The 55,660-nt window shown below is 72.4% G+C and carries 57 protein-coding genes and 1 tRNA gene (2 of these 58 running past the window's edge); 47 read left to right on the forward strand and 11 right to left on the reverse strand.

The window, feature by feature from the left end; all coding sequences use genetic code 11:
• From ABZ858_RS32015 to ABZ858_RS32060, 10 genes are all read left to right on the forward strand, one after another.
• On the forward strand, positions 1-2,736 hold the 3' portion of the coding sequence (locus ABZ858_RS32015) for a DUF6531 domain-containing protein (protein ID WP_361386579.1). The gene continues 1,722 nt to the left of window position 1, outside the view; only the last 2,736 of its 4,458 coding nucleotides appear in the window; the start codon falls outside the window, past its left edge; it ends in the stop codon at positions 2,734-2,736.
• Positions 2,729-3,031, forward strand: a complete 303-nt coding sequence (locus ABZ858_RS32020) for a hypothetical protein (RefSeq protein WP_361386582.1) — start codon at positions 2,729-2,731, stop codon at positions 3,029-3,031. Before ABZ858_RS32015 ends, ABZ858_RS32020 begins: the two co-directional genes overlap by 8 nt.
• A gap of 185 nt (positions 3,032-3,216) precedes the next feature.
• Complete coding sequence (locus ABZ858_RS32025; RefSeq protein ID WP_361386585.1) at positions 3,217-3,474, forward strand: hypothetical protein; 258 nt, start codon at positions 3,217-3,219, stop codon at positions 3,472-3,474.
• Positions 3,475-3,596: 122 nt separating this feature from the next.
• Positions 3,597-4,772, forward strand: a complete 1,176-nt coding sequence (locus ABZ858_RS32030) for a uroporphyrinogen-III synthase (protein WP_361386588.1) — start codon at positions 3,597-3,599, stop codon at positions 4,770-4,772.
• Between the two features lie 220 nt (positions 4,773-4,992).
• The gene (locus tag ABZ858_RS32035) at positions 4,993-5,601 is read left to right on the forward strand and encodes a CGNR zinc finger domain-containing protein (RefSeq protein WP_361386591.1); all 609 of its coding nucleotides are present in this window, start codon (positions 4,993-4,995) and stop codon (positions 5,599-5,601) included.
• A gap of 228 nt (positions 5,602-5,829) precedes the next feature.
• The gene (locus ABZ858_RS32040) at positions 5,830-6,414 is read left to right on the forward strand and encodes a sigma-70 family RNA polymerase sigma factor (protein ID WP_361386594.1); all 585 of its coding nucleotides are present in this window, start codon (positions 5,830-5,832) and stop codon (positions 6,412-6,414) included.
• Positions 6,415-6,476: 62 nt separating this feature from the next.
• Positions 6,477-7,235, forward strand: coding sequence for a zf-HC2 domain-containing protein (locus ABZ858_RS32045; protein WP_361386597.1), 759 nt, complete (start codon positions 6,477-6,479; stop codon positions 7,233-7,235).
• A 274-nt stretch (positions 7,236-7,509) separates the two neighbouring features.
• A complete protein-coding gene (locus tag ABZ858_RS32050; protein ID WP_361386799.1) occupies positions 7,510-9,933 on the forward strand; it encodes a UvrD-helicase domain-containing protein in 2,424 nt (807 codons plus the stop codon).
• A 551-nt stretch (positions 9,934-10,484) separates the two neighbouring features.
• Positions 10,485-11,924, forward strand: a complete 1,440-nt coding sequence (locus tag ABZ858_RS32055) for an NAD-dependent malic enzyme (RefSeq protein ID WP_361386600.1) — start codon at positions 10,485-10,487, stop codon at positions 11,922-11,924.
• A 373-nt stretch (positions 11,925-12,297) separates the two neighbouring features.
• Entirely contained in the window at positions 12,298-12,579 is a 282-nt protein-coding gene (locus ABZ858_RS32060; protein ID WP_003990598.1) for an HU family DNA-binding protein, read from the forward strand.
• 194 nt (positions 12,580-12,773) lie between these two features.
• Here the strand turns inward: ABZ858_RS32060 and murA are convergent, their stop codons facing one another.
• The gene (murA, locus tag ABZ858_RS32065; protein WP_361386603.1) at positions 12,774-14,120 is read right to left on the reverse strand and encodes a UDP-N-acetylglucosamine 1-carboxyvinyltransferase; all 1,347 of its coding nucleotides are present in this window, start codon (positions 14,118-14,120) and stop codon (positions 12,774-12,776) included.
• Between the two features lie 269 nt (positions 14,121-14,389).
• On the opposite strand from murA, the gene ABZ858_RS32070 reads away from it, so the two are divergent.
• The 9 genes from ABZ858_RS32070 to ABZ858_RS32110 all read left to right on the forward strand — a co-directional run bounded on the left by ABZ858_RS32070 (position 14,390) and on the right by ABZ858_RS32110 (position 25,312).
• Complete coding sequence (locus tag ABZ858_RS32070) at positions 14,390-14,962, forward strand: YqgE/AlgH family protein (RefSeq protein WP_361386606.1); 573 nt, start codon at positions 14,390-14,392, stop codon at positions 14,960-14,962.
• 28 nt (positions 14,963-14,990) lie between these two features.
• A complete protein-coding gene (locus tag ABZ858_RS32075; protein ID WP_361386609.1) occupies positions 14,991-15,269 on the forward strand; it encodes a DUF3039 domain-containing protein in 279 nt (92 codons plus the stop codon).
• 345 nt (positions 15,270-15,614) lie between these two features.
• Positions 15,615-17,264 (forward strand): beta-N-acetylhexosaminidase, encoded by a 1,650-nt coding sequence (locus ABZ858_RS32080; protein WP_361386612.1) that lies wholly within the window; start codon positions 15,615-15,617, stop codon positions 17,262-17,264.
• A 329-nt stretch (positions 17,265-17,593) separates the two neighbouring features.
• Positions 17,594-18,487 (forward strand): FAD binding domain-containing protein, encoded by an 894-nt coding sequence (locus ABZ858_RS32085; RefSeq protein WP_361386615.1) that lies wholly within the window; start codon positions 17,594-17,596, stop codon positions 18,485-18,487.
• Positions 18,484-20,535: a 2Fe-2S iron-sulfur cluster-binding protein gene (locus ABZ858_RS32090; protein WP_361386618.1), complete on the forward strand. Its 2,052-nt coding sequence runs from the start codon at positions 18,484-18,486 to the stop codon at positions 20,533-20,535. Before ABZ858_RS32085 ends, ABZ858_RS32090 begins: the two co-directional genes overlap by 4 nt.
• Complete coding sequence (locus ABZ858_RS32095) at positions 20,532-22,844, forward strand: molybdopterin cofactor-binding domain-containing protein (RefSeq protein ID WP_361386620.1); 2,313 nt, start codon at positions 20,532-20,534, stop codon at positions 22,842-22,844. Before ABZ858_RS32090 ends, ABZ858_RS32095 begins: the two co-directional genes overlap by 4 nt.
• Before the next feature lie 203 nt (positions 22,845-23,047).
• Positions 23,048-23,986, forward strand: a complete 939-nt coding sequence (locus tag ABZ858_RS32100; RefSeq protein WP_361386623.1) for an SUKH-4 family immunity protein — start codon at positions 23,048-23,050, stop codon at positions 23,984-23,986.
• A gap of 310 nt (positions 23,987-24,296) precedes the next feature.
• Positions 24,297-24,734: a GntR family transcriptional regulator gene (locus ABZ858_RS32105; protein ID WP_361386626.1), complete on the forward strand. Its 438-nt coding sequence runs from the start codon at positions 24,297-24,299 to the stop codon at positions 24,732-24,734.
• An 11-nt stretch (positions 24,735-24,745) separates the two neighbouring features.
• Positions 24,746-25,312 carry an HD domain-containing protein gene (locus ABZ858_RS32110; RefSeq protein WP_361386629.1) on the forward strand — a complete coding sequence of 189 codons (567 nt, stop codon included), beginning with the start codon at positions 24,746-24,748 and terminating at the stop codon, positions 25,310-25,312.
• Here ABZ858_RS32110 and ABZ858_RS32115 read toward each other — a convergent pair.
• Together ABZ858_RS32115 and ABZ858_RS32120 are read right to left on the reverse strand one after the other, a co-directional pair.
• On the reverse strand, positions 25,300-25,773 hold the full coding sequence (locus ABZ858_RS32115; protein WP_361386632.1) for an NUDIX domain-containing protein: 474 nt from the start codon (positions 25,771-25,773) through the stop codon (positions 25,300-25,302). The genes ABZ858_RS32110 and ABZ858_RS32115 overlap by 13 nt on opposite strands.
• Complete coding sequence (locus ABZ858_RS32120; RefSeq protein ID WP_361386635.1) at positions 25,770-26,540, reverse strand: helix-turn-helix transcriptional regulator; 771 nt, start codon at positions 26,538-26,540, stop codon at positions 25,770-25,772. The genes ABZ858_RS32115 and ABZ858_RS32120 overlap by 4 nt, the downstream gene beginning before the upstream one ends.
• A gap of 627 nt (positions 26,541-27,167) precedes the next feature.
• On the opposite strand from ABZ858_RS32120, the gene ABZ858_RS32125 reads away from it, so the two are divergent.
• The 13 genes from ABZ858_RS32125 (at position 27,168) to ABZ858_RS32185 (ending at position 34,366) form a co-directional block, all read left to right on the forward strand.
• Positions 27,168-27,596: a protein kilB gene (locus tag ABZ858_RS32125; RefSeq protein ID WP_361386638.1), complete on the forward strand. Its 429-nt coding sequence runs from the start codon at positions 27,168-27,170 to the stop codon at positions 27,594-27,596.
• Between the two features lie 210 nt (positions 27,597-27,806).
• On the forward strand, positions 27,807-28,073 hold the full coding sequence (locus ABZ858_RS32130; RefSeq protein WP_361386641.1) for a DUF6284 family protein: 267 nt from the start codon (positions 27,807-27,809) through the stop codon (positions 28,071-28,073).
• Positions 28,070-28,516 (forward strand): Pycsar system effector family protein, encoded by a 447-nt coding sequence (locus ABZ858_RS32135; RefSeq protein WP_361386644.1) that lies wholly within the window; start codon positions 28,070-28,072, stop codon positions 28,514-28,516. Before ABZ858_RS32130 ends, ABZ858_RS32135 begins: the two co-directional genes overlap by 4 nt.
• On the forward strand, positions 28,513-28,785 hold the full coding sequence (locus ABZ858_RS32140) for a DUF6303 family protein (protein WP_361386647.1): 273 nt from the start codon (positions 28,513-28,515) through the stop codon (positions 28,783-28,785). Before ABZ858_RS32135 ends, ABZ858_RS32140 begins: the two co-directional genes overlap by 4 nt.
• Positions 28,782-29,642, forward strand: coding sequence for a protein spdB (locus tag ABZ858_RS32145; protein ID WP_361386650.1), 861 nt, complete (start codon positions 28,782-28,784; stop codon positions 29,640-29,642). The genes ABZ858_RS32140 and ABZ858_RS32145 overlap by 4 nt, the downstream gene beginning before the upstream one ends.
• Positions 29,639-29,998 carry an RRQRL motif-containing zinc-binding protein gene (locus ABZ858_RS32150; RefSeq protein WP_361386653.1) on the forward strand — a complete coding sequence of 120 codons (360 nt, stop codon included), beginning with the start codon at positions 29,639-29,641 and terminating at the stop codon, positions 29,996-29,998. Before ABZ858_RS32145 ends, ABZ858_RS32150 begins: the two co-directional genes overlap by 4 nt.
• Position 29,999: 1 nt before the next feature.
• Entirely contained in the window at positions 30,000-30,317 is a 318-nt protein-coding gene (locus ABZ858_RS32155) for a hypothetical protein (RefSeq protein ID WP_361386656.1), read from the forward strand.
• A 2-nt stretch (positions 30,318-30,319) separates the two neighbouring features.
• Positions 30,320-30,490 (forward strand): pRL2-8, encoded by a 171-nt coding sequence (locus ABZ858_RS32160; protein WP_361386659.1) that lies wholly within the window; start codon positions 30,320-30,322, stop codon positions 30,488-30,490.
• A gap of 68 nt (positions 30,491-30,558) precedes the next feature.
• Positions 30,559-30,768, forward strand: a complete 210-nt coding sequence (locus ABZ858_RS32165) for a hypothetical protein (protein WP_361386661.1) — start codon at positions 30,559-30,561, stop codon at positions 30,766-30,768.
• A gap of 126 nt (positions 30,769-30,894) precedes the next feature.
• Complete coding sequence (locus ABZ858_RS32170) at positions 30,895-33,024, forward strand: FtsK/SpoIIIE domain-containing protein (protein WP_361386664.1); 2,130 nt, start codon at positions 30,895-30,897, stop codon at positions 33,022-33,024.
• A gap of 204 nt (positions 33,025-33,228) precedes the next feature.
• Positions 33,229-33,696, forward strand: coding sequence for a hypothetical protein (locus tag ABZ858_RS32175; RefSeq protein WP_361386667.1), 468 nt, complete (start codon positions 33,229-33,231; stop codon positions 33,694-33,696).
• A gap of 14 nt (positions 33,697-33,710) precedes the next feature.
• On the forward strand, positions 33,711-33,866 hold the full coding sequence (locus ABZ858_RS32180; RefSeq protein WP_361386670.1) for a hypothetical protein: 156 nt from the start codon (positions 33,711-33,713) through the stop codon (positions 33,864-33,866).
• A gap of 17 nt (positions 33,867-33,883) precedes the next feature.
• Positions 33,884-34,366, forward strand: coding sequence for a hypothetical protein (locus tag ABZ858_RS32185; RefSeq protein ID WP_361386673.1), 483 nt, complete (start codon positions 33,884-33,886; stop codon positions 34,364-34,366).
• Positions 34,367-34,427: 61 nt separating this feature from the next.
• On the opposite strand, the gene ABZ858_RS32190 is transcribed toward ABZ858_RS32185, so the two are convergent.
• A complete protein-coding gene (locus tag ABZ858_RS32190; RefSeq protein ID WP_361386676.1) occupies positions 34,428-35,441 on the reverse strand; it encodes a hypothetical protein in 1,014 nt (337 codons plus the stop codon).
• A 141-nt stretch (positions 35,442-35,582) separates the two neighbouring features.
• Between ABZ858_RS32190 and ABZ858_RS32195 the strand changes: the two genes are divergently transcribed.
• The 5 genes from ABZ858_RS32195 (at position 35,583) to ABZ858_RS32215 (ending at position 39,746) form a co-directional block, all read left to right on the forward strand.
• Complete coding sequence (locus ABZ858_RS32195; protein WP_361386679.1) at positions 35,583-36,488, forward strand: bifunctional DNA primase/polymerase; 906 nt, start codon at positions 35,583-35,585, stop codon at positions 36,486-36,488.
• Complete coding sequence (locus ABZ858_RS32200) at positions 36,485-36,841, forward strand: hypothetical protein (protein WP_361386682.1); 357 nt, start codon at positions 36,485-36,487, stop codon at positions 36,839-36,841. The genes ABZ858_RS32195 and ABZ858_RS32200 overlap by 4 nt, the downstream gene beginning before the upstream one ends.
• The gene (locus ABZ858_RS32205; protein WP_361386685.1) at positions 36,838-37,983 is read left to right on the forward strand and encodes a DUF3631 domain-containing protein; all 1,146 of its coding nucleotides are present in this window, start codon (positions 36,838-36,840) and stop codon (positions 37,981-37,983) included. The genes ABZ858_RS32200 and ABZ858_RS32205 overlap by 4 nt, the downstream gene beginning before the upstream one ends.
• 180 nt (positions 37,984-38,163) lie before the next feature.
• A complete protein-coding gene (locus ABZ858_RS32210) occupies positions 38,164-38,397 on the forward strand; it encodes a helix-turn-helix domain-containing protein (RefSeq protein WP_361386688.1) in 234 nt (77 codons plus the stop codon).
• 77 nt (positions 38,398-38,474) lie between these two features.
• Complete coding sequence (locus ABZ858_RS32215) at positions 38,475-39,746, forward strand: site-specific integrase (RefSeq protein WP_361386691.1); 1,272 nt, start codon at positions 38,475-38,477, stop codon at positions 39,744-39,746.
• Between the two features lie 82 nt (positions 39,747-39,828).
• Here ABZ858_RS32215 and ABZ858_RS32220 read toward each other — a convergent pair.
• Positions 39,829-39,900, reverse strand: a tRNA-Cys gene (locus tag ABZ858_RS32220).
• A gap of 215 nt (positions 39,901-40,115) precedes the next feature.
• On the opposite strand from ABZ858_RS32220, the gene ABZ858_RS32225 reads away from it, so the two are divergent.
• From ABZ858_RS32225 to ABZ858_RS32250, 6 genes are all read left to right on the forward strand, one after another.
• Positions 40,116-41,765, forward strand: a complete 1,650-nt coding sequence (locus ABZ858_RS32225; protein ID WP_361386694.1) for an MFS transporter — start codon at positions 40,116-40,118, stop codon at positions 41,763-41,765.
• Between the two features lie 32 nt (positions 41,766-41,797).
• Entirely contained in the window at positions 41,798-41,995 is a 198-nt protein-coding gene (locus tag ABZ858_RS32230) for a hypothetical protein (protein WP_361386697.1), read from the forward strand.
• Positions 41,995-42,363 carry a Fic family protein gene (locus ABZ858_RS32235; RefSeq protein ID WP_361386700.1) on the forward strand — a complete coding sequence of 123 codons (369 nt, stop codon included), beginning with the start codon at positions 41,995-41,997 and terminating at the stop codon, positions 42,361-42,363. Before ABZ858_RS32230 ends, ABZ858_RS32235 begins: the two co-directional genes overlap by 1 nt.
• 124 nt (positions 42,364-42,487) lie before the next feature.
• The gene (locus ABZ858_RS32240; RefSeq protein ID WP_361386703.1) at positions 42,488-44,278 is read left to right on the forward strand and encodes a DEAD/DEAH box helicase; all 1,791 of its coding nucleotides are present in this window, start codon (positions 42,488-42,490) and stop codon (positions 44,276-44,278) included.
• Between the two features lie 464 nt (positions 44,279-44,742).
• The gene (locus ABZ858_RS32245) at positions 44,743-45,384 is read left to right on the forward strand and encodes a helix-turn-helix domain-containing protein (RefSeq protein WP_361386706.1); all 642 of its coding nucleotides are present in this window, start codon (positions 44,743-44,745) and stop codon (positions 45,382-45,384) included.
• 71 nt (positions 45,385-45,455) lie between these two features.
• Positions 45,456-46,247 carry a S16 family serine protease gene (locus tag ABZ858_RS32250; RefSeq protein WP_361386709.1) on the forward strand — a complete coding sequence of 264 codons (792 nt, stop codon included), beginning with the start codon at positions 45,456-45,458 and terminating at the stop codon, positions 46,245-46,247.
• Between the two features lie 85 nt (positions 46,248-46,332).
• On the opposite strand, the gene ABZ858_RS32255 is transcribed toward ABZ858_RS32250, so the two are convergent.
• The 3 genes from ABZ858_RS32255 to ABZ858_RS32265 form a co-directional block, all read right to left on the reverse strand.
• A complete protein-coding gene (locus tag ABZ858_RS32255) occupies positions 46,333-46,536 on the reverse strand; it encodes a hypothetical protein (RefSeq protein ID WP_361386712.1) in 204 nt (67 codons plus the stop codon).
• Between the two features lie 32 nt (positions 46,537-46,568).
• Positions 46,569-47,243, reverse strand: coding sequence for a helix-turn-helix domain-containing protein (locus tag ABZ858_RS32260; RefSeq protein WP_361386715.1), 675 nt, complete (start codon positions 47,241-47,243; stop codon positions 46,569-46,571).
• Positions 47,244-47,314: 71 nt separating this feature from the next.
• Entirely contained in the window at positions 47,315-47,782 is a 468-nt protein-coding gene (locus ABZ858_RS32265; RefSeq protein ID WP_361386718.1) for an Lrp/AsnC family transcriptional regulator, read from the reverse strand.
• Between the two features lie 125 nt (positions 47,783-47,907).
• Here ABZ858_RS32265 and hppD point away from each other — a divergent pair, with 125 nt between their 5' ends.
• Complete coding sequence (gene hppD / locus ABZ858_RS32270; protein ID WP_361386721.1) at positions 47,908-49,056, forward strand: 4-hydroxyphenylpyruvate dioxygenase; 1,149 nt, start codon at positions 47,908-47,910, stop codon at positions 49,054-49,056.
• A gap of 3 nt (positions 49,057-49,059) precedes the next feature.
• On the opposite strand, the gene ABZ858_RS32275 is transcribed toward hppD, so the two are convergent.
• Positions 49,060-50,601, reverse strand: a complete 1,542-nt coding sequence (locus ABZ858_RS32275; RefSeq protein ID WP_361386724.1) for a tetratricopeptide repeat protein — start codon at positions 50,599-50,601, stop codon at positions 49,060-49,062.
• A gap of 126 nt (positions 50,602-50,727) precedes the next feature.
• Between ABZ858_RS32275 and ABZ858_RS32280 the strand changes: the two genes are divergently transcribed.
• On the forward strand, positions 50,728-52,134 hold the full coding sequence (locus ABZ858_RS32280) for an FAD-linked oxidase C-terminal domain-containing protein (RefSeq protein WP_361386727.1): 1,407 nt from the start codon (positions 50,728-50,730) through the stop codon (positions 52,132-52,134).
• Positions 52,135-52,153: 19 nt separating this feature from the next.
• Here ABZ858_RS32280 and ABZ858_RS32285 read toward each other — a convergent pair whose 3' ends face one another.
• The gene (locus ABZ858_RS32285) at positions 52,154-52,567 is read right to left on the reverse strand and encodes an SsgA family sporulation/cell division regulator (RefSeq protein ID WP_361386730.1); all 414 of its coding nucleotides are present in this window, start codon (positions 52,565-52,567) and stop codon (positions 52,154-52,156) included.
• Positions 52,568-52,849: 282 nt separating this feature from the next.
• On the opposite strand from ABZ858_RS32285, the gene ABZ858_RS32290 reads away from it, so the two are divergent.
• Positions 52,850-54,493: an RDD family protein gene (locus tag ABZ858_RS32290; protein ID WP_361386733.1), complete on the forward strand. Its 1,644-nt coding sequence runs from the start codon at positions 52,850-52,852 to the stop codon at positions 54,491-54,493.
• A 107-nt stretch (positions 54,494-54,600) separates the two neighbouring features.
• Positions 54,601-55,479 carry an RDD family protein gene (locus tag ABZ858_RS32295; protein WP_361386736.1) on the forward strand — a complete coding sequence of 293 codons (879 nt, stop codon included), beginning with the start codon at positions 54,601-54,603 and terminating at the stop codon, positions 55,477-55,479.
• 47 nt (positions 55,480-55,526) lie between these two features.
• Here ABZ858_RS32295 and ABZ858_RS32300 read toward each other — a convergent pair whose 3' ends face one another.
• A protein-coding gene (locus ABZ858_RS32300) for a hypothetical protein (RefSeq protein WP_361386739.1) crosses the window boundary here: on the reverse strand, positions 55,527-55,660 show its final stretch. 187 nt of this gene lie beyond the right edge of the window; the window shows 134 of its 321 coding nt (coding positions 188-321); its start codon lies off the right edge, out of view; it ends in the stop codon at positions 55,527-55,529.

A 55,660-nucleotide genomic window follows, 5' to 3' on the forward strand; every position in this document is an offset into this window, starting at 1 on the left:
ACCGACTCCCTCGGCCACACCCGCACCTACGAACACAACGAGAGCCTGCGCCTCATCCGCGAGAGTGATCCGCTCGGGAACGTGAACCTCCAGGAATGGGACGAGGAGCTCCGCCTCATCGCCGTCACGGACCGCATGGGGTGGAGGCGGCAATTCAGGTATGACCCCCTGGGGCGATTGGTGTCCGTCGTTCGTCCGGATGGACGGGTGCGGCAGACGTTCTACAACGAATTGGATCTGCCTACAGCGATCAGTGAGCCGAACGGCAACACATGGCTCCGGGAGTACGACGAACGGGGCAACCTCACCAGCGTCACCGCTCCGTCCGGGGCCACGACCCGATCCACTTATGACGCTGCCGGACGTCTCACGGGAATCACGGACGCGCTTGGTCACACCACCCGGATCCGCTGCGGTGCCGCAGGACTGCCTGAGCGCATAACCGATCCACTCGGCGCCTCAGTACGCTATGAGCGGGACGTATTCGGGCGGCCCATCACCTTCACGGACCCTCTGGGCAACGTCACTCGCCTGGAGTGGACCGACGAGGGGAAACGGGCCCGCCACATCGCACCGGACGGGGCCACCCAGTCCTGGTCCTACGACGGCGAGGGCAATTGCGTCAGTCACAAAGACGCGATGGGGCGCATTTCCACATTCGCATACACATGGTTCGACCTGCTCTCAGCTCGCACGGGACCGGACGGCGTCCGCCACGAGTTCACCTATGATTCCGAACTGCGTCTGATAAAGGTCGCCAATCCACAGGGTCTCGTATGGACGTACACGTACGACTCCGTCGGCAACCTTAGCTCTGAAACAGACTTCGACGGCCGCACACGTACGTACGAGTACGACGCGGCCGGAGCTCTGAGGCGGCGCAGCGATGCCCTCGGTCAGACGATCGCCTTCGAGCGGAACGCGCTGGGCCAGGTAACACGGAAGGACGCGGCGGGACACGTCACGACCTACGAATACGACCTGCTGGACCAAGTAGCGCGGGCCAACGGCCCGGGCACGAACCTGATCCTTGCCCGAGACGCTCTTGGCCGCCTCCAATCGGAGAGTGTCGACGGTCGGACGATCACCTACGCCTATGACGAGTTGGGCCGCCGAACAGGCCGCACCACTCCCAGCGGCGCAACAAGCACTTGGACGTACGATGCGGCCGGCAACCGCACGCACATGGCGCTTTCGGGCCACAGCATCGATTTTGTCTACGATGACGCGGGTCACGAGCTTGGCCATCGCATCGGCGGGATGCTCGCCCTCAACCGTTCCTACGACCTCCTCGGGCGTCTGGCCACTCAGTCGGCAGAACTTCCGAGCGGTCGAGTCGTGCAGCACCGGGCATACACCTATGGCGTCGACGGCAGCCTGCTCAGCATCGACGACCAGGCGTCGGGAACACGCCACTTCGAACTGGACACGGCGGGCCGGGTACAAGTGGTCCGTGCGGCGGAATGGACCGAGACGTACACCTACGATGAGCTGGGCAACCAGACATCGGCATCGTGGCCGACCTCGCACCCGGGCCAGGATGCGACAGGGGAGCGCGGGTACGACGGCAATCGTATGACGCGGGCCGGTAACACCCGCTATGAGCACGACGTCCTCGGTCGCGTAACCCTGCGACAGAAGCAACGTATTTCCCGGAAGCCGGATACCTGGCGATATGAATGGGACGCGGAGGACCGCCTCGTCCAAGCCATCACTCCCGACGGCGCTCGATGGCGTTACACCTACGATCCGCTGGGCCGTCGCACAGCCAAGTTCCGCCTCTCCGCGGACGGTGAAACGGCTGTCGAACGAGTCGAATTCACCTGGGACGGCACAACGCTGTGCGAGCAGACCACGATCTCCCAGGGCGACGTTGATCAGGTGACACTGACCTGGGACCACCAGGGTCTTCGGCCTGTAGCCCAGACAGAGCGAATCACAGCGGCGGATGCGCCACAAGAGGAGATCGCCTCCCGTTTCTTCGCCATTGTCAGCGATCTGGTCGGTACTCCCAGCGAACTGATTGACGAAGACGGAACCGTAGCTTGGCGTACTCGGAGTACTCTGTGGGGAAAGACAGCCTGGGCGGCGGACAGCACGGCATACACGCCATTGCGCTTCCCGGGCCAGTACTACGATCCTGAGACCGAGCTCCACTACAATTGCTATCGCCAATACGATCCGGAAACCGCCCGCTACCTCACCGCGGATCCCCTTGGACTGGCGCCCTCCCCGAATCCCTACGGATACGTCAAGAATCCCCATATCTGGTCCGATCCCTTCGGGCTGGCGCCAGAAGAATGCGCCGAGGCAGAGCACCTCTTCCGGGGGACCACTCGGGGATTCGATGCGAGCAGTGGAAACCAAGATGTTGGATTCACCCCTACATCGACAGATCCCGGAGTAGCAACGACGTTCGCCAGGCACTCGGAGCAGTACGGTGAAGCTGTGGTGCAGGTCATCCCTCGAAGTGCACTCGAAGGAGTGCCGCTGGCGCGCGGCTACATAGCCGCGGAAGCCGAGGTCGGCGTCGGCCTACCGGCGTCGGAACTGGCCCGGAGAGCCAGCGTCGAGCTGCCGGTGGACACCGCCCGGGGGATTCTCTCCGAGATGGGAGTCCAGGTACCCAAGGTGAATTCATACGGTGGAATCAGTGATGCTCTGGAGTGGGACGTGCCAAAGCTCTCACCCGAGCAAATAAAGAATTTCGTCGCGGAGGCATACAAACATGGATGACAGTGAAGTGGGTAAGCTTCAGATTCACTCGGTGGAAGAAGCAGATGCCCGATCCGCAATCTGTGTCGTCCGTTGCGTGGGTGGGGTCGTTCGGCCAGGCCAGCGATTCGGTGAAGATCCTTCCACCAGCTTGACAGGGGAGGCGCCGGGGCAACTGGTGGAGGTCGACTGGATCGAGCGGTATCAGCGCAGGGTAGAATTCGTCGATCCGCCCAACAGTGCCAAGGTTCGTCTGTGTGGGAATGCGGTCTCCCTTCTGGAGAAGGGAATGACCATCGTCAGCCAAGAAAAGTAGCGGAGCTGCCTCGCCCCCCGGCTCTTCGCCGCCGACGTCCCGGTGACCACCACGCTGTCGTCGTAGACGTGCCGGGGTGGCGTAGCGGGCGGCCTGTCGGCGATGCCCGCGGTGCGTTCCCGGCCGGAGGCAGACAGGCTCCCGTCGACAACGAAGACGGCCAGGGAGAGTGAAGGGTTTCCGGCGTGTTCCATGAGATCGCGGATGTCGAGCAGGAGCGGCTGTACCAGTTCGACCCCGAATCCGAGTTCCGCGGCTGGGCCTGGTGGGATCTGACGCGAGCGGGGGACCGCGAGGCCCGTGTGCGGGTCGATTCCTGGGGTGAGTCCTTCTTCGCCTGCGACGAGTCGCGCTGGCCGGCATACACCTGTGGCGCCGACGAGGTGCGGGGACCGAACCTCGCGCGCGCCGGTGACCGGGTGTCGGCCGTCCCCGCGCAGTGATCTGTTCGCCACCCTGTCAGTGCCGACCCTGACGGGGGGCCCGGCGGGCGGTAGCGGAACGTACGGGTGCGACCGGTGCAACAGTGGGACTAGTGGGACTAGTGGGATGCGGGGCGAGAGCCATGGGTGAGGTCGAGGAAGAGCAGGGGGCCGGGCACGGGCCGCTGGCCGGGTTCACCGTGGGCGTGACGGCCGCGCGCCGCGCCGACGAGTTGGGTGCGCTGCTCCGGCGGCGCGGCGCGCAGGTCGTGCACGCGCCCGCGCTGCGGACCGTCCCGCTCGCCGATGACAGTGAACTCCGCGCCGCCACCGGGGAGATCGTCGACCGGGCGCCCGATGTCGTGGTCGCCACCACCGCGATCGGCTTCCGCGGATGGGTGGAGGCGGCCGAGGGCTGGGGGCTGGGCGAGGCGCTGCTGGAGCGGCTGCGCGGGGCCGAGCTGCTGGCGCGCGGGCCCAAGGTCAAGGGGGCGGTCCGGGCCGCCGGGCTGACCGAGGAATGGTCGCCGTCCTCGGAGTCGATGGCCGAGGTGCTCGACCGGCTGCTGGAGCAGGGCGTGGCGGGGCGCCGGGTCGCCGTCCAGCTGCACGGGGAGCCGCTGGCCGGCTTCGTGGAGGCGCTGCGCGCCGGGGGAGCGGAGGTCGTGCCCGTACCGGTGTACCGGTGGCTGCCGCCGGCCGATCTCGGCCCGCTGGACCGGCTGCTGGAGGCCACCGTCGCGCGCGGCGTCGACGCGCTCACCTTCACCAGCGCGCCGGCCGCCGCGTCCCTGCTGTCCCGGGCCGGGGAGCGGGGGCTGCTGGACGGCCTGCTCGCCGCGCTCGGCCATGACGTGCTGGTCGCCTGCGTCGGGCCCGTCACCGCCGCGCCGTTGCGGGCGCACGGGGTGGAGACGGTGCAGCCGGAGCGGTTCCGGCTGGGCCCGCTGGTGCAGACGCTGTGCCAGGAACTGCCCGGTCGGGCCCACGTGTTGCCGGTCGCCGGGCACCGGATGGAGATCCGCGGGCACGCGGCCCTGGTGGACGGCGAGCTGCGACCGGTGCCACCGGCCCAGATGGCACTGCTGCGCGCGCTGGCCCGGCGGCCCGGGTGGGTGGTCACCCGCGCCGACCTGCTGCGCGCACTGCCGGGCGCGGGCCAGGACGAGCACGCGGTGGAGACCGCCATGACCCGCCTGCGCACCGCCCTCGGCACCCCGCAGCTGATCCAGACGGTGGTCAAACGGGGCTACCGGCTCACCCTGGACCCGGACCCGGCCACCGAGGACGAGCACGAGCACGCCCCGCCGTCCTCCTGATCCCACCCCACCCCGGCACGGCCCCCCGGGGCGCTCACCGCCGCCGCCCGCGACACAGGCGCCCGCGCCCCTCGTCCGGACGCGCGGCCGCATACGCACGCGTCCACGCGCCGAAGTCCACCCGTGGCCGGTCGCAGGGGTTCCGGCCGCGGAAGCGGGCGGGCACTGTGGGAGGGAGTGGTTTCCCGGCCCCACGTGGTGACGAGGCGGTGACAGGCGCATGGCAAACAGTGCGGGCGACGCGCACCCCCACGGACCGCGGTTCGACGCCGGGCGGCTCTGCCTGGATCTCCTCGCCACCACCCATCCCGCGGAACGGCTGGACTCCCTCGCGCCGCTGCGCGCCTGGATCACCGGGTCCGGGCTGGTCCCGCCGGGTACCGCCCTCGGCCACGCCGACCCCTCCTGGCCCGCCGCCTTCCGCGAACTGCGCGGCCACGTCGAGGTGTTGGTGCGCGCGTGCCTGGACGGACAGCCCCGGCAGGACACCGGGCGCCACGACCTCGCGCTCGCCCGCCTCAACGCCGCCGCCCGCGCCGCCCCGCCCGCGCCCCGCGCCGTACCGGGTCCGGACGGCACCCTCGTCCGGGCGCCGGCCGGGCCGCCCGCGTGCACGGCCCTGCTCGCGGCCGTCGCCCGGGACGCCGTGGACCTGCTCACCGACCCCGCCGCCCGGGCCGCCCTGCGCCGGTGCGCGGGCGACCACTGCCCGCTCGTGTACCTGGACACCTCCCGGGGCCGCCGAAGGCGCTGGTGCTCCAGCGAGGTCTGCGGCAACCGTGAACGGGTGGCCAGGCACCGCCGCCGCGCCGCACTCGCCCGCCCCTGACGCAACGTCAACTCCCGGCCGTACCGGAGGAAAGGCCGTATCGAGGAAAGGCCGTACCGGAGGAAAGGCCGTATCGAGGAAAGGTCGTACCGGAGGGCAGGAATGTGCCCTCATGCCCCCCTCGTCCCACCCGCCCCCGGAAAACCGCCCCCACCCCTTGAACGCCCCGCGCCCCCCGCCCGTACCCGTCGGCGAGCGACCGACTGGGGGAAGCCCCGGACACCGGAGGTGGGCGTGCGCAAGGATGCGGCCGTGGCCAATGACCGTGGATCGAGGGCCCGACATCGCATGTCCTCCCAGCCCTCGGGCCCCGACGAGGAGCTGATGCGCGCGCTGTACCGGGAGCACGCCGGACCCCTGCTCGCCTACGTCCTGCGGCTGGTCGCCGGAGACCGGCAGCGTGCCGAGGACGTGGTGCAGGAGACGCTCATCCGGGCCTGGAAGAACGCCGGCCGGCTCAATCGGGCCACCGGTTCGGTACGCCCCTGGCTGGTGACGGTCGCCCGGCGCATCGTCATCGACGCCCACCGCAGCCGGCAGGCCCGGCCGCAGGAGGTCGATCCGTCGCCGCTGGAGGTCATCCCCGCGGAGGACGAGATCGACAAGGCGCTGTGGCTGATGACGCTGTCGGACGCGCTCGACGACCTGACCCCGGCCCACCGGGAGGTTCTCGTCGAGACGTACTTCAAAGGGCGTACCGTCAATGAGGCGGCCGAGACGCTGGGCATACCCAGCGGCACCGTCCGTTCCCGGGTGTTCTACGCCCTGCGGTCGATGAAGCTGGCGCTGGAGGAGCGGGGGGTGACGGCGTGATGGGCGGCGGGTACGGGGGACGTCAGGGATACGGCACGGGCGGCTCGGGTAGGTCAGGGCCCATGCAGGGATCACCGGCCCCGAACGAGCACGAGACCGTCGGCGCCTACGCCCTCGGCATCCTCGACGACGCGGAGGCCACCGCGTTCGAGGCGCACCTCGCCGCCTGCGAGTGGTGCGCGCAGCAGCTCGACGAACTGGCCGGGATGGAACCGATGCTGGCCGCGCTCGCCGACCTGCCGGGCGCCGGCACCCCCGCGATCGGCGAGTCCCTGTCGGCCCGCCCCGCCCCGCGGCTCGCGGAGAAGCTGGTCGACGAGGTCGGTGAGCGGCGCGCCCGCAAGCGCCGGCGGACCCTGTGGCTGGTGGCGGCCGCCGCGGCGCTGATCATCGGCGGCCCGCTGACGGTGTACGCGGCCGGCGGCACGGACGGCGGCGGCAGCGCAGCGGTGGCCGCGGCCCCGGCCAAGGCCGCGTTCCAGTCGATGTCCGACAAGGTCTCGGCGACCGACCCGGGCTCCCGCATCACCGCGATCGTCGCCCTGGCGAAGAAGGACTGGGGCACCGACGCCGTGCTCCAGCTGAAGAACGTGACCGGCCCCGAGCGGTGCTCGCTGATCGCCGTCGGCAAGAACGGCGAGCGCGAGACGGTCACCTCCTGGTCCGTCCCGAACTGGGGCTACGGCCGCCCGGACGCCACCACCGAGGAGGCGAAGGAGCCCCTGTACGTGCGCGGCGGTGCCGCCTTCGCACCCGACCAGATCGACCACTTCGAGGTCATGACCTTCGACGGGAAGAAGCTCGTCCAGGTCGAGGCCTGAGCGCCGCCCGGAACCGTGGCCGGACCCGCCGGGGTCCGGCTTCCGCCACCGGCCCCCTTTCGCGTACGGTTGACGGCTGCCCAGCACGTCAGAAGGGGGCCCGGTGGCCGCTCAGGCTCAGCAGGATTCCGCGGTCGGATCGGTTCACGACGCGGCGGACGGTGTGTCGCACGGAGTGCCGCGGGACGCGGCGCACGACCCGGCGCACGGCGTGTCGCACGGCGCGGCGCCGGACCCGGCGCCCGACCCGGCGCCCGACACCGCGCCCGACTCGGTGCGGGACGGAGAGATCAGCAGGGAACAGGACCACCTGGACCGGGTGTACCGGCGCCTCGAAGTGAAGATCCACGAGGCCGAGTTCCTGATGCGGGACGCCGCCCAGCGCGGCCAGGTCGGCACGCCCGGCGCGCTGGCCGAGCGCGACGCGCAGGTCTTCCGCGCGGGCATCCACCTCAACCGGCTGAACAACGAGTTCGAGGACTTCCTCTTCGGCCGCATCGACCTGCTGCGGGGCAAGGACGGCAAGAAGGGGCCCGACGGGGCGTACACCGCCGTCGAGCCGGCCGAGGGCGCGGTGCGCCCGGACCACACCGCCGACATCGCCGAGACCCTGCACATCGGCCGTATCGGCGTCCTCGACGAGGAGTACGCCCCGCTGGTCATCGACTGGCGGGCGCCGGCCGCGGCCCCGTTCTACCGCTCCACCCCGGTCGACCCCGGCCGGGTGGTGCGCCGCCGGGTCATCCGGTCCAAGGGGCGGCGCGTGCTCGGCGTCGAGGACGACCTGATGCGCCCCGAGCTGACGGCCTTCCTGGACGGCCGCGAGCTGCCCGCCGTCGGCGACGGCGCGCTGATGGCCGCGCTCGGCCGGGCCCGCAGCCACAGCATGCGGGACATCGTCGCCTCCATCCAGGCCGAGCAGGACCTCGTCATCCGCGCTCCCGCCGCCTCGGTGACGTACGTCGAGGGCGGCCCGGGCACGGGCAAGACGGCGGTGGCCCTGCACCGGGCCGCCTACCTGCTCTACCAGGACCGCCGCCGCTACTCGGGCGGCATCCTGATCGTCTCGCCGACCCCGCTCCTGGTGGCGTACACCGAGGGCGTGCTGCCCTCGCTCGGCGAGGAGGGCCAGGTCGCGATCCGGGCGATCGGCTCGCTGGTCGACGGCGCGGAGGCCACCCTGTACGACGCGCCGTCCGTGGCGCGGGCCAAGGGCTCGTACCGGATGCTGAAGGTGCTGCGGAAGGCGGCGCGCGGCGCGCTGGAGCTGGGCGCGGGCGCCGGCGTGAGTACGGGTTCGGGCGCGGGCGTGCGCACCGGTTCGGGCGCGGGCGCCGCCCCGGCCGGGCAGCTCGCCCTCGACGACGACCCCGACACCCAGGCCCAGGCCCCGACTCAGGCCCACGCCCCGGCCCACGCCCAGGCCCACGCCCGTGCCGAAGCCCCCGCAGGGCCGCCGACCCGGCTGCGCGTGGTCGCCTTCGGGCGCCGCCTGGAGCTGGAGGCCGCCGAGCTGGACCGCGTCCGGCACACCGCGCTCGGCGGCACCGCGCCCGTCAACCTGCTGCGCCCGCGCGCCCGCCGGCTGCTCCTGGACGCCCTGTGGCAGAAGTCCGGCGCGGCCGGCCGGCACACCGACCCGGAGCTGGCCGCCGAGCTGCGCTCCTCCTTCGACGACGACGTGACGGGCGAGGACGCCTTCGTCGCCTTCCTGGACGCCTGGTGGCCCGAGCTGACCCCGCGCGCCGTGCTGGCCGCCATGGCCGACGAACGGCGCCTGGGCCGCTGGGCGCGCCGGGTGCTCAATCCGGGCGAGGTGCGCAAGGTCGCCCGCTCGCTGCGGCGGGACGGCCACTCCGTGCACGACATCGCCATGCTCGACGAACTCCAGGCGGTCCTGGGCACCCCGGCCCGGCCGCGCAAGAAGCGCGAGCTGGACCCGCTGGACCAGCTCACCGGCCTGGAGGAGCTGATGCCGGTGCGCGAGGAGTCGCAGCGCGAGCGTGCCGAGCGGCTGGCCCAGGAGCGCACCGAGTACGCCCACGTCATCGTCGACGAGGCGCAGGACCTGACCCCGTTGCAGTGGCGGATGGTGGGCCGCCGCGGCCGGCACGCCACCTGGACGGTGGTGGGCGACCCGGCGCAGTCCTCCTGGTCCGACCCGGACGAGGCCGCCGAGGCCCGCGACGAGGCCCTGGGCACCCGCCCGCGCCGCCGTTTCGAGCTGACGGTGAACTACCGCAACCCGGCCGAGATCGCCGAGCTGGCCGCCAGGGTGCTCGCCCTGGCCATGCCCGGCTCCCGCTCGCCCGCCGCGGTCCGCTCCACGGGCGTGCGGCCGCGCTTCGCGGTCGTCCGGGACTCCCTGGGCGCCACCGTGCGCGCGGAGGCCGAACGGCTGCTGGAGCAGGTCGACGGCACGGTGGGCGTGGTCGTCGCCATGAACCGGCGCGCCGAGGCCCGGCGCTGGCTGGCCGGCCTCGGCGACCGCGTGGTGGCGCTGGGCAGTCTGGAGGCCAAGGGCCTGGAGTACGACGCGACGCTCGTCGTCTCGCCGGCGGAGATCGCCGACGAGTCCCCGGCCGGCCTGCGCGTGCTCTACGTCGCCCTGACCCGGGCCACCCAGCAGCTCACGGTGGTCTCCGGGGAGCGGGACGAGCCGGACGCGGCCGGGGTGCCGGACCTGCTGCGGGACTGACGGGACCGACGGGACTGACGGGGCTGACGGGGCTGACGGGGCTGACCGGGGCACGCGATCGCGCTGCGGACCAGGGGGCCGGGGGGGGCGGGTCGTGGTGCCCGGCAGTGGGGTGGCTCCCCGGGTGGGCCGGGGGGTGGCTCCCGGGGTGGCGGAAAAGGAATCCTGTCAGGGGAATGGCCTCACCGGATCTGTTTGTTAGCCTGGGTGTGGCACCGGCCCGATCCAAGCCCCCGGGCCCAACCTTCGTCGCTACGAGCGACCACTTGCCGCGAGGCGAGCATGGCGGGTCGGTGTCACAAGCCTCGAAGAGGCCCACGTCACGTTCGATGTGACGTGGGCCTCTTTTGTTGCGCGGACTTGCCCGAACATCTATCGCGACGACGTGAGTTCTCGTATGGTGGAAGTCACTTTCCGAAATCGGCACCGCTTGAGGCGTCGCCCGGGGAACACGAAGTCCGCAACCCGGGCCGACTACCACGTACTCAGGGGTAGGTGCGACGATCGGACGGCACAACTTCGCGACACGGTGAAAGCAGAGGAAGTCGGCCATGGCAACGGCGCCCAGCGTCTCCTACTCGATGACCATCCGGCTGGAGGTGCCCGCGAGCGGAACGGCCGTCTCGCAGCTCACCACCGCCGTGGAGTCCTCCGGAGGCTCGGTGACCGGCCTCGACGTCACCGCGTCCGGGCACGAGAAGCTCCGGATCGACGTCACCATCGCGGCCAGCTCCACCGCGCACGCCGACGAGATCGTGGAGCAGCTGCGCGGCATCGAGGGCGTCACGCTCGGCAAGGTCTCCGACCGTACGTTCCTGATGCACCTCGGCGGCAAGATCGAGATGCAGTCCAAGCACCCCATCCGCAACCGTGACGACCTCTCCATGGTCTACACGCCGGGTGTGGCCCGGGTCTGCATGGCGATCGCCGAGAACCCCGAGGACGCCCGCCGGCTGACCATCAAGCGCAACTCCGTTGCGGTCGTGACGGACGGCTCGGCGGTGCTGGGCCTGGGCAACATCGGCCCCAAGGCCGCGCTGCCCGTCATGGAGGGCAAGGCGGCCCTGTTCAAGCGGTTCGCCGGCATCGACGCCTGGCCGCTGTGCCTGGACACCCAGGACACCGACGCGATCGTGGAGATCGTCAAGGCGATCGCCCCCGGGTTCGCCGGCATCAACCTGGAGGACATCTCCGCGCCGCGCTGCTTCGAGATCGAGGCCCGGCTGCGCGAGGCCCTGGACATCCCGGTCTTCCACGACGACCAGCACGGCACCGCGATCGTCGTACTGGCCGCCCTCACCAACGCCCTGCGCGTGGTGGACAAGCCGATCGAGAACGTCCGGGTGGTGATGTCCGGCGCCGGCGCGGCCGGCACCGCCATCCTCAAGCTGCTGCTCGCCGCGGGCGTCAAGAACGCCGTCGTGGCCGACATCCACGGTGTCGTACACGCCGGCCGTGAGGACCTGGTGGACGCCGCCCCCGAGTCGGCGCTGCGCTGGATCGCCGACAACACCAACCCGGAGAACCTCACGGGCACCCTCAAGGAGGCCGTGCGCGGCGCGGACGTCTTCATCGGCGTCTCGGCGCCCAACGTCCTCGACGGCGACGACGTGGCCACCATGGCGGACGGCGCCATCGTGTTCGCGCTCGCGAACCCCGACCCCGAGGTCGACCCGGCGATCGCCCGCCAGACGGCGGAGGTCGTGGCCACCGGCCGCTCCGACTTCCCCAACCAGATCAACAACGTGCTGGTCTTCCCGGGTGTCTTCCGCGGCCTGCTGGACGCCCAGTCCCGCACCGTCAACACCGAGATGATGCTGGCCGCCGCCCAGGCCCTGGCCGACGTGGTCACCGAGGGCGAGCTGAACCGGAACTACATCATCCCCAGCGTCTTCAACGACAAGGTCGCCGGAGCCGTCGCCGGGGCCGTCCGGGACGCCGCCAAGGCGGCCGGCGTGACCGCGGTGACCAGCACCACCGCAAGCGTCTGAGAGCCGGACAGGACGGGCAAAACGGTCGGAACGGGCGTTCGGGGGCGACGGCCCCCGGCGTGACGATCGCCACGACGCGCCGGGACCCGGCGCGTCGCGGCGGGACGCTGTCAGTGGCGCGCCCTATCGTGGCTCGCCAGGCGTCGGCCGTCTTTTCGTGTGACTCCCAAGGGTGTTCTCACGACTCCTACGGGTGCCGGATTGGCTTTCCCGCCGCAGGTGGGGGCAGGATGCCTCCCTGGGCGCGAGGGTCTGACGAGGGACCCGGCTCCGGGGACCCCCGAGGACCCTGGCAGCATCGGCTTGGCTGGCCCAACATGCGGCTTCGCCGCGTGGCACGCCTCAACGGCAAGAAGAACACGGGAGTAACAACATGAACCGCAGTGAGCTGGTGGCCGCGCTGGCCGACCGCGCCGAGGTGACCCGCAAGGACGCCGACGCCGTGCTGGCCGCGTTCGCCGACGTCGTCGGCGACATCGTCTCCAAGGGGGACGAGAAGGTCACCATCCCTGGCTTCCTGACCTTCGAGCGCACCCACCGTGCCGCTCGCACCGCCCGCAACCCGCAGACCGGCGAGCCGATCCAGATCCCGGCCGGCTACAGCGTGAAGGTCTCCGCGGGCAGCAAGCTCAAGGAAGCCGCCAAGGGCAAGTGACCTTGCCGCCCGTACGCCACGGGACGGCGTACGGGGCCCGGTAGGGCCGACAAACGTCCATGGGGCGGCCCCCTTTCCGGGGGCCGCCCCATCGTCGTGAACCGCGGACGGCCCGGTGCCCGGGCCGCCGGCCGGTCCAGCCCGGCGCCTGACCCGGCAGCCGGTCCAGCCCGGCGCCTGGCCCGGCAGCCGGTTCAGCCCAGCGCCTGGCCCGGCAGCTCGACCTTCGCGCCCAGCTCGACCAGCTTGTCCATGAAGTTCTCGTAGCCGCGGTTGATCAGGTCGATGCCGTGGACGCGGGAGGTGCCCTGGGCCGCGAGGGCGGCGATCAGGTACGAGAAGCCGCCGCGCAGGTCGGGGATGACCAGATCGGCGCCCTGCAGCCGGGTCGGCCCGGACACCACCGCGGAGTGCAGGAAGTTGCGCTGGCCGAAGCGGCAGTCGGAGCCGCCCAGGCACTCGCGGTAGAGCTGGATGTGCGCGCCCATCTGGTTCAGCGCTGAGGTGAAGCCGAGGCGGGACTCGTAGACCGTCTCGTGGATGATCGACAGGCCGGTCGCCTGGGTGAGCGCGACCACCAGCGGCTGCTGCCAGTCGGTCTGGAAGCCGGGGTGCACGTCCGTCTCCAGCGCGATGGACTTCAGCTGCCCGCCCGGGTGCCAGAAGCGGATGCCCTCGTCGTCGATCTCGAAGGCCCCGCCCACCTTCCGGTAGGTGTTCAGGAACGTCATCATCGACCGCTGCTGCGCGCCGCGCACGTAGATGTCGCCCTCGGTCGCCAGCGCCGCCGACGCCCAGGACGCCGCCTCCAGGCGGTCCGACAGGGCGCGGTGGGTGTAGCCGCCGAGCTTGTCCACACCGGTGATCCGGATGGTCCGGTCGGTGTCCATCGCGATGATCGCGCCCATCTTCTGCAGAACGCAGATGAGGTCCTCGATCTCCGGCTCGACGGCCGCGTTGGACAGCTCCGTGACGCCCTCGGCGAGCACCGCCGTCAGCAGCACCTGCTCGGTCGTGCCGACCGACGGGTACGGCAGCCGGATCTTGGTGCCGCGCAGCCGCTGCGGCGCCTCCAGGTACTGGCCGTCCGCCCGCTTCTCGATCGTCGCGCCGAACTGCCGCAGCACGTCGAAGTGGAAGTCGATGGGCCGGCCGCCGATGTCGCAGCCGCCGAGACCCGGGATGAACGCGTGGCCCAGCCGGTGCAGCAGCGGACCGCAGAACAGGATCGGGATGCGGCTGGAGCCCGCGTGGGCATCGATGTCAGCCACGTTGGCGCTCTCCACCCGGGTCGGGTCGAGCACCAGCTCGCCGGGCTCCTCGCCGGGACGGACCGTCACCCCGTGCAGCTGCAGCAGCCCGCGCACGACCCGCACGTCCCGGATGTCCGGGACGTTGCGCAGCCGGCTCGGCGCACTGCCCAGCAGCGCGGCGACCATGGCCTTCGGCACGAGGTTCTTCGCACCGCGGACCCGGATCTCGCCCTCCAGCGGGGTTCCGCCGTGGACAAGCAGTACGTCATCAGCGCCGTTGACGGTCATGTATCTCGTTCCGATGAGTTGGACAGGGGGGCGGCCGGTCACTTCGGGGAGGCCGAGAGAGACAGAGTAATCGCGGCGGCGCCCGCTTTTGTAAGCCTGTGCGTCGCCCGGCAGGTCAGGGCTGTGTCACAACACGAACCGTGGGGTGGCGGGCACGAGCGGTCACCGCGCCGCCGTGCGCCCCTGCTGCTGCGGGTCGGCGCGCGCGGCCTCACTCCCGTAGCGGATTGGCCCCCCACGCCCGGGGAAGATGCGGGATCATGTCTGGCATGACCGAGGTGTCCTCGCTCACAGGACGGCTGCTCGTGGCGACGCCCGCCCTGGCGGACCCGAACTTCGACCGTGCGGTGGTGCTTCTTCTCGACCACGACGAGGAGGGCTCCCTCGGTGTCGTCCTCAACCGCCCCACCCCCGTGGACGTGGGCGACATCCTGGAGGGCTGGGCCGGCCTCGCCGGGGAGCCCGGCGTCGTCTTCCAGGGCGGCCCGGTCTCGCTGGACTCGGCCCTCGGGGTCGCCGTCATCCCCGGCGGCGGCCCGGGCGAGCGCGCCCCGCTGGGCTGGCGCCGGGTGCACGGCGCCATCGGTCTCGTCGACCTGGAGGCCCCGCCCGAGCTGCTGGCCGCCGCCCTCGGCTCGCTGCGGATCTTCGCCGGGTACGCCGGCTGGGGACCGGGCCAGCTGGAGGACGAGCTGGCCGAGGGCGCGTGGTACGTCGTCGAGTCGGAACCCGGCGACGTGTCCTGCCCGTCACCCGAGCGGCTGTGGCGCGAGGTGCTGCGCCGCCAGCGCAGCGAACTGGCCATGGTCGCCACCTACCCGGACGACCCGTCGCTCAACTGACCCGGGCGCGTTTCAGTACCCTTGCGGTATGAGCACTCAGGAGCCCGAGCGCGGGACTGGTACGGGGACCCTCGTAGAGCCGACACCGCAGGTGTCCCACGGAGACGGCGACCACGAGCGCTTCGCCCACTACGTCCAGAAGGACAAGATCATGGCGAGCGCCCTGGACGGCACGCCCGTCGTGGCGCTGTGCGGCAAGGTGTGGGTGCCGGGCCGCGACCCGAAGAAGTACCCCGTGTGCCCGCTGTGCAAGGAGATCTACGAGTCCATGAACGGCGGCGGCGAGGGCGGCGACGACAAGAAGTAGCCGGGAGGCGGCCACCACCCGCCCGGCTCCGGACCTCCGCGAGGCCCCTGGACGAGCGTGCACCGACACGCTCGCGGGGGCCTTCGCCGTTCCCGGCGGGCTCGTGGGGTCCTTGCCCTTCGCCGTTCCCGGCGGCTCGTGGGGGCCTCGGCCTTCGCCGTTCCCGTACGTACGCCCTTCGCCGGTGCCCCGGGCGTCCCCGGCGTCCTGGGCGACCCGGCCGGCCCGGGTCCATGTGCACCATGTGCAACGCCCGTTGCGCCGCGTCGCGTCCGCCGATACGCATGGGCCTGCGGTCCCGCTGCCGGGGCCGCTCCCTCGGACCCGTGAAGGCTGAAGGCTGACATGAACGACGTGATCCCGGCGCCGCGCGCCGTCGAGGGCCCGCTGTCCGGCGTGTTCCGGCTCGGTCCGGACACCGCCCTGTGGGCCGCCCCCGGCACCGGCGCCACGGAGCGCTGGCTGCGCACCACGCTCGGCGCCGCCCTCGGCCTGCCCCTGCGGCCCGCCCGCGCGCAGGGCGGACCGGACTGCCTGCGCCTGGGCCTGGACGACACCTTGACGCCCGAGGCGTACCGCCTGACCGTCACCGACCGGGGCGCCGAGATCCGCGGCGGCGGCCCCGCCGGGGTCTTCTGGGGCGCCCAGACCCTGCGCCAGCTGCTCGGCCCGGACGCCTTCCGCCGCGCCCCCCTGCGCCCGGACGCCGTCCACGCGATCCCGGCCCAGGACATCGAGGACGCCCCCCGCTTCCGCTGGCGCGGCCTCATGCTCGACGTGGCCCGGCACTTCATGCCCAAGGACGGCGTACTGCGCTACCTGGACCTGATGGCCGCGCACAAACTCAACGTCCTGCACTTCCACCTGACGGACGACCAGGGCTGGCGGGTCGAGATCAAGCGGTACCCGAAGCTGACCGAGGTCGGCTCCTGGCGGGCGCGCACACGGCAGGGCCACCGGGCGTCCCCGCTGTGGGAGGAGAAGCCGCACGGCGGTTTCTACACCCAGGACGACATCCGGGAGATCGTCGCCTACGCCGCCGAGCGGCATATCGCCGTCGTGCCCGAGATCGACGTGCCCGGGCACTCGCAGGCCGCCATCGCCGCGTATCCGGAACTCGGCAACACCGACGTCATCGACACCACCGCCCTCACGGTCTGGGACGACTGGGGGATCACCGACAACGTACTCGCCCCCACTGACAACACCCTGCGCTTCTACGAACACGTCTTCGAGGAACTGCTCGGCCTGTTCCCGGCGGACGCCGTGCCGGCCACCGGCTTCTCGGAGTTCTTCCACATCGGCGGCGACGAGTGCCCCAGGACGCAGTGGCGCGCCTCGCCCGCCGCGCAGGCCCGCGTCCAGGAACTCGGACTGGCCGGCGAGGACGAGCTGCAGGCCTGGTTCACCGGGCACTTCGACACCTGGCTGGCCGCGCGCGGGCGCCGGCTCATCGGCTGGGACGAGATCCTGGAGGGCGGACTCGCCGAGGGCGCGGCCGTCTCGTCCTGGCGCGGGTACGCGGGCGGGATCGCCGCCGCGCGGGCCGGCCACGACGTCGTCATGTGCCCCGAGCAGCAGGTGTACTTGGACCACCGCCAGGACGCCGGCCCGGACGAGCCCGTACCGATCGGGTACGTGCGCACCCTGGAGGACGTCTACCGGTTCGAACCGGTTCCGCCCGCGCTGGAGGCGGACCGCGTCCGCCATGTGCTGGGCACCCAGGCCAATGTGTGGACCGAGGTGATGGAGAACCCCGCGCGCGTGGACTACCAGGCCTTCCCCAGGCTGGCCGCCTTCGCCGAGGTCGCCTGGAGCGCCCTGCCCGCCCCGCAGGAGCGGGACTTCACCGGCTTCGGGCAGCGCATGGACGCCCACTACCGGCGCCTGGACGCGCTCGGCGTCGGCTACCGCCCGCCCGCCGGACCGCACCCCTGGCAGCGGCGGCCCGGCGTCCTCGGCCGCCCGATCGAGGGGGCGCCGCCCGCCAGGTGAGCGGGTGCGGGCGGGCAGGTGGGCGGGGCGTCGGAGGGCAGGCGGGCGTCGGCGGGCAGGGCGCGGGCCGCTGGAACCGATACCGGAGAGAACCCGCACTGATACCGGAGAAAACCCGCAAGTATCAGCGAAGTCCGGTAATTCGCTCGCATCGGTGATGCCGTGCCAAATCGGGCCATGTCCCCGATGAGGTGGGCGAATGCCGCCGGGCGGACCCGTGTCCGCGAGCCCTGCGAAGATGTGCCAGAGTTGCCACGTCCGCCCTGTCAGGCCGTACCGTACGGCAGCACGGGTGGGACCAGTGGGGGCAGCGGGAAGGGGCAGCCGGTTTGACCACGCACGCACCGCAGGCGGCGCAGGCCGTCACGCTGCCCACGACGCTGGACGACGCCGTCGCGGCCCTGGCCGCCGTGCCCGCCGCCGTGCCCGTCGCGGGCGGCACCGACCTCATGGCCGCCGTCAACTCCGGGCAGCTCAGGCCCGCCGCGCTGGTCGGCCTCGGCCGGATCAGCGAGATCCGCGGCTGGCAGTACCAGGACGGGCACGCGCTGCTCGGCGCCGGCCTCACGCACGCGCGCATGGGCCGCCCCGACTTCGCCGCGCTGATCCCGGCGCTGGCCGCCGCCGCGCGCGCCGCGGGCCCGCCGCACATCCGCAACGCGGGCACCCTGGGCGGCAACATCGCCTCGGCCGCCCCCACCGGGGACGCGCTGCCGGTGCTGGCCGCCCTGGAGGCGACGCTGATCGTCGCGGGCCCGGGCGGCGCCCGCCGGGAGGTCCCGGTCTCGCACCTGCTGGCCGGCGTGGAGATGCTCCGCGCGGGCGAGCTGATCGGCTACGTGCGCGTGCCGCTGCTGCACGCGCCGCAGGTCTTCCTGAAGGCGACCGGCCGCACCGGCCCCGGCCGCGCCCTCGCCTCGGTGGCCCTCGTCCTGGACCCGGCCCGGCGCGGCGTGCGCTGCGCGGTGGGGGCCATCGCGCCGATGCCGCTGCGGCCCCTGGACGCCGAGCAGTGGGTGGGCCGGCTCATCGACTGGGACAACGGCCGGGCGATCGTCCCGGAGGCGCTGGACGCGTTCGGGGAGTACGTCGCCGCGGCCTGCATCCCCGACGCGGCTCCGGCCGAGGACGGCTCCGCGCAGCAGTTGCCGCCCGCCGTACTGCACCTGCGGCGCACCGTCGCCGCGCTGGCCCGACGAGCACTGGGGAGGGCGCTGTCGTGACCGACGACCAGCACGGACAGGGCGCGCCGGGCGGCGGCGGCCGCTGGGACCCGCTGCCGCAGGGCGACTACGACGACGGCGCGACCGCGTTCGTGAAGCTCCCCGAGGGCGGCATCGACGCGCTGCTGGCCGCCGACAGCCCGCTCGCCGCGCCCGGCCACGGCTACGTACCGCCGCAGATAACGGTCACGTCCGCCCCGGCCGAGGCCACCGACCCGGCGGCCACCGGCAGCTGGGCGGTGCCGGTCGCGCCCGCCGAGGGCGCGCGGTGGCCCGCGCCGGGCCCCGGCACGGCGCCGGGACAGGGCGACGGCGACCAGGACCCGGACGACCGGTTCACGTACCACCCGGAGGCCACCCAGCAGTGGACCTTCCAGGAGGCGCGGCAGGCCCACGACGACCAGGAGGGCCACGAGGACCACGGCGGTCACGAGACCCACGGCGGTCACGCGGGCCACGGCGGCTACGACACGCTGGGCGGCCAGGCCCCGGCCGCGTCCGGCCACGACGTCACCGGGCAGTGGTCGATCCCCGTCGCCGGGGGCGACCTGCCCGACGAGTCCGGCGAGTTCACCACGTCGTCGCTGGTGCAGCAGTGGGGCGGCACGCCGCCGGCCACCCTGCCCGGCGGCGCCCCCGCCCCGTGGGCGACGGAACCGGCCGGACAGCCCTGGGGCCGGCCCCCGCGTGCCCCCGCCCCGCAGGGGCACGGGTACGACACCGAGCCCGCGTACGGCTCCGAGCCCGGCGCGGACCCGCACCCCGCCCCGGACGAGCACGGCGCCGGGGACCCGGCGGCCGAGGCCGCGCCCGCGCACCCGGAGCACGGCGAGCACCACCCGGACCACGACCACGGCCGCGGTCACGACCACGACCCGTACGCCCAGGAGCCCCAGGGCCCCCGGGAGTCCGGGGCTCCCGAGCCGCACTCCGGGCCGGAGCCGCGCGAGATCCCGCCCCCGGCGGAGGAGCCCGCCCGGCCGGATGCCGTAGCGGAGTTCGAACCCGCGGCCGAGGCGGAGCCGGAGCCCGAGCCGGGCCCCGCGACCGCGGCCGCGCACGACGAGCCGGCCGAGCCGGCCGAAGGCGCCGGGGAACCGGTCCAAGAGCCCGCCCGGGAGCCCGTCCAGGAGGCCGCTGAGCCGCCCGCGGACCCGGCCCCGGCCGAGGACACCGCCCCCGCGCCCGAAGCCGCCGACGAGCCCGTCACGGCCGCCGCCCCCGAGCCGCCGGAACCCGCCGCCGCGCCCCCGCGCCAGGAAGCCGCGCTTCCGCGGGACGCGCACGCCCCCGAGGAAGCCGGCCCCGCGCAGGAGGACGCGCCCCCCGCGCCCCCGCAGGACGAACACCCGCTCGCCTCCTACGTGCTGAGCGTCAACGGCGTCGACCGGCCCGTCACGGACGCCTGGATCGGCGAGTCGCTGCTGTACGTGCTGCGCGAGCGGCTCGGACTCGCGGGCGCCAAGGACGGCTGCTCGCAGGGCGAGTGCGGCGCCTGCAACGTGCAGGTCGACGGCCGCCTCGTCGCCTCCTGCCTGGTGCCCGCGGTCACCGCGGCCGGCAGCGAGGTCCGTACCGTCGAGGGCCTGGCCGCCGACGGGCAGCCCTCCGACGTGCAGCGCGCGCTCGCGCGATGCGGCGCCGTGCAGTGCGGGTTCTGCGTGCCCGGCATGGCGATGACCCTGCACGACCTGCTGGAGGGCAACCCCGCGCCGACCGAGCTGGAGACCCGCCAGGCCCTGTGCGGCAACCTGTGCCGCTGCTCGGGCTACCGGGGCGTCCTGCGGGCGGTCGAGGAGGTCGTCGCCGAGCGCGCCGCCGACAGCGCCGCCGGGCACGCCCCGGCCGATCAGCCCGGCCCGCAGCCCGGCGCGCCGGGCGCACCCGGGCCGGACGCCGAGGAGCCGCGCATCCCGCACCAGGCGGGACCCGGCGGCGGCGGGATCCACCACTCGGCGTTCGCTGCGCCGGACCGGACCGAAGCACCGCATCGGCACGACACGTCCGATGCGCACGACCCCTATGGCCAGGACGGAGGCCAGGTGTGAGCAACGAAGCCGCCACCGCTGCCGCCACGGAGTCCGCGCCCGCGCCGGAGCCGGAGGCGCTGCCGCACGGTATCGGCTCCTCGCTGCCGCCCGCCGACGCCCGCGCCAAGACCGAGGGCACCTTCCCGTACGCCGCCGACCTGTGGGCCGAGGGCCTGCTGTGGGCGGCCGTGCTGCGCTCACCGCACCCGCACGCGCGCGTGGTGTCCATCGACACCACCCACGCGCGCGAGATGCCCGGCGTCCGCGCCGTCATCACCCACGAGGACGTCCCCGGCAGCCCCCGCCACGGCCGCGGCACGCCCGACCGCCCGGTGTTCGCCTCCGACGTCGTACGCCACCATGGCGAGCCCATCGCGGCCGTCGCCGCCGACCACCCGGACACCGCGCGGATGGCCGCCGCCGCCGTCATCGTCGAGTACGAGATGCTCGAACCGGTCACCGACCCCGAACACGCCTTCGAGGCCGAGCCGCTGCATCCCGACGGCAACCTGATCCGGCACATCCCGCTGCGCCACGGCGACCCGGAGGCGGCCGGCGAGGTCGTCGTCGAGGGCCTGTACCGCATCGGCCGCCAGGACCCGGCCCCCATCGGCGCCGAGGCCGGACTCGCCGTGCCCCGCCCCGACGGCGGCGTCGAGCTGTACGTGGCCTCCACCGACCCGCACGCCGACCGCGACGCCCTCGCCGCCTGCTACGGCCTGGCACCCGAGCGCGTGAAGATCGTCGTCACCGGGGTGCCGGGCGCCACGGCGGACCGCGAGGACCAGGGCTTCCAGCTCCCGCTGGGCCTGCTGGCGCTGCGCACCGGCTGCCCGGTGAAGCTGACGGCGACCCGCGAGGAGTCCTTCCTGGGCCACGCGCACCGCCACCCCACCCTGCTGCGCTACCGCCACCACGCCGACGCCGAGGGCCGGCTGGTCAAGGTGGAGGCGCAGATCCTGCTGGACGCGGGCGCCTACGCCGACACCTCCGGCGAGGCGCTGGCGGCGGCCGTGTCCTTCGCCTGTGGCCCCTACGTCGTCCCGAACGCCTTCATCGAGGGCTGGGCGGTGCGCACCAACAACCCGCCGTCCGGCCATGTGCGCGGCGAGGGCGCCCTCCAGGTCTGCGCCGCCTACGAGGCGCAGATGGACAAGCTCGCCAAGAAGCTCGGCGCCGACCCGGCCGAACTGCGCCTGCGCAACGCGATGGCGACCGGCGACGTACTGCCGACCGGCCAGACGGTGACCTGCCCGGCCCCCGTCGCCGAACTGCTCCAGGCCGTACGGGAGCACCCGCTGCCGGCGCTGCCCAAGGACACCCCCGAGGACGAGTGGCTGCTGCCCGGCGGCCCCGAGGGCGCGGGGGAACCGGGCGCCGTGCGCCGGGGCGTGGGCTACGGCCTGGGCATGGTGCACATGCTCGGCGCGGAGGGCACCGACGAGGTGTCCACGGCCACCGTCAAGGTCCACGACGGGGTCGCGACCGTGCTGTGCGCGGCGGTCGAGACCGGCCAGGGCTTCACCACCCTGGCCCGGCAGATCGTCCAGGAGACGCTGGGCGTCGACGAGGTGCACGTGGCCCCGGTCGACACCGACCAGCCGCCGGCGGGCGCGGGCTGCCGGGGCCGGCACACCTGGGTCTCGGGCGGCGCGGTGGAGCGGGCGGCGAAGATGGTCCGCACCCAGCTCCTGCAGCCCCTGGCCCACAAGTTCGGCATGTCCACCGAACTGCTGCAGATCACCGACGGCAAGATCACCTCCTACGACGGCGTGCTGTCGACCACGGTCACCGAGGCGATGGACGGCAAGGAGCTGTGGGCGACGGCGCAGTGCCGCCCCCACCCCACCGAGCCGCTGGACGAGGCCGGCCAGGGCGACGCCTTCGTGGGCCTGGCCTTCTGCGCGATCCGTGCCGTGGTGGACGTCGACATCGAGCTGGGCTCGGTACGCGTGGTCGAACTGGCGGTGGCCCAGGACGTCGGCCGCGTCCTGAACCCCGCGCAACTGGTCTCGCGCATCGAGGGCGGCGTCACCCAGGGCGTGGGCATCGCCCTGACGGAGAACCTGCGCACCCCGCGTGGCCTGGTCCGCCACCCCGACCTCACCGGGTACGCCCTGCCCACCTCCCTGGACGCGCCCGACATCCGGATCGTGAAACTGGTCGAGGAACGCGACGTGGTGGCGCCCTTCGGCGCGAAGGCGGTCAGCGCGGTCCCGGTGGTGACCTCCCCGGCGGCGATCGCCGCCGCGGTCCGGGCCGCCACCGGCCGCCCGGTCAACCGCCTGCCGATCCGCCCGCAGGCAGCGGTCGTCACCGCGCGGTAACTCCGCGGCCCCCGGGCGTTCTCCGCAGGCCACAGGCGTTGTCAGTGGTGCCGCGTACTGTTCTGGGCAGTGGGGACGACGGCTTCCGCCCGAGCGGGCGGCTGCCCCGACGCGCCCCGCCCGGGCGGCGGTCGGGCCCGGCCGGGCGGACGCCACCGCACGGGGACACAGGGCCACGGGGACACGGGGACACGGGGGAATCCATGAGCACGATGAGCACCGCGGTGATCACACCGCCCGGGACCGGCAGGACCGGCCGGACCGGACCTGACCCGTACGGCACGCCCGCCCCCGCCCGCCTCCCGCACGGCGGCCCCGGCCCGAGGGGCCCCCGCCGCCCACTGCCCCCGCCTCTGGAGGCGTTGTACCGCTTCGCCGCGGTGACGGAGGAACTGGCGGCCCTGCGCGCCCAGTTCACCCGCTACGCGGACCGCTACGGCCCGCGGGCGGTCACCGGGGCGTCCCGCAGACTCCTCGCGGCCTTCGAGGAGGGCGCGGACGGCGGGCTCCCGCCGTTCCGGGCGGCGGCCGCCCTGATCCGCCCCCTGTCCCTCGCCGCCGGCACCGGTCCGGGCCTCGCCCTGGAGATCCCCGCCCGGCTGCTGGACGCGGAGTTCGGCCCGGGGCGCGTGGCCCGCTTCGAGGACGTCGACTTCCCCGCCACGCTCACCCACGAGCCGACCCGCCGCTTCCTGCGCGAGACGGGCCTGCCCACGGACGGCACCCACCTGCGACTGGACACCGACGACACCGACACCCCTTTGCCCACCCTCGCCGAACACCACGCCGACGAGACCGCCCCCGCGCTCCCGGCCGAGGCCGCCCGCTGGATACGCCTGGGCCAAGTGACCGGGGGCGGCAGCCTGCTGCTCGACGGCACCACGGGCAGGGTCGGGCACTGGAGCGGCCCCGGCACCCCCGTGCACCCGCTCGGCACGGACGTCTCCACCCTGGCCGGCACCCTGTGGCTGCTGCACCGCGAGAGCGCGTCCGGCACGCGGCCGACGACCGAGGCGTACGACCGGCCGGCGATGACGATGATCCAGATCCTCGCGTCCGTCGACCCGACGGGAACCGCCCCCGGCACCCACTGGCACTACTGGACGCAGATGTTCCAGGCCGGGGCGGACGCCATGCTGTGAGGCACACCGCCCGCCCCGCGCCCGCACGCGGAGGCCGTGGCGGGAATTGAACCCGCGTAACTCGCTTTGCAGGATTGTCCGCGTTGATCAGCGCATGATTCATGCTCGTTCATTTCCGTCCATCCCCGTACAGCCCTTGCGCCGGCGGAGCCTGAGAGGATGCCTGTGAACGACCGCGTACGAGGATGAACGAGACGGAAACTGAGACGGCGCCCGGGGCCATGACCTGTGTGGAGACGCCCTTGCCCGAGTGCGCTTCGGTCGTGGGACCCTGGTAGCGAGCGCTGGAGTAACGGGGAGAGGAGCCGAGGTGTCGGAGGCCAGTCCACGCGGAACCTATCTGGTCATTGCGGAGGTTCTACGCAAAGCGATCACCGGGGATGAGCCCTTGCCCTCCGAAGCGGCTCTCATGCGTTCTCACGACGTCTCCCGCAACACCGTCCGGCGCGCCCTCAACATTCTCAAAGCCGAAGGGCTTGTCGAATCTGCTCCCGGCATCGGGTGGCGCCCGGCCCGGGGCGGTGACCGGCGAACCCTCGACGAATGCATGGCAGACCTGATCGCGGAAGACTCTTTGGAGGTGGGTGACGCGTACCCGTCTGAGACGAGACTGTGTGAGCGGTTCGGTGCGTCCCGAACGGCCGTGCGTCGGGTCCTTGCGCAGATGGAGGGGAACGGGTTGCTCGCCACTGTTCACGGCAAGGGGCGCACAGTGCGCGCTCTCCCGTCTTCTGCGGGACGGTCGTAGCCTTGGGCGGCATGGGACTTGCTGAGTGGGCGTACGAGCTTTCCGAAGCGATGCTTTCCGAGCCGCTGCCGCGCCGGTGGGTGCACTCTCTCGGGGTCGCCAAACGTGCTCGCTCGTTGAGTTCCATCCTGGGCGATGACGCGGAGCTACTGGAAGCCGCGGCCGTTCTGCATGACGTGGGATACTCGCCGGCTATCGCGGCCACCGGCTTCCACCCGCTGGACGGCGCAAGGTTCCTGAGAGGGGAGGGTGCCGACGAACGCGTTGTTCGTCTCGTAGCACACCATTCTTGTGCCTTACTGGAAGCCGAAGAGCGCGGTCTAAGGCGGCAACTTGAAAGCGAGTTCGATTTGGAACGCGCCGAGCTTGTTGATGCGCTGATCTACTGCGACATGACCACAACACCGGATGGTGTGCAGACAACAGCGACCGCGCGGCTGGACGAAATTGTGCAGCGATATGGACCGGATACGATCGTTGGGCGATTCATTCAGTGCGCGGCCTCTGAGATTCATGCTGCGGTGGGGCGCGTAGAAAAACGCCTGGTGCAGGAATCCACTAGCAGTCAGCCGATGTAAGGTTCTTTTCGCGAGTCGTCCAAGCCGTGCTGAATACGCAGCATCATGGATGGATGAATGCAAAACCCGCTGAGGTCCGCTGGATCAATCCAGCGGACCTCTTTTGATTCACTGCTTGTGCGCAGGGTGCCGCCGATAGGATGCGCGCGGAAACAAATCGAGAATTGTTGCCGGACCTCCCCGTCGTCGTAGGCAAGTACATGGTCAGGGTCAGTGTAGAGCCCAACGATGTTGTCTACCTCCACGCGGATTCCGGTTTCCTCCAAGACCTCTCGTACGACTGTGCCACCGATGCGTTCACCGATATCGTGACCGCCACCGGGCAGTGCCCACAGATCGTTATCGGTTTTGTGGATTAGCAGGAGTCGCCCCGAGTCGTTCCGAACAACGGCTGTAACCGAAGGCACTACTGAGTTGGCCTTTGGAGCGCTAGGGTCGCGGAAATAGTCGATACGGCTCATCGTGACGCGCCTTCCCATTCGATTGGTGAGGAGATGGGTCGGGCTGACTCCCAGACCCTTTCAATGCTCTCGGCGTAAGCGTCGAAGAGTTCGCCACCCGGCACGCGTCGTAAGTGGAGTACGGGGGCCATATAGGCGCCGACGCCATATAGATGGCCGTTCGCCAACATCTCGTCATCTGCCCGGTATAGCGAGTTGTAGAGCGTCGTGCCGTGAAGGCGGAACTCAACGCCGGGAAGACCAAAAAGCGGCCCGTAGTTGATGAGGGCGTTCCTGATTTTGCTTGCCATGGCCGTGCCGATTCCCTCATCTTGCCCTCGTACAGTCACGGCTTGAGCGGCCGGGTCCCCCAGCATGAAGCGAATGGGTACTCCCTCAGCGGATTTCTCTTTCACGATCCGGTGGAACATTGCGTCTTCTGTGAGCCAGAAACCGGAGTAGACCACCACGTCGAACCGGTGCGCAGCCGTCGAGTAGAGATCCGTCCAGAGGGCCTGCGCCACGACGGAACGGTGAGGGTACAGCTTGACCAGCTCGGCGTTTCCCGTGGCTGTGACTTCCGCAGAGGTGCGCTCATCTGGCCAGAGGTACGACACCTCGCACTTCAGGAGCGAAGCTGTTGCGTACTGGAAGCGCCGGTATGGCTTGCGCTCGGGATCGTTGATCCAACGCTCAACTGTCTTCGAGGCGACTCCGAGTCTCGCGGCCACTTCATCGAGCGTCAGGCCTGCATCCACAATCGCGCCGCGCAGGCGTTCGTTTGCCACGCCATCAACCTCCTTCCCTCCCGGACGACTTGGTACGACTTCACGCTAGCTAAGACGTACCCAAGTCGTACAGGTGCGAAGTCGAGCGTCGCCGCCAGTCACGCCAATCTGTAGGCACATCGAGCGAGGGGGCTCGCAGAACCCCACCGGGCCGCTGGGCTTGACGGGGCGAACTTCCCTCTGCAAGATGAGGAACACGTAATACATGTTCCTCTGATCCTCACGGGCTAGCGGGGCCATGTAAGACGCGCTTGACCTGCATCAATGCACGGGGCGGGAACGCTGCAATCCCGCTAAAGGCCAGGTGGAACAGGGTTTCGGCCCGTACTGGCGAGGTGGCCCGGTGACCGCGAGCAACGGCCGGAGAGTGGGGACGCGATCCCCCTTGCAGTGCTTCACCCCTGTTGATCTCTCCGAAAGGACTCCCGATGCACCGACGAAGACCTTGCGGGCCGCCGGTATGGACTGGCCGGCGGCGCCCGTGCAGTACCCGGTCCACCTGGTCCGCAGCTTGAGCTGCGGCCGGCTGCCTCTCCTGCCCGTCCGCTCCGCGCGTTGCGTGAGGGCGTACGGGTGGGGGCGCGGGGAGCCGGAAGTTCCGGTGCTTCACCTTGGAGGGGGTTGCTCATGTGGGCGAGCGTGATTGCGGTGGTGGGGACTCTGCTGGGCTCCGTGACCATGTACGTGCTTCAGCAACGCGGTACGGATCGGACGGCGCTGCGGCGTGACCGTCTGGCGGCGGTGACCGCGTTGACGGTGGCGCTGGCCGACCACCGCCGCGCGATGTGGGTCCGGGAGGACCTGCGGTTGTCCGGTGCGGACGCTGCCGGCTACGAGGCGGCGCGGGCGGAGAGCCACGTGACGCGGAGCGCGATCACGGCTCCGCTGACCAGCCTGTCCATCCTCGCCCCGGGGCTGGCCCGGGTGGCGCAGGATGCGGCCACTGCCACCTACCGCCTGCGCGGCGTCGAGTCCGCGCAGGTCCTGGGGGAGGCCCGGGAGGCGGCCATCGCCGCGTGCGAGCGGCTGACCCGCGAAGCCTCCAAGACCTTCTGAACTGACCTGTTCGACTGCCCCCGTCCCGCCCTTCTGCTGCGGGGTCGTGATGGCGCCGGATCGAATCCGGCCCGGGGCACCAGCCGCCCCTCGCGCGGCCCGCCGCACCGCCCGTGTGCGGCCTCTCATCCACAACGGCGCGCGGCCCCCGGGGGGCATCCCGGGAGCCGCTGTCGGGCCGTTGCCACCTGCTAGGGAGAACACGACCCAATGACTCACATTACTGTTCAGGACGCTGTTACGGCGTTCGCTCCGTGGATGGAGCCGACGAACGCGGAGCTGGACGCGATCGAGGCAGAGATGCCCGTCGTGCTGGCGGACGTCGACCTGATCGACGCGCAGATCGTCACCCTGGACCGCACCCCGTCCGAGCTGGACGTGCAGCGCGTGCGCCGCGCCCGGCGGCGCCTGCTGGCCGCCCGCCGTGAGGTGGCCAACCGTGCCGCCGCCGTGATCCTGCCTGGGGGTGCCGCGTGAGCGCCACGGAACGCGACCTGGTCGCCGCGCACGCCGAGGTGAAGGCGGAGATCACGCGGACGGACAGCAAGACCGCACTCCTGCTGGCGTTCGTCGGCGCGGTGCTCGCCGGGAGCTGGTCGGTCGCCCACGGCCTCCCCCTCACGGCGCCGGCCGCGATCGTGGGCGGGCTGGGTCTGGCGGTGCTGGTCGCCGCGGCCGGTCTGCTGCTGCGCTCGGTGCGCCCGAACCTGCGCGGCCGGCACGGCTTCCCGCTGTGGGCCACGCTGGCCCCCGACCAGATCGGGCAGGCCGTCACCCGGGACCTGGCCGCCGACATCGCGGGCCTGTCCCGCCTGGCCGTCGCCAAGTTCACCTGCCTGCGCCGCGCCGTCGATCTCACCTTCGCCGGCGGCGCCCTGCTCATCCTCGCCGCACTGCTCACCCTCGGGGGTGCGGCATGACTCACAGCGCGCGCCTGACCAACAGCTTCATCGGTGAGTGGGACCTGTACGTCGTCACCGGCGGTGCGAGCTGGGAGTGGCCCGAGCACTCCTTCGAGCGGACCTGTCCGGTGCCCACCTTGCAGGAGCGGGCGGACGCCCTGGCCCTGCTGGGCTACGCGCTCCCGGACGGCGCCGAGTGGGAGTGGCAGGAGCTCCCCAGCGGTGTCATGGACCGTGTGGAGCTGCTGGCGTCGGTCGATGTCCGGCCGCTGGGCGGTGCGGCATGAGGGCCAAGACCGTACTGCCCGCCGTGGCGATGACGGCAGTGTCGATGGTGCTCACGCTGGCCGTGGTCGTGATGTGGCTCGGTCCGGCCGTGTCCTGGCCGGTCGCGCTGATCGTCGGTCTCGGGATCGACGGGGGATGGCTGGCCACCCTCGCCTACGAACGCCGCCTCGCCGCGCAGGGCGACCACAACCGCGCGGTGACCGCGGTCGGCTGGTGCTTCGGTGTCCTCGCGGCCGGCGTCCTGGTCGCCCACGCGCTCACCACGGACGGGTCTGCCGCCGTGTGGCTCGCGGTGGCGTGGCTGCCGGTGGCGGCGAAGGCCCTGTGGCTGGTGCACGGGTTGTGGGAGCGGACCGCGCTGACCCCGGCCGCGCTCGCCGCGATCCGCGGTATCGGGCAGGAGGCACGCGACGAAGCGGCCGTGGCCCGTGCCCGGCTGCGGGCGGAAGCAGCGACGGAGGAGACGCGGCTGACGGCCGTGACGGCGGCCGGCGCCCGCGTCGCACGCGTCCAGGCGCAGACTGCTCAGACCCTCGCGGGGGCGTGGTCGACGCTGGAGACGTCCCGTAAGGGTGAGGAGACCGGCAGGGCGCTGACCAGCGTGACGAGTCCCGTCACGCCCGGCGTCACGGCCCGGTGGGAGCTGCCCGTGTGGGGACCCATCGAACCGGTCCCCGCCCTGGAGGCGGCGCCCGCGCTCACCGATGACGAGCTGGACGTAGTGGTCGACCAGATCCGTCACAGCCAGACCCCCGCCCTGTCCTACCGGGAGATGGCCACCCGGTTCCGGGCGGCCGGCCACTCCGCATCCGAGGTTCGCCTTCGGGCCGCGTGGAAGCGGGTGGTGGCGGCATGAGCACGCTGCCCGTGTACCGGTGGCGTCTGGCCCCGGACGGCTACGCCACCCGCCGACAGCTCCGCGCCCGCGGGCTGCGGCCCGGTGGTCAGGATGTGGCGGCGCAGCTCGAACGCCCCCGTCGCCGGCGGCCCCCGCTGGTCGCCTACCTCTACCGCATCGACGCGGCGAAGCCGGTCCGGCTGATGACGCCCGCCATGCGGGCGGCGCTGGACCGGGCGAACGCCGCGCGCCGCACCTGCCCCAAGTGCCGCCGGGATGCCGGATACGTCATCCCCGCCTCGCTCGGCATGTGCGTGCCGTGTGCCTACCCCACCCCCGATGGCCTGCACGACGACTTCTTGAGGAGTGCCTGACATGGGCAAGCCCGATACGCGCCGGCTGGACCGTGCGATCCGGGAGGCCACCCGCAAGCTGGACGCGGTGCGCGAGCGGGAGCTGTGGCCGCTGGACGGCCGCGAGCGCCGCGCGATCCTGGCCGCGATGGCCGGCGGCTCGGTCTCGGTGGTGCGGGGCCGCGGCACCGACCGTGCCGACCGCCGCCTTGAGTCGGCGTGGACCGGTGCGGAGACGCGGCTGATCGCGGAGATCACCGCGTTGCAGAGCGAGCGGCAGCGGGTCGTCACCGAGGCCGCCGCCGCGAAGTCCGCCAAGAAGTCCTCCGGCTGGTGGTGACCATGACCGCGCAGCAGACGCCGCCGGGTGAGTGCCCGCAGTGCTGGCAGCACGCCCACGACCGGAGCATCCACCGCAAGCTCAAGCCGCGCGAGGACTGCCCGCAGTGCGTGGACCACCTGCGCAACGGCTGCCCCTGCCTCGTCCCCGGCAAGCGGTCCCGCTGGTGGTGACCGCGCCCACCGCGGCCGTCCCCCCGACAGCACCCCCTCCTCTGCTCACTCTTCCGGAAGGCGTCGAGATGAAGCGCAGCACCTGGGCCGTTCATGTCCGCATGGAGAACCATGGCCAGTACGCCGAGTACCGCGACCGCATGGACGTCACCGCCACGACCGGCCGTCAGCCCACCGCGAGGGACGTCATCGACCACGTCAAGGGCATGATCATCAACCAGCACCCGGAGATGAAGTCCGGGCGTGTCGTCCGCGCCGACGCGCGGCAGATCTCCTGACCCTTCCCGCTCCCGGCACCCGGGGCGGCACTCGCCTCCCCCTGCCGAAGGAGAGGTGACCGCTGCCCCGGGTGCGCTCCCGAAGCCTTCCGCCCCACCATCCGGGGCAGTCAGGAGTCCACCGCCATGAGCGGCACCGTCATCTCTCTGCACAAGACCCCCGAGCCCGTTCCCGGCCCGGCGGGCACCGTCACGGCGCTCACCGTGGTCCCGGACCCGCCCCCCGCACTCCCGGTCCCGTTGTGGGTGCGTTCCGGGCGTGCGGTTCGCGCGGCCGTCACGCACGAGAACACCCGCAGCGCCGCCCGCCTGCTGGCCCGGCACTCCCTCTACGTCGCCGGCGGGGCGCGGATCGTGGCGAAGCGGACGTGGGACGGTCGCACGGCCGCCCGCTACGAACGCATGCTCCGCGCCGCCGAGGCCGCCGGGAACTACGAGGTCGCCGCCGAGTGGGAAGAGCGCGGGCAGCGCTACCGCGAAGCACGCCACCGCCGCCGCATGGACCTGCTGCGCTCCCCGGTCGATGCGGCCAAGGGCGCGGCCGTCGGCACCGGGATGGGCGTTGGCACGCTGGTCGCCCTCGGGGTGGTGCTGGCCATCGCCAACAAGGACGCCACCGACGTGGTCACCCCGCTCATGGCGGTCATCGAGTTCATCCGCCTGCTCATCGTGATCGTGCAGGTGGTGTGGGGGCCGCTGATCTCGCTCGGCCCGTTCCTAGCCCTGCTCGCCCTGTGGGCCGTGGGCAGCAAGCAACAGGCCGCCCCCGCCTGGGCACTGCCGGCCGCGGTCCGGTCGGGGGAGGGGGAGCCGATCACTCCGTCCGTCGTGGTCAAGGCCCTGCGCGACCTCGGTGTCCCGGCCCTGCGCAACGCCATCAAGGAGATGGGCGACGCCGGCGCGGCCATGCTCGGCCCGATCCGCATCGCCGGATGCGGCGTCGAGGTGGACGTGACCCTGCCCTCGGGGGTGTCCACGAACGAGGTGCAGGGCAAGCGCCGCAAGCTCGCGGAGAACCTGACCCGCCACGAGCACGAGGTGTTCATCACGATCCCCCAGGCCGCCCGCACGGTGCGGCTGTGGATCGCGGACTCCGGGGCGCTGGACGAGCCGATCGGGCCGTCCCCGCTGGTCACCGACGAGACGATGACCGCCGACTACGCCAAGGGCCGCGCCCCGTGGGGGCAGGACCTGCGGGGGGACGCGGCCCTGCTGAGCCTGTACCAGCGCCATCTCCTCATCACCGGTCTGTCGAACCAGGGCAAGACTGTCGCCCTGCGGTCCCTGGCCCTGTGGCTTGCGCTGGACAAGTCGGTGCAGTTCCTCATGGGTGACCTCAAGGGCGTGGGCGACTGGGCCATGTTCGACGGCTTGGCCCGGGTCCTGATCCAGGGGCCGACCGATGAGCATGTCATCCAGGTGACCGAGATGGTCGAGGGTGCGGTGGACGAGATGAACCGGCGTCTCATGGCGCCGCCCGGCACCGTCTTCCCTGCGCTGATCGTGCTGGTCGACGAGGCGCAGGTCGCGTTCATGTGCCCGCTCAAGGACGACGAGGGCCGCTACTACGGCGGCTCCAAGGCCACCTCCCGGTACTTCATGGCCGTCCGTAAGATCCACAACCAGGGTCGGGCCGTGAACGTCCTGATGTGGCAGGGCACGCAGGACCCCACCGACCAGAACCTTCCCAAGCTGGTCCGCGAGGGCGCCCACACCCGCGCTTCCCTCGCCCTGGGCACCGAGTCCCAAGCGCGTATGGCGCTGGGTGACAAGGCCGTAGACGGCGGCGCCGCGCCGAACCTGCTGCGGCCCGGCCTGGATCAGGGCACTCTCGTCGTCGCGTCATCCGGCATCGAGATCCCCAAGGGCCAGTCGTCCATCACGGTGCGCACGCACTACGTCGATGACGACGCGGCCAAGGCCATCATCGACCGCGCCAAGGCCCTGCGCGACGGCGTGACCACTCTCACCGTGATCGACTGCGGCGCGGAACGCGACCCGCTGGCCGACATTTCGTCCGTCCTCGGGGACGCCTCCCGGGTCCTGACCGCCGACGTGCTCAAGCGGCTGACGGCGCTGCACTCGGACGCCTACGGCGACTGGACGCCCGGCGACCTCAAGCGCGTGCTGGAGGACGCCGGCGCGGAGCCGTACAAGTCAGACGGCCGCATGGTCGTCGCCCGCGAACGCGTCACCCGCGCCCTCGCCAATCGCGCCAATCGCGACACCGCCGGTTCCGCTTCCACCGCCGAGTAGCAGGGAGGCGACCGGCGGCGGGTCAGGGAGTCAGGGAGAACTCCCTGCACGCCTCCCTGACCCGCCTCCCTGGCCCTGACCAGCCCAAATGATCCAACAGGGAGTCAGGGAGGCGCGCAGGCCGGCACCCCCGAAACCCCCTCCACAGCACCCCCGGCAGGGGGTGCTTCCGCCTCCCTGACCGAGCACCGGAAGGGATTCCGCATGCACCCCGAACACCGCCCCCACCCGCCCGTACTGCGGGCCGTCGACCTCCACCACCCCACTCCCCTTGCCCCCGCGGCCGTCGTCCCGGCGGCCCCGCTCGCGCCCTCGCAGCCGGACGCGGTACCGGCGGTGGCGAGCATCGTCCTGCCGGACGGCCGGGTCGTCACCGGCTACGCCGTCCACCCCGTCCAGCCCGAACCGGTCGCCGCGAAGCCGGCTGTCTCCCGCACGGCCGTGAACATCGCCCTCGCCGGCGTCGGGTTCGGTGCGGTGTGCGGCGGGCTGTTCCTGCTGACCGCGTTCATCACGGCCCTGACTGCCTTCATCACTCAGCTCATCATCCTCGCGGCCGTGATCTTCGGCGGCTGGATCGCCGTACAGGTCTTCACCGCCGGCGGCCACCGGGGCGGGACCACGGTCAACATCCGCAAGGCCGTCATCAAGCGCAACCACTTCCACGGCTGACCAGGAGATACGGCATGTTCGACGAGGACTCCGAGTACTGCGACGAGTGCTGCAACTACGGCTGCTCCGGCCACGAGACCTGCACCAAGTGTGACGGCGAGATCTGCCCCGAGTGCGACGGGTGTGACTGCCCGGACAGCCCCTGCCTCGGCTACTACAACCACTACTGACCCCCGAGGAGCCGTCCATGTGGTCCACCCTCATCGCCGTGATAGGCACCCTCGCCGGCGCCGCCCTGGCAATCCTCGCCCAACGCGCCACCGACCACGCCGCCCGCGCCGAACGGCACCGGCAGGAGATCACCGCATCCCTGGTCGCACTGCTCGAAGCGATACTCCGCTACCGCGAAAACTACTGGCTGACGGTCGCCCACCTGCGCGACAGTGACCAGGAGAGCACCGACCAGCGCGCCATCCGCTACCGGCTCCGCACCGAGATCACCGTGGCCCGTGATCGCCTCGCCCTCACCGCACGCGGCACCCGCCTCGTGGAACTGGGAGAGAAAGCCGCCTGGGCAGCGATCGAGCTGAACGACATCCCTCTCGGCCCGGTCACAGACCGGGCGTTCAGCCCCGACACCGAAGCAGCGCTGGCCGCCGGCCGCGAACACAGCCGCGACGCTCACACGGCGTTGCGCCGGGCAGGAAGCGACTACCTGTTGAGCCGGTAGCAAACCCGAGGGCGGCCCCGGTGCCGCGAGGGATTCGGGGCCGCCCTGTTCGTCTGTGAGGTCAGACGATGGGCCAACCGGCGAAGCCGTCCTCGGTCTGGTAGACCAGTTCGATGTTCAGTTCCGCAAGGAGTGCCTGAACATCAGGGGTGGGAGCGCTGGGCAGCAGCACCGCGATGCGCAGGTTTTCGTTGTTGGGGACGCGGCGCCGGTAGTCGGCAAGCTGGCCGATGGCCATGCGGACGTTGGCCCGGGTCGTGAGTCCTTTCGCCTCGTACAGCACGTGATCCGTTGCGTCGTACAGGTCCACCCGCAGCTTGCCGGGCTCGCCCTCGATGACGAGCTCCATGCCCTGCGGCTCGTGACCGGCCGCGGTCAGGTGCTCGATGAAAGCGGTCACCAGCTCAGCCTCCCGCAGCAAGACCTTGCGCTGACTGGCCTGAATCTCCGCGACCGTATCCATCGTGTGGTGCTGCTCAGTCTTCGTCACCTTCGCGCCGCTCTGCTTCGGCAGAACTACGGGCTCAGGAACCTGCACTCCCGGGTCGGTGATCTCGTATCCGGACTTGGTGGCGGGCTTCTGCCAGTCCGCTTCGGTCCAAGCCGGCGTCGTTCCCGGTGCCGGCCGGAACCGGAAGACCAGGACGTCCCGCATCACCTTGTCCTGACCGGGGCCGCGGTGCACCTCATACGGCTGGATCAGATCGACCACCATCTGACCGATGTAGCGCTGGAGCTTTGCTCCGCTGCCGGGCGCCTTGCCATGCTCGATGAACAGATGGATCTCCCGGTTCTTCTTTGCCGCGGTGAGCAGGGACCCGTTGCGGCCGGAGGGCTTCTGGTCTCCCGAGGTGCCGGCGCCGGTGTACATGTACAGCGGCCCGAAGTCGTCGTCCTCCGCGCGTCCGTCGAAGGTATATCCGTACTCCTCGCCCGCGGACGGGTCGGAGTACACGAAGACCTTGCCCGCCTCGTCGGCCGGCTCGATTCCCTGGTATTTGCCGCAGCCGAAAGCCGCCGCGATGTCCTCGCGCGTCGTCACCATGCCCGGCACAAGTTCAAGGGTCGTCAGCATGCGCTGACCCTAACCGCCACCACTGACAACCTGCCGCGCCGTTTCACGCAGGTGGCAGGCGAAAGGGCGGCCCCCATTCCACCAAGAACCCGGGGCCGCCCTCCACTCCACCCATCCAACCGAACAGTGGAGGTCTCCAGCATGACGCATGACCCCCGTTCCACGCTGCTGTTCGCAGCACTGGACGCCGCGGAACGCGGCTGGCACATCTTCCCGCTCCGTCCCGGCACCAAGCGCCCCGCCCTGCACGGGGCAGCCGCCTGCCCTTATACCGGTCCATGTGAGCACGGACACATGAAGTGGGAGCAACGCGCCACCATCGATCCCGGCCGCATCCGTGCCGCCTGGTCTCGGGCGCCGTTCAACGTCGGCATCGCCACTGGTCCCTCGCGGCTGCTGGTCGTGGATCTGGACGTGCCCAAGGACAAGGGCAGTTCGGACGCGCCTTGCGGCGCGGCGACCTTCGGGGCGCTCTGCGAGCGCGCCGGGCACGCCGTCCCCGACACCTACCGCACCCGGACCGCGAGCGGTGGAACTCACCTGTACTTCACCACTCCGGACGAGGTCCGGCTGACCAACACGGCGGGGACGGTCGGGGAGTTGGTGGACACCCGGGCGTGGGGCGGTTACGTCGTCGCCGCCGGCAGTGTCACCTCCGCCGGACCGTATGAGGCTCTGTGCGGCGCTGAGAGCGTTCCTCTGCCCGGATGGCTGCTGAGCGTCCTGCGGCCCGCCTCCAAGCCGTCCGGTGCCCCTTCGGTGGCCGTAGCGGGGCAATCCCGCTCATATGCCTACACGGCTTTGGCCAACGAGGCCCGGAACGTGGCCACGGCCGGTGTCGGTGGGCGGGAGTCGGCGTTGTTCCGGGCGGCGCGGGCTCTGGGTCGCTTCGTCGCGTGGGGCGACCTTCCCCGCGCGGTGGTGGAGCAGGCTCTTCAGGAGGCGGGGGAGGCGGCCGGCCTGTCCGCGGCCGAGTGCCGCTCCACCCTGCGCAGTGCCCTGAACTGGTCCATCGCTCACAACCGGGCAAGGCGGGATGCGGCATGAGCCCCCGTCCCCTCCCCTTCCTGAAGAGCATCACCACCGTCCCGGACGGCCCGCGCGCCGCCGCACCGGCCATGCCTCGTCCGGTCGTGGGCGTGCCGGAAGGCGTCGCCCGTCAGGGCGTCCCTACTGCTGTTCGCCCTGACCCGCGCCCGGGAGACGGCCGCTACCCCGTCGCCTGGCTGCGCATCAGCGCACCGTACGGCGCCACGCCCACCGCGACGTCGCGGTGCCTGTGCGGCTGGGACCGCAGCGCCATCGGCCACACCCGCGTGCTCGCCCTCATCGACGCCCACACCGCCCACCGCGGCACCTGCCCCCTCCGCACCCCCCAGGAAGGAAGGGCCGCCGCATGACGACTGCCATCGACGGGGCCGCGCTGCTGGACGAGGTGGAAGCCTTCCACCGCCGCTTCAACGTCTTCCCCACCGAAGCCGCCTACGTGGCCGTGGCGTTGTGGGACGCGCACGCGCACCTTCTGGACTGCTTCGACTCCACCCCGCGGCTGGCGTTCCTGTCCCCGGAGCCGGGGTCGGGCAAGTCACGGGCGCTGGAGATCGTGGAGACCCTGGTGCCGCAGCCCATGACGGCGGTCAACGCGTCCGCCGCGGCTCTGTTCCGGTCCGTGTCCAACCCCAACGGTCGGCCGACGATTCTGTTCGATGAGATCGATACGATCTTCGGCCCGAAGGCGGGGGACAACGAGGAACTGCGCGGGTTCCTGAACGCCGGCCACCGCCGGACCGGCGTCACCTACCGGTGCATCGGGGACGGCGGCAACCAGACCGTGCAGGCGTTCCCCTCGTACTGCGCGGTCGCGGTCGCCGGACTCGGCTCCCTCCCGGACACGATCATGACCCGCTCCGTCGTCATCCGGATGCGCCGCCGGGCACGCAACGAGCGGGTGGAAGCCTTCCGTGCCCGCGTTCACGAGACCGAGGGGCACAAGCTGCGTGACCGGCTTGCCCAGTGGGCCGAGCACGCCCGAGGGTTCGTGATGGGTTCCTGGCCCGAGATGCCCGAGGGGGTTTCGGACCGGCCGGCGGACGTGTGGGAACCCCTGCTCGCCATCGCGGACGCGGTCGGCGGCCACTGGTCGGACCGGGCACGCGCCGCGTGCGTGACGCTGGTGACCGCGTCCAAGGCCAACGACAAGGGCAGTCTCGGGGTCCGGCTGCTGTGCGACCTGCGCGACCACGTCATGGTCGGCATCGACCGGCTTCCCACCGTGGCCATCCTGGACCGGCTCAACGCCCTGGACGACGCCCCGTGGGCCGACCTGCACGGCAAGCCGCTCGACAACCGGCGCCTGTCCCGGATGCTCGCCGAGTACATGACGGCCGACAACGAGCCCATCGCCTCCCGCAACATCAAGACCGCAGGCAGCGTCTTGAAGGGCTACTACGCCGCCGATCTGCACGACGCGTGGGCGCGCTACTGCCCCCCTCCCCCGGAAAGTCCGCTACTTCCGCTACCCGGGACCGAAAACGCGGTCTGAGCAGCAACGATGAGGTAGCGGGAAGCAGCCTTGCGACCCGCTACCCCGCCGCTACCCATCCGCTACCGCTACCCCTTCCCGCTACCCCGAACAGGCCCCTGACCTGCGCGGTAGCGGCGGTAGCGGAAGTAGCGGCCCTCAGAGGGACCCCCGAAGGACAGTCCTAGAGGAGACCTTTCCATGAGCATCGCCACCGTGGGCATCGCACCGCTCGCTGGGACCGGCGACCCGGCCCCCGTTCTCCTGACCGTCGAAGAGGCCGCCCGCTGCCTCCGCATCGGCCGCACCACCTGCTTCGCCCTCATCCGCACGGGTGAACTGGAATCCCTGACCATCGGCGGACTCCGACGCGTCCCCGCCGACGCCCCCGCCGCCTACCTCACCCGACGCCGGACAGAGCAGCGCGCCGCCTGAGCACCCCACACGGGGCGCCACCTAGCAGGGAGGCGCCCCGGTCGTTCGCACCTGTCTCAACCTGAAGGAGTCCGCCTGTGGCGGAGGAGAAGAAGCGCACCCGGCAGCCCAACGGCCGTTCGTCCATCTACCTGGGCAAGGACGGGAAATGGCACGGTCGCGTGACGGTCGGCGTGTGCGACGACGGCAAGCCCGACCGGCGACACATCGAACGCAAGACTCGCGGGGAAGTGGCAGACGCGGTCCGGGAACTGGAAAAGCAGCGCGACGCCAAGACCGTGCGCAAGCCCGGCAAGCCCTGGACCGTCAAGGCGTGGCTGACGCACTGGATTGAGAACGTGGCGCCCCTCGCAGTGAACGACAACACGATGGTCGGATACGGCGTCGCGGTGCGGAAGCACCTCATTCCGGGATTGGGTGACCACCGGCTCGACAGGCTCAAGCCCGAGCACATCGAGACCTTCTACGCGAAGATGCAGATCAACGGCAGCAAGCCCGCGACCGCCCATCAGGTGCACCGCACCTTCCGTACCGCCCTCAACGAGGCGGTACGGCGCGGCCATCTCGGCAAGAACCCCGTTCTGTTGGCCAAGGCGCCGAAGACAGGCGACTACGAGGTGGAGCCCTACAGCATCCAAGAGGTACAGCGGTTGCTGAAGGCCGCCGACCAGCACCGCAACTCCGCCCGGTGGGCCGTGGCGCTCGCCCTCGGGCTGCGTCAAGGGGAAGTGCTGGCACTGAAGTGGGAGGACGTGGACCTTGACGGGGGATACCTCGTGGTCCGCCGCAGTCGTCACCGGCCGCAGTACGCCCACGGCTGCGCGGAGCCCTGCGGACGCAAGGCCGCCGGGTACTGTCCGCAGAAGCGGCGCACCAACCCGGAGGTCTCCACCACCAAGTCGCGCGCCGGCCGACGCGCGGTCGGGCTGCCGCAGCAACTCGTTGATCTGCTGAGGGCGCACCACAAGGCGCTAGAGGCCGAGCGGGCGGGAGCCGGGAAGCGCTGGGTGGACAACGGCCTCGTGTTCCCGGACGAACACGGCCGCAGCCCGTCCCACCGTCAGGACTGGGCCGAATGGAAGTCTCTCCTGGCCGAGGCGAACGTCCGTGACGGCCGTTTGCATGACGCGCGCCACACGGCCGCCACGGTGCTGCTCATCCTCGGAGTTCCCGAGCGGGCCGTCATGGGGCTGATGGGATGGTCGACAACTGCCATGGCGGCGCGCTATCAGCACATGGTCGACGCGGTGCGGGCCGACGTGGCGCGACAGGTCGACGGCCTGATCTGGAAGGCCGGGACGGAACGCTCGAATGACGGCGCGGCCGGCGCGCCCGTGCCGGCCAACTGAGACGGGAACTGAGACGAACGGCCAAAAGGGCGGCACCCCGGTTGGGGTGCCGCCCTTTCCTTTTGCCTGGTCAAGGCGCAAGAGGCCGTGGCGGGAATTGAACCCGCGTAACTCGCTTTGCAGGCGAGTCCCTGAGCCACTCGGGCACACGGCCGTGCCGGAAGCCGCTCGCGCGGTCCGAACCGGGTGCACCGACAGTAGGCCGGGGCCGGGCGGCGGCTCAAGGGAAGGGCCGGGGACGCAACGCGACCGCCATACGCCGTTCATGAAAGGGGGTCGGCAGGCAGGGGGGATCTACGACCAAGGTCTGGGCCAGGAGGCGACTTCCGACAGGGGTCAAAGGCGTCTGCGGCCCTTACTCTCACGACCATGACCGCCCTCGAACCCCGCGACACCGACGTCGCCGCCGCCCCCGACCGCGCCAGGCCGCCCGGCCCGCAGGACGCGCCGACTGCGCCGGCTGCGCCGAGTGTGCAGCCCGCGCCGGCCGGCTCGGCGTACGACCGCGCGCCTGGGGCCCCCGGCGCGCACGACCCCGCGCTCGACCTCGCGCTCGATCCCGCGCTCGACCTCGCGCTCGATCCCGCGCTCGACCTCGCGCTCGATCCCGCGCTCGACCTCGCGCTCGATCCCGCGCACGGCTCCGTGCTGGGCCGTGCCCACCGGGCGCTGAGCATCGGGATCGTCTCCGTCGTGCTGCTGATCGCCTTCGAGGCGACCGCCGTCGGCACGGCGATGCCGGTCGCCGCGCGGGAGTTGCACGGGGTGCCGCTGTACGCGTTCGCGTTCTCCGGGTACTTCACGACGAGCCTGTTCGGGATGGTGCTCGCCGGGCAGTGGGCGGACCGGCGCGGGCCGCTGGGCGCGCTCACCGCCGGGATCGGCGCCTTCGCGGCCGGACTGCTGCTGGCCGGGACGGCGGCCACGATGTGGGTGTTCATCCTGGGCCGGGCCGTGCAGGGGCTCGGCGGCGGGCTGGTGATCGTCGCCCTGTACGTGGTCGTGGGGCGGGCGTACCCGGAGCGGCTGCGTCCGGCGATCATGGCGGCGTTCGCGGCGGCCTGGGTGGTCCCCTCCGTCGTCGGCCCGCTCGCCTCGGGCGCGGTGACCGAACACCTGGGCTGGCGCTGGGTGTTCATCGGCATCCCGGTGCTGGTCGTGCTCCCGCTGGCGATGGCGCTGCCGCAGATACGGCGGCGCGCGGCCGGGCCGGTGGGGGAGGCGGCGGGGGAGCCGTTCGACGCGCGGCGCATCCGGCTCGCCCTCGGCATCTCGCTGGGCGCGGGACTCCTCCAGTACGCGGCGCAGGACCTGCGCTGGATCTCCCTGCTGCCCGGCGCGGCGGGGGCCGCGCTGCTGGTCCCCGCCGTGCGCGGGCTGCTGCCGCGCGGCACCTACCGGGCGGCGCGCGGGCTGCCGTCGGTGGTGCTGCTGCGCGGGGTCGCGGCCGGGTCCTTCATCGCCGCCGAGTCCTTCGTGCCGCTGATGCTCGTCACCCAGCGCGGGCTGTCCCCGACGCCGGCCGGCTTCTCGCTCGCGGCCGGCGGGGCCACCTGGGCGCTGGGCTCCTGGGTGCAGTCGCGGCCGGCCGCTGCGCCGTACCGGGAGCGGCTGATGACGGCCGGGATGGTGCTGGTGGCGGCGGCCATCGCCACCGCGCCCAGTGTGCTGGTCCACTCCGTGCCGGTCTGGACGGTCGCCGTCGCCTGGGGCTTCGGCTGCTTCGGCATGGGCCTGGTGATCGCCTCCACCAGCGTGCTGCTGCTCCAGCTCTCCCCGCCCGCGGAGGCCGGCGCCAACTCGGCGGCCCTCCAGATGTCCGACGCCCTGTCCAACGTCGTCCTGCTGGCGACCGGCGGCGCGGCGTTCGCGGCCCTGGGCGGCGGCACGGCCGCCCCCACGACGACCACCGTGTCCCCGGCCCACCCGGCCGCCTTCGCGGCGGTGTTCCTGCCGATGGCGGGGGTGGCGCTGGCGGGGGCGTGGGTGGCGCGGCGGGTGCGCGCGGAATCACGGTGACGCCGCGTGGTACCACCTAGTACCGTCGAAGCATGGCTGGACTGAACCTCCGCTTCACGGACGAGGAACTCGAGGCGCTGCGCGAGCGGGCGGCCGCCGAGGGCCGGAGCATGCAGGCGTTCGCCCACGACGCGGTGATCGCCGCAATGAACGAACGCTCGCGGCTGTTCAACGAGGCGGCCGATCATGTGCTCAAGGCCAGCGCCGAGCTGAACCGGAGGCTGGCCTGATGTACTACCTCACACTTCCCGAGCTGCTGAATCTCGCCAAGCGGCTCGGGGCGGCCGAGGTGCGCGACTACGGTCTTCTGGACTCGGCGCTGGCGCGTCCGCAGTCCAGCGTGTTCGGGCAGGACGCCTATCCGGACGTCTGGCAGAAGGCTGCCGCACTGATGGAGTCCCTGGCCCGCAATCACGGACTCGTGGACGGGAACAAGCGCATCGCCTGGTACGCGATCTGGGTCTTCCTGCACATCAACGGAAGTCGGCTGGACGCGGATTTCGACGTGGACGAGGCCGAGCGCTTCGTGCTGGACGTCTGTCAGGGCGTTCTCGACGTGCCCAAGATCGCCGAGCAGTTGCCGAAGTTCACCCGGTGATCTGTGACCCGTGTCGCACCCGGGCCCGGTGGGGTGTCGTGGGCGCGGGGGAGCGGTGGGGCCACCGGTAGGGTGGCCCGGTTGTCATACGTAGCCGAGCCCTCAGTACAGCGAACCGGAGACCGTGACTACCACCGCCCCCTCCTCCCACCACCTCTCGCCCGCCTTCCCCGGACGCGCCCCCTGGGGCACCGCCGGCAAGCTGCGTGCCTGGCAGCAGGGCGCGATGGAGAAGTACCTCCAGGAGCAGCCGCGCGACTTCCTCGCGGTCGCCACCCCGGGCGCCGGAAAGACCACCTTCGCGCTGACCCTGGCCTCCTGGCTGCTGCACCACCACGTCGTCCAGCAGGTGACCGTGGTCGCGCCGACCGAGCACCTGAAGAAGCAGTGGGCCGAGGCCGCCGCGCGCATAGGCATCAAGCTGGACCCGGAGTACAGCGCGGGCCCGCTGAGCCGGGAGTACCACGGGGTCGCCGTGACGTACGCGGGCGTCGGCGTGCGCCCCATGCTGCACCGCAACCGCGTCGAGCAGCGCAAGACGCTGGTGATCCTCGACGAGATCCACCACGCCGGTGACTCCAGGTCGTGGGGCGAGGCGTGCCTGGAGGCGTTCGAGCCCGCCACCCGCCGGCTCGCCCTGACCGGCACGCCGTTCCGGTCCGACACCAACCCCATCCCGTTCGTGACGTACGAGGAGGGGCAGGACGGCATCCGGCGCTCGTCCGCCGACTACACCTACGGTTACGGCTCCGCCCTCGGCGACGGCGTCGTCCGGCCGGTCATCTTCCTCTCCTACAGCGGCAACATGCGCTGGCGCACCAAGGCCGGCGACGAGATCGAGGCCCGGCTCGGCGAGCCGATGACCAAGGACGCCGTCAGCCAGGCGTGGCGCACCGCGCTCGACCCGCGCGGCGAGTGGATGCCGTCCGTGCTGCGCGCCGCCGATCAGCGGCTCACCGAGGTCCGCAAGGCCATCCCGGACGCCGGCGCGCTGGTCATCGCCGCCGACCAGGACTCCGCGCGCGCCTACGCCAAGCTGATCCGCGAGATCACCGGGCGGGGCCCGACCGTCGTGCTGTCCGACGACGTCGGCGCCTCCAGGAGGATCGACGAGTTCAGCGACGGCGACGACCGCTGGATGGTCGCGGTCCGCATGGTCTCCGAGGGCGTCGACGTGCCCCGGCTCGCGGTCGGGGTGTACGCCACGACCATTTCCACGCCGCTGTTCTTCGCGCAGGCCGTCGGCCGTTTCGTACGGTCCAGGCGGCGCGGCGAGACCGCCTCGGTCTTCCTGCCGACCATCCCCGACCTGCTCACCTTCGCCAACGAGATGGAGGTCGAGCGCGACCACGCCCTCGACAAGCCGAAGAAGGAGGGCGAGGAGGACCCCTACGCCGAGTCCGAGAAGGAGATGGAGGAGGCGAACAAGGAGCAGGACGAGGACACCGGCGAGCAGGACACGCTGCCCTTCGAGGCGCTGGAGTCCGACGCCGTCTTCGACCGGGTCCTCTACGACGGCGCCGAGTTCGGCATGCAGGCCCACCCCGGCAGCGAGGAGGAGCAGGACTACCTCGGCATCCCGGGCCTGCTGGAGCCCGATCAGGTGCAGATGCTGCTGCAGAAGCGGCAGGCCCGGCAGATCGCGCACAGCCGCAGGAAGCCGGACGACGAGGCCGACCTGCTCGAACTGCCCGCCGAACGGCGCCCGGTGGTCACCCACAAGGAGCTGATGGAGCTGCGCAAGCAGCTCAACACCATGGTCGGCGCCTACGTCCACCAGAGCGGCAAGCCGCACGGGGTGATCCACACCGAGCTGCGCCGGGTGTGCGGCGGCCCGCCGAGCGCCGAGGCGACGGCGGGGCAGCTGCGCCAGCGCATCGACAAGGTGCGGGAGTGGGCGACCCGGATGCGCTGAACTCCGGTGACAGGAGGGTCCCGAACCTGGTGTCGGGTGGGTCCCGGACCCGGTGTCGGGCGGGTCCCGGACCCGGTGTCGGGTGGGTCCCGAACTCCGGTGACGGGTGGGGCCCGAGTGACCTGTGGGAAGCCTGTGACGCGGGGTGTGCCGCAGCTGCGGTACGGCTACGGTACGGATGCGGTACGTATCTGGACGAACGCGCACAGTTCGCGAACGGTTCCCGATCGACGCTGCCCGGATTCTGGACGAACACTTCCGCTCAGCGAACCGGCTTCGCTACTGTCCCGCTACGCACACGCCCCGTGGCAGAGCCGCCGCGGAGCGCAGCCGTGAAGCGACAGAGTCCGGGACCGCCCGGACCGCCGGCCGATCGGCGGCCTCTGTCGCGCGTCACTGACGGGACTCGGTGACGTATCCGCCGCGATGAACGCCGCCGCCTCACCACTGAAGGAGTGGGCGTCGTGACCGCGGAGACCTCCCAGACGCTCGACCGGGGACTCAGGGTCCTCAAGCTGCTGGCCGACACCGACCACGGGCTGACCGTCACCGAACTGTCCCAGAAACTGGGCGTCAACCGGACCGTCGTCTACCGCCTCCTCGCCACTTTGGAACAGCACGCGCTGGTCCGCCGCGACCTCGGCGGCCGGGCCCGGGTCGGGCTCGGGGTGCTGCGACTGGGCCGCCAGGTGCATCCGCTGGTACGCGAGGCGGCGCTGCCCGCGCTGCGGTCGCTGGCCGAGGACATCGGGGCCACGGCCCACCTGACGCTGGTGGACGGCGCCGAGGCGCTGGCGGTCGCCGTGGTCGAGCCCACCTGGACGGACTACCACGTCGCCTACCGGGCCGGTTTCCGCCACTCCCTGGACCGGGGCGCCGCCGGCAAGGCGATACTCTCCGCCCGCCGCCAGCCGGCCGGCGAGTCCGGTTACATCCTCACCCAGGGCGAGCTGGAGGCCGGCGCCTGCGGGGCCGCCGCGCCGCTGCTCGGGGTGACCGGCGTCGAGGGCAGCGTGGGCGTGGTGATGCTCGCGGACGCGGTGCCCGAGCGGGTGGGCCCGAGGGTGGTGGACGCGGCCCGCGAGGTGGCGGAGGCGCTCAGATGACGGCCACCGGCGGCTCCCGCCCGGGGCCGACCGGCCGGTGGCCGGTCCGTGTCGTCGCGTAGATTGACTTCGTGCTCTCTCGCCTCACTCGCCTCCAGGCCGTCACCGTCTGCGCGCTGCCCGTCGTGGCGCTGATCGCCACGGCGCTGTTCGCGCCGCTGCCGTTCTCGGTGGCGCAGCCGGGGTCGACGGCGGACGTGCTCGGCACGTTCAAGGGCAAGGAGGTCATCACCGTCTCCGGCCGGCCCGTACGGCACACCAGCGGGCAGCTGCGCATGGTGACCATCATGGCGACCGGCCCGGAGGCGCGCGTCTCGCTCGGTGACGTGGTCGACGGCTGGTTCGCCACCGACCGGGCGGTGATGCCGCGGGACGCGGTCTACGGCGGCGGCGACGTCCGGCAGATCGAGCAGCACAACGCCGAGCAGATGAAGCAGTCCCAGGACGCGGCCACCCGGGCCGCGCAGAAATACCTCGGGATGTCCGACCGGGACCTCAAGGTGAAGCTCCAGCTCGCCGACGTGGGCGGCCCCAGCGCCGGGCTGCTGTTCACCCTCGGCATCATCGACAAGGTCCGCGGCGCCGGCGGCGGCGCCGACCTCACGGGCGGCCGCACGATCGCCGGTACGGGCACGATCGACGCCGACGGCACGGTGGGCGCGGTCGGCGGCGTGTCCCTCAAGACGCAGGCCGCCCGGCGGGACGGCGCCACGGTCTTCCTGGTGCCCAGGGCCGAGTGCGGCGAGGCAGGATCGGAACTCCCCAAGGGCCTGCGCCTGGTCCCGGTCACCGACCTGAAGGGCACGGTGAACGCGCTGACCGCCCTGCGCGAGGGCAAGGACTCGTCCGTACCGAGCTGCTGAGCGGCAAGGACTCGGCACTCGGCCGTACCGAGCCGCTGAGCGCCGAGGACTCGGCCGTACCGAGCCGCGGAGCCGGCGACAGGGCCTAGACCGCCTGCCGGGTCATGGCGACCCCCTTCGGGGCGGTGGTGGCCAGCCGCAGGCCGACCTCGACGAGGGTCCAGCCGAGGCGGGCGCGCAGTTCGCGCGGCGCGCGCGGGGTGTCGGCGGCGAGCCGGTGGGTGTCGGCGGCGGAGCGGAGTTCGCGGGCGCGGGCGCGGTGCAGGGCGAGATGGGTCTCGGGGTGCATGGGCGGTCGCCTTTCGGTCCGTGGGGGAGTGGTCAGTCCTTGGGGAGCGGGAAGGCGTGCGTGTGGATGCGGACCGTCTCGGCCCCGGGCGGGGCCTCGGCGCCGGGCGCCTCGCGGTAGCTCTCGACCAGGTCGTGCATCTTCTCGATCAGGTCCCGGGTCCGCTCCGGCGTCAGCCGCAGCGTCATGCTGCTCAGGTCCGTGCTCCCGACCCAGTCCGCGCGCCGGTCGTCGCGGGTGCCGAGCCAGGTCGAGACCTCGCGGGCGTGGGTGGTCGCGATCTCGTGCAGATACAGGTCGGCGGCTCCGCGCACGGCCGGGTTGGCGCTCTCCAGGAGGTCGTCGTCGAAGCGCAGGCCCTCGATGGCCGCCCGCCACCACCGCTCCCGCCCCTTGCCGTGCTCCGGGGCGTCCTCGACGAAGCCGTGCGCGGCGAGCTGGCGCAGGTGGTAGCTGGTGGAGCCACTGGACTCGCCCAGCCGCTCGGCGAGTTGGGAAGCGGTGGCCGGACCGTTCAGGCGCAGGGCGTCCAGCAGCTGCATGCGCAGCGGATGGGCCAGCCCCCGCAGTGAACGGGCGTCCAGCTCGCGGACTCCGGACCGGCGCTGCTCGGACTCGGGGTGCTCGGACTCGGAGTGCACGGACTCGGGGTGCTCAGGCTCGGGGTGCTCAGGCTCGCGGACTTCGGGCTCGCGGTGTTCGGCCATGGGTATGAAGATAGCCATGCAAAGGAAGCATTGCAACGGTTTCTTTGCAACAAACCCTTTGCATGCCCTCCCTACTCCTCCGCCGCCTGCTCCACCAGCGGAATCACCCGCAGCGGCACCGGATTCTCCATCACGATCGCCGTGGACGCCCGGACGATCCCCTCGATGCCCACCACCCGGTCGATCACCCGCTGGAGGTCGGCGTTGGAGCGGGCCACCAGGCGGCAGAGCATGTCGCCGGTGCCCGTGGTGGTGTGCAGTTCCAGCACCTCCGGCACGGTCGCCAGGTGGGCGCGGACGTCCGCGCCCTGGCCCTGGCGGATCTGGAGGGTCGCGAAGGCCGTCACCGGGTAGCCGAGGGCCGCCGGATCGACCTCGGGGCCGAACCCGCGGATCACCCCGTTCGCCCGGAGGCGGTCCAGGCGCGCCTGCGCGGTCCCGCGCGCCACCCCGAGCCGCCGGGACATCTCCAGCACGCCGATGCGCGGCTCACGCGCCAGCAGCACGATGATGCGGCCGTCCAGCTGATCGATCGCCACAGGCCCCGCCTCCCGAGTGGTCATCCTGTACAGAAAGCCCGCCGACCGGGTGCTTTCACTGGTCATCCTGCCCAGCGGATGCGCGAACTATTGCGCACCTTGCGGACCCGGGTGACCCTTCGGCTATGACGCAGACCACACAGCACACTCCCGACGCGACCGCCCGGCAGGCCGACCCCTTCCCGGTCAAGGGAATGGACGCGGTCGTCTTCGCCGTGGGCAACGCCAAGCAGGCGGCGCACTTCTACTCCACCGCCTTCGGCATGAGCCTGGTCGCCTACTCCGGACCGGAGAACGGCAGCCGCGAGACCGCGAGTTACGTCCTGGAGAGCGGCTCCGCCCGGTTCGTGTTCACCTCGGTCATCAAGCCCTCCACCACCTGGGGCCACTTCCTCGCCGAGCACGTGGCCGAGCACGGCGACGGCGTCGTCGACCTCGCCATCGAGGTCCCGGACGCGCGCGCCGCCCACGCCTACGCCGTCGCGCACGGCGCCCGCTCGGTGGCCGAGCCGTACGAGCTGAAGGACGAGCACGGCACGGTCGTCCTCGCCGCGATCGCCACCTACGGCGAGACCCGCCACACCTTGGTCGAGCGCGGCGGCTACGACGGCCCGTACCTGCCCGGCTACACGACCGCCGAGCCCATGGTCGAACCGCCCGCCCGGCGCTCCTTCCAGGCGGTCGACCACTGCGTCGGCAACGTCGAACTCGGCCGGATGAACGAGTGGGTCGAGTTCTACAACAAGGTCATGGGCTTCACGAACATGAAGGAGTTCGTGGGCGACGACATCGCGACCGAGTACAGCGCGCTGATGTCGAAGGTCGTGGCCGACGGCACCCTCAAGGTGAAGTTCCCGATCAACGAGCCCGCGATCGCCAAGAAGAAGTCCCAGATCGACGAGTACCTGGAGTTCTACGGCGGTGCCGGCGTCCAGCACATCGCGCTGAACAGCAACGACATCGTCCAGACGGTCCGCCAGATGAGGGCGGCCGGGGTCCAGTTCCTGAACACCCCGGACTCGTACTACGACACCCTGGGCGAGTGGGTCGGCGACACCCGCGTGCCGATCGACACCCTGCGCGAGCTGAAGATCCTCGCCGACCGCGACGAGGACGGCTACCTGCTGCAGATCTTCACCAAGCCGGTCCAGGACCGCCCGACGGTGTTCTTCGAGATCATCGAGCGGCACGGCTCCATGGGCTTCGGCAAGGGCAACTTCAAGGCCCTGTTCGAGGCGATCGAGCGCGAGCAGGAGCGCCGCGGCAACCTCTGAGCCCTACCGCACGGACAGCTCGACCCCCGGCGGCGCCTCCGTCACCGGGGGTTCGCCCAGTGCGTCCAGTGCCGTCCGGGCCTCGGGCGCCCACCGGGGCGAGAAGGCGGGAGCGGTGCGCAGCGCCTGCCGGAGGTGGCGGCGGGCGGCCCCGGGCAGCTCCAGGGCCTGTTCGATCGCGCCCCGGTGGTACTCGTACAGCGCGTCGCGCACCCCGCCCCCCTTCGCCGCCTCGGTCGCCGTCGTGGCGAACGTCAGCGCCTCCTCGTCCTGCCCGGCCCGGTGCAGCGCCCAGCCCAGCGCGTCGGCCACCGCGGTGCCCGGCCGCAGCCGCCACTCGGCGCGCAGCCCGCGTACCGCCGCCTCGGCGTCACCGTGGTCCGCCTCCAGCCGCCCGAGCACCAGCGCGTCGTCCACCCCGGCCGCCGCGTCCTGCCCGGCCCGCTCCCGCACCCGGTCGTACTGCTCCTCGGCCTGCTCCTCCCGCCCCAGCGACTCGTCCAGCTCACCGAACTCCAGCAGGAGTTCCGGGCGCGGCCGGTCGCCCAGCGCCCGCCGGTAGGCGGCCAGGGCGTCCTCGGGCCGGCCCAGCGAGGCCAGCGTCCGGGCCCGCCCGGCCAGGGCGCCGGGCCGGCCGGCGTCGAGCCGCAGCGCCGCCCCGAAGTCCCGCAGCGCCTCCGCCAGGTCCCCGCGCTGCCACGCGAGGTCGCCCTCGCGCTCCACATAAGCGGCCCGCTCGGCGGGCGTGGCCGCGCCCGCCACCGCGTCGGCCAGCTGCGCCGCCGCGTCCTCGCGCCAGCCGCGGTCCCGGTAGACCTCGGCGGTCACCGCGCGTACGGCGGGGGAGTGGTCCAGCTTCGTCAGCCGGTCGAGGGCCTGCTGAGCGGCCTTGTGGTCACCGAGCCCGGTGCACGCGGTGATGAGCGGCGGATACGCCGTCCACCGCTTCGGGTCCAGGGCGAGCACCTGCTCGGCGCGGGCGCGGGCGGTACGGAAGTCCCGGCGCTCGTTCGCCAGGACCGCCAGCGCGGACAGCGCGTCCGCGTTCCCCGCCGGACGCAGCCGCAGCGAGGTCCCCAGCGCCTTGTCGGCCGGCGGGAGGTCCGCGGTGTCCGCCGTCCGCCGCGCCCGCTCGACGTACGCCGCCCCGAGCACCGCCCACGCCCCCGCGTCCCCGGGCACCGCCCGCACCCGCCGTTCCCGGTCGCCGATCAGCGCCGCCAGGTCGGGCGGCGCGGCGGGCACCCCGGCCGCCAGCGCGGACAGCGCCGCCGCCGTCCCGGGCACCCCGGGCGCGCCCCGCCGCACCGCATGCCGGGACCCGGACTGCCCGGACGGCCCGATCGGCTCCGGCCGCCCCGCGCCGAGCACACCCCCCGGAGCCCCCGTCAGCTCCGCCACCCCCGCCGCTCCCAGTACGGCCAACACCCCCAGCGCGATCAGCACGGCCGGTGTGACAAGCCGTCGAGGCCGTCGAGGCCGTGGAGGCCGCCGCCGCGGCTCGGGTGCCGGGGCCGCGGCCGGGCTCCGCACAGGCTTCTCCATGGCGCCCACTGTGCGTCAGCGGCCCCCGCCCGCCGGCCGCGACCCGGCGGCCGGACCCCACCGCCACCCGGCAGGCGGAGGCGGGCGGCGGATGGGCTTCACACCGATGGCCGCGAGTGCCACGCTGTGATCATGAGCCGTATCCAAGCCGCACCCGACGCAGCCGAGGGCAACCTCACCGACCGGCTCCTCGCGGGCCTGCCGGCCGAGGCGGTCCTCACCGATTCCGACGTCACGGCCTCCTACGCGCACGACATGGCGAGCTTCTGCCCGTCCGGCGCCCCGGCCGTCGTCGTCCTGCCGCGCACGGTGGAACAGGTCCAGCACGTGATGCGGATCGCCACCGAACTGCGCGTCCCCGTCGTCCCCCAGGGCGCCCGCACCGGCCTGTCCGGCGCGGCCAACGCCTCCGAGGGCTGCATCGTCCTGTCCCTCACCAAGATGGACCGCATCCTGGAGATCAGCCCGGTGGACCGCGTCGCGGTCGTCGAACCGGGCGTCGTCAACGCCGCGCTGTCCCGCGCGGTGGGCGAGTACGGCCTGTACTACCCGCCGGACCCCTCCAGCTGGGAGATGTGCACCATCGGCGGCAACATCGGCACCGCCTCCGGCGGCCTGTGCTGCGTGAAGTACGGGGTCACCGCCGAGTACGTGCTCGGCCTGGACGTGGTGCTCGCCGACGGCCGCCTGATGTCCACCGGCCGCCGCACCGCCAAGGGCGTCGCCGGATACGACCTCACCCGCCTCTTCGTCGGCTCCGAGGGCTCGCTCGGCATCGTCGTACGGGCCGTGCTCGCGCTGAGGCCGCAGCCGCCGCGCCAGCTCGTGCTCGCCGCCGAGTTCGCCTCCGCGAGCGCCGCCTGCGACGCGGTGTGCGCGATCATGGCGGGCGGCCATGCGCCGTCCCTTCTCGAACTCATGGACCGTACGACGGTGAAGGCCGTCAACGACCTCGCCCACATGGGCCTGCCCGAGACCACCGAGGCGCTGCTGCTCGCCGCGTTCGACACGCCCGATCCGGCCGCCGACCTCGCCGCCGTCGGCGCGCTGTGCGAGGCGGCCGGCGCCACCCAGGTCGTCCCGGCCGAGGACACCGCGGAGTCCGAGCTGCTGCTCCAGGCCCGGCGGCTGTCGCTGACCGCGCTGGAGGCGGTCAAGGGCACGACGATGATCGACGACGTGTGCGTGCCGCGGTCCCGGCTCGGCGAGATGCTCGACGGGGTCGAGCGGATCGCGGAGAAGCACGGGCTCACCATCGGGCTGTGCGCGCACGCCGGCGACGGCAACACCCATCCCACCGTCTGCTTCGACGCCCAGGACGCCGACGAGTCCCGGCGCGCCCGTGCGTCCTTCGACGAGATCATGGCCCTCGGCCTGCGGCTCGGCGGCACGATCACCGGCGAGCACGGTGTGGGCGTCCTGAAGAAGGAGTGGCTGGCGCGCGAGATCGGCCCGGTCGGGGTGGAGATGCAGCGGGCCGTCAAGCAGGTCTTCGACCCGCTGGGCATCCTCAACCCCGGCAAGCTGTTCTGAGCCGCGCCGCCGTACGCCCTCACCGCGCGAGCAGCCCGGCCAGCCCGTCGTCGATGCCGAGCCGCTCACCCTCGGTGCCCGGCGGCACCACCCGCAGGGTGCGTTCCAGCCACGCGGAGACCTGCGCGGACGGCGCCTCCAGCAGGGCCGTGCCGCCCGGCGAGTCCAGCGCCATCAGCACCACGCCGCGGCCGTCCGCCGTCGACGGCCACACCCGTACGTCACCGTGCCCGCACGGCCGGAACACCCCTTCCACGAGCAGTTCCCGGGCGAACGCCCAGTGCACCGGCTGCCCGGAGTCGACGTGGAAGTCGATGTGCACGGCGTACGGGTCGTCGGTGCGGTATCCCAGCCGGGCCGGCACCGGGATCCCCCGCCCGGGCGACAGGATCAGCCGCAGCTCCAGCTCGCGTTCCACCACCGTGTTCCGCATGGTCCTCGTTCCTCTCCACTCGTGACGCGACGCGTGCCGCCCGCGGGCTCCGGAAGGGGCCCGCGCGGGGGAGAGGCGGCCGCGTGGCGGGCATTACGCGGGTCGGCCGGAATTTTTCGCCGCCGCCGCCCTCCCCTTCCCCGCACCCCCACGGAGGTGAAGCAGGTGTGCGAGGTCGCCCGGAAAGGGGTGGGTACGGCGGGACTGGCGATGCCGGGTGCCCCGGTCTGATAGATGTGGAGCCCCCCAAGACGGCCCCCGAGCAGATACGGGACGACGGACATGAGCGCCCCAACCCCGGCACCAGGTGACGACAGGCCCCGCGAGGGGTACTACCCGGACCCGTCCATCCCCGGCTACGTCCGGTACTGGAACGGTGCCGCCTGGGTGCCCGGCACCAGCCGGCCGGCGCCCGTCGACGGCGAACCGCTCAGCCCGCCGCCCGGCGTGCGCCCCGCTCCCGCGGCGCCCGCGGCTCCGGCGGTCGAGGAGACGGGCCCGCACTTCTTCGACGAGGACCCCATCGGCGCACCGGGCCCGGCCGGTGGCCCCGCCCAGCCGCCGGCGGCCTGGGCCGCCGACCCCGCCCGGCAGTCCGGCTACGGCGGCGAGCGGGACCAGCACGTCTCCTGGACCGCCCCGGCCGCCGCCGACCCCCGGCTCGCCCACACCGTCGAACCGCCCGGCCGGCGCCCGGAGATCCCCGCCGCCGGTTCCGGCGGTGACGCCCAGCCGCCCGGGACCGCCGACCAAGGCCGAGGCCAGGGCCAGGGCCAGGGCCAGGTGCCGGTGCAGGGGCACGGGCACGGGCAGGGGCAGCCCGAGTCCGGCAGCACGTTCGTGTTCCGCCGGCCGGCCGCGGGGGACGGTCCCGCGGCCGGTGTCCCGGGGCCGGGCGGTCCCGCCGACGAGGGCACGATGACGTTCCGCCCGGTGGACCGACGGGAGCGCGGCGGCGGCCCGGCCGGTGCCGCCCCCGGCCGGCCGTCGGTGCCCGCCCAGGGCACCTCCGCGCCCGGCGGCTTCGGCCCAGGCCCAGGCTCCGGCCACGGCTCGGGCCCCGGCTTCGGCGCCGGGAAGGCCGCCGCCGCACGCGCCTCGGCCGCACCATCCCCCGCCCCCGCCCCGGCACCGGGACCGCCCCCGGGCCCGGCGCAGGGCCCGGCCTCCGCACCGGCCCCCGCCCCGGCTCCCGTCGCCCCGTCCCTGCCCCAGCAGTCCGGCCTGCCCCAGCCCGCCGCGGCCCCCGGCCCGCTGCCCACCCCGCTGACCAGCGGCCCCGGCGGCGGCCAGGCCTCCTGGGCCCAGCAGGTGCACCAACTCGCGGGAGCGGGCGGGGGCGCGAGTGCCGGTACGGGCGCCGCCGGGGCGGACGGGCAGCCCGTCGCCCCCTGGAAGCCCCCGGTCGAGGACCCGTTCCAGGCCCTGGCCCGCCGTCAGGCGGCGGCCCGGCCCGCCGGGATCGGCAAGCGGCTGGCCGCCCGTCTCGTCGACACGGTCGTCCTCGGGGCCGTCACCGCAGCGGCCGCCGTCCCGCTCGGCGCCCGGGCCGTCGACCACGTCGACGAGAAGATCGACACCGCCAAGCTGTCCGGCCGCACGGTCACCGTCTGGCTGCTGGACGGCACGACGGCCGCCTACCTCGGCATCGTCGTCGCCGTCCTGCTGGTCTTCGGGGTCCTGTACGAGGCGCTGCCCACCGCCAGGTGGGGCCGCACCCTGGGCAAGAAGCTCTGCGGGCTCCAGGTGCGGGACATCGAGGGCCACGAGCCCCCGTCGTTCGGCCCCGCGCTGCGCCGCTGGCTGGTCTACAGCGTGCCCGGGCTGCTCGGCGTGGGGGTCGTGGGCGTCCTGTGGTGCCTGTTCGACCGGCCCTGGCACCAGTGCTGGCACGACAAGGCGGCGCACACCTTCGTGGCGGGCTGACCGGATCGGCGGCGGGCCGACCGGGACGGCGTACACCGCGCGCCCGCGGTCATCCGTACGGCTGCTCGCCGGATGCGGCCGGACCCGGTTCGAGATCCACTCGGCGCATGAGCACCGAACCGCCCCCCGGCTCCGAACCGACCCCCGGCTCCGGACCCACGCCCCCTCCGGGCGGCCAGCCACCGCCGTCCGGCGGCGGCCCGCACGGCGGACGCAACCCGTACGACGACGGCCCCCGGGGCGAGGGCCGGCCGCGCGAGGGCGCTGACCCGTACGAGGGCGGCGGCCCGCGTGAGGAAGGCGGCCCGCGCGAGGGCGGCGGCCCGTACGGCGGGGAGAGCCCGTACGGCGGTGAGGGCGGCTTGTACGGCGGCGACAACCCGCCCGGCGGCGAAGGCGGCACCCACGGAAGCAGCCCGTACGGCGGCGGCGGTCCGTACGGCGGCGGCCCGCCCGGCGGCGCCCCCCACGGAGGAGGCCCGTACGGCGGCGGCCCCTACGGCGGCGGTCCCCACCTCGGTGATCCGCTCGCCGGGATGCCCCCGCTCGCCGACAGCGGCCGGCGCACCCTCGCGCGGATCATCGACCTGATCCTGGTCGGCATCGTCACCTGGGTGGTCACCTGGGGGCTGCGCGTCAACGAGTCCACGATGAACGCCGATCAGGTCCAGGTCGGCACGTCCCTGGCGCAGTCGGCCGTCGGCGTCGTCCTCTACCTCGCCTACGACACGTTCATGATCTCCAGGTCGGGCCAGACCCTGGGCAAACGCTGGCTGGGGATGCGCGTGGCCGACCTGAAGGACGGCTCCACCCCGTCCGCCGCGACCGCGCTGCTGCGCGCGGCGGTGCTCTGGATCCCGTTCTGGTTCTGCTGCGCCTGCATCTGGCTGGCGATCTGCGGGGGCTGGAGCTACTTCGACCGGCCCTACAAGCAGGGCCTGCACGACAAGGCGGCCAAGACGGTGGTGGTCAGCACCGAACGATGAGGTGACCTGGGGCGACCGGGCGGGGTGACCGGGCGAGCGGCCGGGCGTCAGGAGGCCGCCGTCGGCCCCTGGCCCCGCTTGACCCCGGCGAACACCGTCTCCCGCCGCGCGGCCGTCTCCCGCCGCGCGGCCGGCCTGGGCGCGGACTCGGGCGCCGCGGCCGGGGAGTCCTCCGCCGCCG

The organism is Streptomyces sp. NPDC047017 (assembly GCF_040644175.1).
Lineage (GTDB): Bacteria > Actinomycetota > Actinomycetes > Streptomycetales > Streptomycetaceae > Streptomyces.

What these genes read in the sequence shown, in the direction of transcription:
- ABZ858_RS32020 (WP_361386582.1), top strand. Translation starts at nt 2,729, where the DNA reads ATGGATGACAGTGAAGTGGGTAAGCTTCAGATTCACTCGGTGGAAGAA.
- ABZ858_RS32030 (WP_361386588.1), top strand. Translation starts at nt 3,597, where the DNA reads ATGGGTGAGGTCGAGGAAGAGCAGGGGGCCGGGCACGGGCCGCTGGCC.
- ABZ858_RS32035 (WP_361386591.1), top strand. Translation starts at nt 4,993, where the DNA reads ATGGCAAACAGTGCGGGCGACGCGCACCCCCACGGACCGCGGTTCGAC.
- ABZ858_RS32045 (WP_361386597.1), top strand. Translation starts at nt 6,477, where the DNA reads ATGCAGGGATCACCGGCCCCGAACGAGCACGAGACCGTCGGCGCCTAC.
- ABZ858_RS32055 (WP_361386600.1), top strand. Translation starts at nt 10,485, where the DNA reads ATGGCAACGGCGCCCAGCGTCTCCTACTCGATGACCATCCGGCTGGAG.
- ABZ858_RS32060 (WP_003990598.1), top strand. Translation starts at nt 12,298, where the DNA reads ATGAACCGCAGTGAGCTGGTGGCCGCGCTGGCCGACCGCGCCGAGGTG.
- murA (WP_361386603.1), bottom strand. Translation starts at nt 14,120, where the DNA reads ATGACCGTCAACGGCGCTGATGACGTACTGCTTGTCCACGGCGGAACC.
- ABZ858_RS32070 (WP_361386606.1), top strand. Translation starts at nt 14,390, where the DNA reads ATGACCGAGGTGTCCTCGCTCACAGGACGGCTGCTCGTGGCGACGCCC.
- ABZ858_RS32075 (WP_361386609.1), top strand. Translation starts at nt 14,991, where the DNA reads ATGAGCACTCAGGAGCCCGAGCGCGGGACTGGTACGGGGACCCTCGTA.
- ABZ858_RS32080 (WP_361386612.1), top strand. Translation starts at nt 15,615, where the DNA reads ATGAACGACGTGATCCCGGCGCCGCGCGCCGTCGAGGGCCCGCTGTCC.
- ABZ858_RS32100 (WP_361386623.1), top strand. Translation starts at nt 23,048, where the DNA reads ATGAGCACGATGAGCACCGCGGTGATCACACCGCCCGGGACCGGCAGG.
- ABZ858_RS32110 (WP_361386629.1), top strand. Translation starts at nt 24,746, where the DNA reads ATGGGACTTGCTGAGTGGGCGTACGAGCTTTCCGAAGCGATGCTTTCC.
- ABZ858_RS32115 (WP_361386632.1), bottom strand. Translation starts at nt 25,773, where the DNA reads ATGAGCCGTATCGACTATTTCCGCGACCCTAGCGCTCCAAAGGCCAAC.
- ABZ858_RS32125 (WP_361386638.1), top strand. Translation starts at nt 27,168, where the DNA reads ATGTGGGCGAGCGTGATTGCGGTGGTGGGGACTCTGCTGGGCTCCGTG.
- ABZ858_RS32130 (WP_361386641.1), top strand. Translation starts at nt 27,807, where the DNA reads ATGACTCACATTACTGTTCAGGACGCTGTTACGGCGTTCGCTCCGTGG.
- ABZ858_RS32140 (WP_361386647.1), top strand. Translation starts at nt 28,513, where the DNA reads ATGACTCACAGCGCGCGCCTGACCAACAGCTTCATCGGTGAGTGGGAC.
- ABZ858_RS32145 (WP_361386650.1), top strand. Translation starts at nt 28,782, where the DNA reads ATGAGGGCCAAGACCGTACTGCCCGCCGTGGCGATGACGGCAGTGTCG.
- ABZ858_RS32150 (WP_361386653.1), top strand. Translation starts at nt 29,639, where the DNA reads ATGAGCACGCTGCCCGTGTACCGGTGGCGTCTGGCCCCGGACGGCTAC.
- ABZ858_RS32155 (WP_361386656.1), top strand. Translation starts at nt 30,000, where the DNA reads ATGGGCAAGCCCGATACGCGCCGGCTGGACCGTGCGATCCGGGAGGCC.
- ABZ858_RS32160 (WP_361386659.1), top strand. Translation starts at nt 30,320, where the DNA reads ATGACCGCGCAGCAGACGCCGCCGGGTGAGTGCCCGCAGTGCTGGCAG.
- ABZ858_RS32165 (WP_361386661.1), top strand. Translation starts at nt 30,559, where the DNA reads ATGAAGCGCAGCACCTGGGCCGTTCATGTCCGCATGGAGAACCATGGC.
- ABZ858_RS32170 (WP_361386664.1), top strand. Translation starts at nt 30,895, where the DNA reads ATGAGCGGCACCGTCATCTCTCTGCACAAGACCCCCGAGCCCGTTCCC.
- ABZ858_RS32175 (WP_361386667.1), top strand. Translation starts at nt 33,229, where the DNA reads ATGCACCCCGAACACCGCCCCCACCCGCCCGTACTGCGGGCCGTCGAC.
- ABZ858_RS32180 (WP_361386670.1), top strand. Translation starts at nt 33,711, where the DNA reads ATGTTCGACGAGGACTCCGAGTACTGCGACGAGTGCTGCAACTACGGC.
- ABZ858_RS32185 (WP_361386673.1), top strand. Translation starts at nt 33,884, where the DNA reads ATGTGGTCCACCCTCATCGCCGTGATAGGCACCCTCGCCGGCGCCGCC.
- ABZ858_RS32190 (WP_361386676.1), bottom strand. Translation starts at nt 35,441, where the DNA reads ATGCTGACGACCCTTGAACTTGTGCCGGGCATGGTGACGACGCGCGAG.
- ABZ858_RS32195 (WP_361386679.1), top strand. Translation starts at nt 35,583, where the DNA reads ATGACGCATGACCCCCGTTCCACGCTGCTGTTCGCAGCACTGGACGCC.
- ABZ858_RS32200 (WP_361386682.1), top strand. Translation starts at nt 36,485, where the DNA reads ATGAGCCCCCGTCCCCTCCCCTTCCTGAAGAGCATCACCACCGTCCCG.
- ABZ858_RS32205 (WP_361386685.1), top strand. Translation starts at nt 36,838, where the DNA reads ATGACGACTGCCATCGACGGGGCCGCGCTGCTGGACGAGGTGGAAGCC.
- ABZ858_RS32210 (WP_361386688.1), top strand. Translation starts at nt 38,164, where the DNA reads ATGAGCATCGCCACCGTGGGCATCGCACCGCTCGCTGGGACCGGCGAC.
- ABZ858_RS32225 (WP_361386694.1), top strand. Translation starts at nt 40,116, where the DNA reads ATGACCGCCCTCGAACCCCGCGACACCGACGTCGCCGCCGCCCCCGAC.
- ABZ858_RS32230 (WP_361386697.1), top strand. Translation starts at nt 41,798, where the DNA reads ATGGCTGGACTGAACCTCCGCTTCACGGACGAGGAACTCGAGGCGCTG.
- ABZ858_RS32235 (WP_361386700.1), top strand. Translation starts at nt 41,995, where the DNA reads ATGTACTACCTCACACTTCCCGAGCTGCTGAATCTCGCCAAGCGGCTC.
- ABZ858_RS32255 (WP_361386712.1), bottom strand. Translation starts at nt 46,536, where the DNA reads ATGCACCCCGAGACCCATCTCGCCCTGCACCGCGCCCGCGCCCGCGAA.
- ABZ858_RS32260 (WP_361386715.1), bottom strand. Translation starts at nt 47,243, where the DNA reads ATGGCCGAACACCGCGAGCCCGAAGTCCGCGAGCCTGAGCACCCCGAG.
- hppD (WP_361386721.1), top strand. Translation starts at nt 47,908, where the DNA reads ATGACGCAGACCACACAGCACACTCCCGACGCGACCGCCCGGCAGGCC.
- ABZ858_RS32275 (WP_361386724.1), bottom strand. Translation starts at nt 50,601, where the DNA reads ATGGAGAAGCCTGTGCGGAGCCCGGCCGCGGCCCCGGCACCCGAGCCG.
- ABZ858_RS32285 (WP_361386730.1), bottom strand. Translation starts at nt 52,567, where the DNA reads ATGCGGAACACGGTGGTGGAACGCGAGCTGGAGCTGCGGCTGATCCTG.
- ABZ858_RS32290 (WP_361386733.1), top strand. Translation starts at nt 52,850, where the DNA reads ATGAGCGCCCCAACCCCGGCACCAGGTGACGACAGGCCCCGCGAGGGG.
- ABZ858_RS32295 (WP_361386736.1), top strand. Translation starts at nt 54,601, where the DNA reads ATGAGCACCGAACCGCCCCCCGGCTCCGAACCGACCCCCGGCTCCGGA.